Consider the following 56,057-nt stretch of genomic DNA (forward strand, 5'->3'; position numbering starts at 1 on the left):
CCGCGGGCGCAGCACGCGGTGCAGGCCGGCGGCCTCGCGCGCGGCGCGCTGCCCGGCGAACCACTCCGCCCAGCTCATGCGACCGCCGCCGCGGCCGCGATGCCGCGGCAGATCGCGGCGATGTCGTCGTCGGTGCACACGTAGGGCGGCATGGTGTAGATCAGGTCGCGGAACGGGCGCAGCCACACACCCTCGGCCAGCGCCGCCTCGGTCGCCTTGTCCACGTCGACCGGGTGATCGAGCTGGACCACGCCGACCGCGCCGAGCACGCGCACGTCGGCGGCCTCGATCCCGTGCAGCGCCTGCAAACCCGTGTTGATCCGGCGCACGTCGCCCCGCCAGTCCCCGGTGGACAGCAGGTCCAGGCCGGCCGACGCGATCGCGCAGGCCAGCGGGTTGCCCATGAAGGTGGGCCCGTGCATGAGCACACCCGACTCGCTGGCGGACAGTCCATCCGCGACCTCGCTGGTGCACAGGGTCGCGGCCAGGGACAGGTAGCCGCCGGTGAGGGCCTTGCCCACGCACATCACGTCCGGCGCCACCCCGGCGGCGTCGGCGGCGAAGAGGGTGCCGGTGCGGCCGAACCCGGTGGCGATCTCGTCGAAGATCAGCACCAGCCCGTGCTCGTCGGCCACCTCCCGGAAGACGGGCAGGCAGCTCGCCGGGTAGGGGTGCATGCCGCCGGCGCCCTGCAGCAGCGGTTCCACGATCAGCCCGGCCAGCCGCACCGCTTGCTCGGCGGCGAGCGCGCGGAAACCCGCGGCCCAGGCGGCGACGTCCGCCTCGCTCCGGGGTGGGCGGTCCCCGAACACCTGCTCCGGCAGGACACCCGACCACATCGCGTGCATCCCGCCGTCGGGGTCGCACACGCTCATGCAGTCGAAGGTGTCGCCGTGGTAGCCGCCGCGGACGGTGAGGAACCGGGTCCGCTCCGGGTGGCCGGTGCCGCGCTGGTACTGCAGCGCCATCTTCATCGCCACCTCGACGCTCACCGACCCGGAATCGGCGAGGAACACGTGCTCCAGCCCGGCGGGGGCCAGGCCGATCAGCCGCTCGGCCAGCTCGACGGCGGGCTCGTGGGTGAGGCCGCCGAACATCACGTGCGACATCGTCGCCAGCTGCCGGCGCGCCGCCTCGTCGAGCGCCGGGTGCCGGTAGCCGTGGATCGCCGACCACCACGACGCCATCCCGTCGACCACGTCCCCGGCGCCGTCGAGGGTGATCCGGCTGCCGGACGCGCCGGTGACCAGCCGCGCCGGAGCCGGGTCGGTCATCGAAGTGTACGGGTGCCACAGGTGCTCGCGGTCGAAGGCGAGCAGGTCCTCGGGTGACATCAGGCGTTGGGGACGAGGCCGGTGCCGGCGCCGCGGCGGCGGATCGGCGGGTCCACCGGTTCGGTCCGGGCCCGGTCCTCTTCTGAGCCCAGCACGACGAACCCGTTGTCCCGGATCATCTCCAAGTCGGCCTGAGCCGCCTGTCCCTCGGAGGTGAGGTAGTCGCCGAGGAAGAGCGAATTGGCGACGTGCAGCGCGAGCGGTTGCAGCGAACGCAGGTGCATCTCGCGGCCACCGGCGATGCGGATCTCCTTGTCCGGGCACACGAACCGGGCCATCGCCAGGATCTTCAGGCACCGCAGCGGGGACAGCTCCCAGGTGTCCGCCAGCGGGGTGCCGTCGAAGGGCATCAGGAAGTTGACCGGGATCGAGTCGGCGTTCAGCTCCCTGAGCGCGAACAGCGCCTCGACCAGCTGCTCGTCGGTCTCCCCCAGCCCGGCGATGAGGCCCGAACACGGGGACAGCCCGCCGTGCTTCGCCTTCGTCACGGTGTCCACCCGGTCGGCGTAGGTGTGGGTTTGGACGATGGTGTGGTGGTTGCTCTCGGCGGTGTTGATGTTGTGGTTGTAGGCGTCCACCCCGGCCTCGGCGAGACGCTCGGCCTGCCCGTCGGAGAGCAGGCCGAGACAGGCGCACACCTCGACGTCCGGGTGTTCCTCCTTGAGGGCGCCGACCATCTCGGTGACGCGGTCGATGTCCCGGTTGGACGGTCCGCGCCCGGAGGAGACCAGGCACACCCGGGCGGCGCCACCGGCGATCCCCGCGCCGGCCTGCTTGAGCGTCTCCTCTTTGGACAGCCAGGAGTACTTGAGGATGGGCGCGGCGGAGCCGAGCGCCTGGGAACAGTAGTTGCAGTTCTCCGGGCACAGGCCGGACTTCAGGTTCACCAGGTAGTTCACCTTGACGGTGTTGCCGAAATGCGCGCGGCGCAGCCTGCCCGCGGCGGCGACGACGGACATCACATCGGCGTCGTCGGCAGCCAGCACGGCGAGCGCGTCACCGGGCCCGGCGGGAACCCCGGCGAGGACCGCGTCGGCGAGCTGCTCGAACCTGGAGCCCATCACTTCTCCTGACTCTGCGTGACCGTTCTATTACAACCTGAACGGTGTTCGGTTGCGGCGCCGACGGTACACTGGGCGCCGCGAACGGGTCAACGGGAGGAGTCGGCGTGCGCTACCACCGGCGCGATGTCGTCGAGCGCGCGATCGAGGTCCTCGACGAGTACGGCTTGGAATCGCTCACCATGCGCCGGCTGGCCGCCGAACTCGGCCTGCAGCCGAGCGCGCTCTACCACCACGTGCCGAACAAGCAGACGCTGCTGGCCGCGATCGCCGACGAGATCCTCGACCGCGGCCGGCGCGAGCGCCGGGCGGCCGAGTGGGACCGGCGGGTGGTGGAGATCTGCGCCGAACTGCGCGACGCGATGCTGGCCTACCGGGACGGCGCCGAAGTGGTCGCCACGGCGCACACCTTCGGCCTGGGCGCCAGCGAACCGGCGACGCAGCTGCGGGAGGCGCTGCGGGACGGCGGCCTGGACGGCGACCTCGTCGAGGTGGGCACCCGCGCGTTGCTGCACCTCGTCTTCGGGCACACGGCGGAGGAACAGGCCGCGCTCCAGGCCGCCAGCGCCGGAGCGATCGACCGGGACCCCGGCGGCCCCGGCGACTTCGAGCAGGGTATCGAACTCCTGCTCGACGGCCTGCGCTCGCGGGTGCGCCGCTGACGACGGCCGCGGGCCGCCAGCGGACGGCCCGTGGTGGACGGGCGCCATGCGATCACGCCGCGCGAACCCGGCGAGCGCGGCGGGCGGCAATCCCCGAACCCGCCGCCCCGGCCGGCCACCGCACCACGTCGCGGCGGCCGGCCGGGCCGGCCGCCGCGGCCGCTACTCCGGCCGGCTCGTCCTGCGCCGGGACCGGCCCGGGGTCACCAGTCGTGCACGGTGCCGTCGCCGAGACGGTTCGTGGGCAGGTACGCCGGCTCGTAGGGGTACTTCGCCGCCAGGTCCTCGTCGAAGTGGATGCCGAGCCCGGGCTCCTCGCCCGGGCGCAGCCCGCCGTCGGCGAAGGTGAACGTCGGGCCGAACACCGCCATCGTCTCCGGGCTGTGCAGCATGTACTCCTGGATCCCGAAGTTGTGCACCGCCAGTCCCAGGTGGACACCCGCCGCGAGGCCCACCGGTGACACGTCGGTCGGGCCGTGCATCCCGGACTTCACCTGGTACATCGCGGCGTAGTCGATGATCCGGCGCACCCCCGTGACGCCTCCGGCGTGCGTGACGGGCGAGCGGACGTAGTCGATGAGCTGCTCCCGGATCAGCGTCTGGTAGTCCCACACGGTGTTGAACACCTCGCCGATCGCCAGCGGGGTCGTGGTGTGCTCGCGGACCAGGCGCAGCGCCTCGGGGTTCTCGGCCGGCGTCACGTCCTCCAGCCAGAACAGGTCGTAGGGCTCCAGCGACTTGCCGAGCCGCGCCGCCTGGACGGGCGTGAGCCGGTGGTGCGCGTCGTGCAGCAGGATCAGCTCGGGGCCGAACTCGTTGCGGACCGCCTCGAACACCGAAGGCACGTGCCGCAGGTACGCGCGCGTGTCCCAGGACTCCTCCGCGGGCAGGGCGGCACGGCGCGCCGGTTCGTAGTCGTACCGGCCGGAGCCGCCCACCGACGCGGCCGAACTGCTCGCCACGCCGTACACCGAGTCGAGGCCGGGCACGCCGGTCTGGATCCGGATCGCGCGGAACCCGAGTTCGAGGTGCTCCCGGATCGAGTCGTGCAGCTCGGGGATCCCGCGCCCGCTGGCGTGCCCGTAGACCAGGCAGCGGTCCCGGCTGGCGCCGCCGAGCAGCTGGTACAGCGGCATCCCCGCGACCTTGGCCTTGATGTCCCACAACGCGGTGTCGACCGCGGCGATCGCGGCCATGGTGACCGGGCCGCGCCGCCAGTAGCCGCCCCGGTAGAGGTACTGCCAGGTGTCCTCGATGCGGTGGGCGTCCCGGCCGATCAGCAAGGGTGCGACGTGGTCGCGCAGGTAGCTGGCGACCGACAGCTCCCGGCCGTTCAGCGTCGCGTCGCCCCAGCCGACCACCCCGTCCGCGGTCGTGATCTTCAGCGTGACGAAGTTCCGCCCCGGGCTGGTGACGATGACCTCGGCGCTCTCGATACGCACTGGTTCTCCGTTCATGACTCGACCAACTGGTTCCGGCGCCGCACGACCTCGGCGGTGATCTCGCGGAGCCGCTTCTCCGTCAGCGGGTAGCCGATCATGATCACGACCGCGATCACCGTGCAGGCGGCAGGCACCAGGCCCGCGGCCGCGCGGATGCCCCACAGCGCCCCGTCGCTCTGCACCCGCGCGCCGCCGGCATACCCGGCGAGGGCGATCGTGTACGCGGCCGCGGCGCCGCCGAGCGCCTGGCCGATCTTGCGGACGAACGAGAACACCGCGTACGTCGTGCCCTCCGTGCGGGCGCCGGTCTTCCACTCGCCGTAGTCCACGGTGTCCGCCTCCAGCGACCACATGAGCGTGTTGACCAGCCCGGTGCCCGCGCCGATCAGCACGAAGAACCCCAGCGACACGAACGGGACCGAGGCCGGCGCGAACAGCACACCGAGCGCGCCGACGACCATCACCACGCCACCGGCGACGTAACTGGGTACCTTGCCGAAGCGGCGCACCAGCTTCGGCACGAGCGGCGCCAGCACGAACATCAGGACCAGCTGCGGGGCGGAGATGGCGATGTAGAGACTCGGGTTGCCGAGCACGTCCCGGGCGTAGTACACGCCGATCGTCTGGATCGAGAACATGGCGGTCAGGAAGAACAACGAGCTGACGCACAGCATCATCAGCGGCTTGTTCCGCCGCAGCGTGCGCATGCTGTCCTTGAAGCCGACCTTGGCCACGGCCCGCGGCACCGTCTCCCTGGCCGTGACGAACGTGAACAGGTACAGGCCGGCACCGACGACCACGAAGGCGAGTGTGGTCAGCAGCAGCGACCGCTGCAGGTTCTGCGAGTCCTTGATCTGCGGCGAAACCACGAAGGTCAGCATCAGCATCGTCGCCGCCGCCCCCATCCCGCGGGCGCTGGCGAGCTTGGTGCGTTCGACCGGATCCTGCGTCATCGCGGCCGCGAGCGAACCGAAGGGGATGTTGACCAGGCTGTAGGCCGTGCCCATCGCCGCGTAGGTCAGGTACGCGTAGACGATCTTGGCCGTCATCGGCCAGTCCGGTACGGCGAAGGTGGCCACGCTCAGCAGGAGCAGTGGCACCGAGGCGTACAGCAGCCAGGGGCGGAACTTCCCGAAGCGGGAGCTGGTCCGGTCGACCAGCCTGCCCGCGGCGAGATCGGCGAAGCCGTCCCAGATCCGCACGACGAGGAAGATCGTGCCGGCCGCGGCGGCGGGGATCCCGGCGATGTCGGTGTAGTACAGCAGCAGGAACATCGACGACATCGAGAACGCCAGGTTGTTGCCCGCGTCGCCGGCGGCGTACCCGAAGAGCTGTCTCATGCGTAGTTTCACGGCCGCCTCCAGCGGCGCCGCAGGGTGAACGCGCCCGCCTTGGGTTTGCGGTCGCGCGTGAACACGCCCTTCTTGTTGCCCTCCACCCGGAAGACACCGGCGGAGGTCGCGAAGTCGGCGAAGTTCCACACGTGCTCGCCGGTGACGGCGTCCACGCGGTCGAACACCCGGTGGTACATGTCCAGCAGCTCGGCCTGGTACTCCTCGGTCCACGGCTGCGGGATGACCGAGTGCAGGCCCGCCACGGTGTCCGCGCCGTACTCGGTGACGAGGATCGGCTTGTGGTGCCGGGCCGCCCACGCGGTCAGGTCGGCTTCCAGTTCGCGCTCGGCCGCGGCCAGGTCGCCGGTCTGGGTGTACCAGCCGAAGTACCGGTTGATCATCACCACGTCGGCCAGGTCGGTGACCAGGCACTGGTCCGACGGCGACAGCATCATGTTCACGAAGCCGACCGGGCGGGTGGGATCGAGCCGCCGCGTCTCGGCGAACAGCGGCTCGAAGTACTTCCGGGACTCCTCGGTGTGCGATTCGGGTTCGTTGGCGATGCTCCACAGCACGACGCTGGGGTGGTTCTTGTCCCGGGCGACCAGCTCGCGGATCGCCTGCAGGTGCGTGCGCCGCGCGGCGTCGGAGACCGTCTCGGCGGAGAACGTCGGCTGCCGCGCACCCTGCAGGATGCCGCCGCCGATGCCGAGGTTGAGCCCCACCGCGGCGGTTTCGTCGATGACGACGATGCCCTTGCGGTCGGCGTAGTCGAGGATCTCCTCCGCGTAGGGGTAGTGCGAGGTCCGGAACGAGTTGGCGCCGATCCAGTCCAGCAGCGCGAAGTCGTGGACCATCGACACGTCGTCGTGACCCTTGCCGCGGACCGCGTGGTCCTCGTGCATGCCGAACCCGGTGAAGTAGAACGGTTCCCCGTTGATCAGGAACCGGGTGCCCTCGACCGCGACGGTGCGGATGCCGACGTCGAGCGAGTAGCGGTCGGCGGGCGAACCGTCCTGCCACAGTTCGACGTCCATTGTGTACAGATAGCCCTCGCCGGGACGCCAGGGGTGCGCGCCGGCCACGGTGAGCGTGCCGGACGTCCCGACGCCGCTCGCGACCTCGGTGCCCGACGCGTCACGCAGGACCACGCGCGTCTGCACCTCGCCGTCACCGGCGATCATCACGTCGTAGTCCACCGTGCCGGTGGTGCCCGACAGTCCGGTCCGGACGGTGACGCCGCGGACGTGCGTCACCGGCGTGGAGTACAGCCACACCGGCCGGTGCAGCCCGGCGTAGTTGAAGAAGTCGTGGTAGTACCGCTGCCGGGGCCCCTCCGCGGTCTGCTCGACGTACCCCGGCGGAATCGACTCCCAGCTGAGCCGGTTGTCCACGACCACGGTGACCCGGCTGGTCTCCCCCGGCCGCACGAGGGCGGTCACGTCGGCCTCGAACGGGGTGTACCCGCCTTCGTGCTCGGCGACCCGTTCGTCGTCCACCCACACGACCGCGCGGTGGGTCGCGGCGTCGAACCGCAGCACGACGCGCTCCCCCGCCCAGCCCGCGGGCACCGGCACGTCGGTCTGGTACCACACGTCGCCGACGTGCTCGCGGATCGCCGGGTCCGGGATCACGTCGTTGTAGCTGGCCGGAACCGGCATCTCGACGCTGCCGGGAAGCGGCTGCTGCCACCACTTCCGGTCCCGGCCCACTCCGCCGGGATCGACGGCGAAGCGCCAGAGCCCGGTGAGGGTGCGGCGATCTCGCCAGGTGTTGACGATCGGTCGAAGCATCGTTGCTTCCCTTCTGGGCAACAAGAGGTATCGCCCGAAGGTAGGAGGCCGCCGGTAGCATGACAATTTGTTGCCAGCTGTTGCCACGATCACCGGAGGGCAGGGCGTGGACGAGGGACGGGTCACCATCTACGACGTGGCGCGGCACTGCGGGGTCGCCGCGTCCACCGTCTCGCGGACGTTCAGCAATCCGTCGCGGGTCAACGCGGCCACCCGCGAGCGGGTCCGGGCCGCCGCGCGCGCGATCGGTTACCAGCCGCGGCCGCTGGCCCGGGCCGGATCGCCGGGCCGCGGCCGCACGCTGATGCTGGTGGTCACCGACATCGCCAACCCCTACTACGCGCCGCTGATCAAGGCGGCGCAGGCGCGGGCGATCGAACGGGACTTCACCCTCGCGCTGACCGACAGCGACGAATCGCCCGAGGTCGAGGCGCGCAACCTCCGGCAGCTGCTCGCCGCCACCAGCGGCGGGATCCTGGCGACCTCCCGCCTGTCCGACGACGTGGTGCGCCAGCTCGCCCAGCACCGGGCGCTGGTCGTGGTCAACCGGGAGATCGACGGCCTGCCGAGCCTGGTCGTGGACACCGCGGGCGGCATGCGCAAGGCGGTGCGCCACCTCGCCGCGCTCGGCCACCGCCGCATCGCCTACCTGTCCGGGCCGCGCAGCTCCTGGGTCAACGGGCAGCGGTGGCGCGCCGCCCGGGAAGAAGCCGGCGCGCTCGGCATCCGGGCCGGGTTCCTCGGCCCGTTCGCGCCCAACCAGCAGGGCGGCCACGAGGCGGCCGACGCGCTGATCCTCGACGGGGCGACGGCGGCGATCGCCTACAACGACCTGATCGCGCTCGGCACCCTGCAACGCCTGCAGCTGGCCGGGATCCGGCTGCCCGGGCAGATCAGCCTGATCGGCTGCGACGACATCTTCGGCGCCGGCCTCACGGTGCCCGCGCTGACCACGATCGCCGGCCCGGCCGCGAAGCTGGGCCGGTCCGCCGTGGACGCCCTGTGCGCCGAGCTCACCGGGCGCGGCGGCCACGAGGTGACGCAGCGCTTCGACGCCCACCTGGTCGTCCGCGGGTCGACCGGCCCCGCGCCCGTGGCAACTGGCGGCAACTAGTTGCACGGGGCGGGCGCCGGCGGCGAGCCTGCGGGAATGCACCGTGGCTCGACAGGGATCGCCCTCGCACCCCATCCGGACCGGCTCCTGCCCAGCGACCCCGCCGAGCGGTCGATAGCCCGCAGGCTCTACGAGAGCGTGCGCGACCTGCCGTTGATCAGCCCGCACGGGCACGTCGACCCCGCGCTGCTGGCGCAGGACACCCCGTTCGGCAACCCCGCCGAGCTGCTGGTCACCCCCGACCACTACGTGACCAGGCTGCTGCACGCACACGGCGTCCCGCTGCGCGACCTGGGCCTGCGCGACCCGGAAGGGCGTACCGCCCCGCCTCGTCAGGTGTGGCGCACCTTCTGCGCCCACTGGCGGTTCTTCCTGGGCACGGCGTCCCGGCAGTGGCTGGAGGCCGAGCTGCACGACGTCCTCGGCGTGACGGTGCACCCCTCCGAGGCGACCGCCGACGCGTTGTTCGACGAGCTGTCCGAGCGGCTCGCCAAACCCGGCTTCCGGCCCCGGGAGCTGTACGAGTCGTTCAACCTCGCCGTGCTCGCCACGACCGACGACCCCGCCGACGACCTGCGGCACCACCGCGCGCTCGCCGCCGACCCGGCGTGGCGGGGCCGGGTGGTGCCGACCTTCCGGCCCGACCGTTACCTCGACGCCACGAACCCCGGCTGGCCGGCGGCGCTGGACCGCCTCGCCGAGGCGAGCGGCATCGACACCGGCAGCTACCGCGGCACGATCGCCGCGCTGGAGCAGCGCCGGGAGTTCTTCCGCGCACACGGCGCCACCGCGACCGACCACAGCGCCCCGGACGCGAGCATGGAGTTCCTGCCCGAGGCGCAGGCGTCGCGGTTGTTCGACGCGGTGCGCGCCGGCACGGCCGGGCCCGGGGACGCCCGGACGTTGTCGCGGCACCTGCTCGGTGAGATGGCCCGGATGTCCAGTGAGGACGGGATGGTGCTCGCGCTGCACACGGGCGTCGACCGCAACCACCACGAGCCGACCTTCGCCCGGTACGGCGCCGACACCGGTCACGACATCCCGGTGCGCGCCGAGTTCACGCGAGCGCTCAAGCCCATGCTGGAGCGGTTCGGCACCCATCCGGTGTTCCAGACCGTGGTGTTCACGCTCGACGAGACGGTGTTCTCGCGGGAGCTCGCCCCGCTCGCCGGTTTCTACCCCACGGTCTACCTCGGCGCGCCCTGGTGGTTCCTCGACGCCCCGCGGGCCATGCGCCGCTTCCGGGACGCCGTCACCGAAACCGCCGGGTTCCACCGCAGCGCCGGGTTCATCGACGACACCCGCAGTTTCTGCTCGATCCCGGCCCGGCACGACACCGCGCGCCGGGTCGACGCCGCGCACCTGGCGAGCCTGGTCGCCGAGCACGTGCTCAGCGAGGACGACGCCCACGACGTGCTGCGCGACCTCAACGACCGCCAGCCCCGCAAGGCGTTCCGGCTGTGACGCTGACTCGCGCCGGGGAACCGGCGCCCGTCCGCGCTGTCCACTTGGGACTCGGGGCGTTCCACCGGGCGCATCAGGCCTGGTACACCGCCGCCGATCCCGCGTGGGGCATCGCCGCCTACACCTTCCGCAGCACCGAACTGCCGGAGCTGCTCACCCGGCAGGGCGGGCTGTTCTCCCTGCTCGTGCGCGAGGACTCCGGTGATCGGGTGGAACCGGTCGGCTCGATCACCCGCGCGCACCCCGGGGCGGACACCCGGCAGTGGCTGGCGGACGTGGCCTCCCCCGAGGTCGCGCTGATCACCCTCACGGTCACCGAGGCCGCCTACACCGTCCCCGAGCCGGGTGCCGACTCGGCGGTGTCCCGGCTGGTGGCTGGGCTGCGGGCGCGCTTCCACGCCAACGGGGCCCCGATCACGCTCGTGCCGTGCGACAACCTCGCCGGCAACGGGGACGTGCTGCGTTCGGTGCTGCGCAAGGTGTGCGCCGAGCCCGGGTTCGCCGCGTGGGTGGAAGACGAGGTCGCCATCGCCGGCACGGTCGTCGACCGCATCACCCCGGCGACCACGGCACGCGACGTGCGACGGGTCGCGGAGATCAGCGGGGTGCGGGACCTCGCGCCGGTGGTCACCGAACCGTTCACCGAGTGGCAGATCGCCGGCACCTTCCCCCGCGGTCGCCCGGCGTGGGAGCGGGCGGGGGCGCGGTTCGTCGACGACATCGAGGTGTACCAGCAACGCAAGCTGTGGTTGCTCAACGGCGCGCACTCGCTGCTGGCCTACACCGGGCTGGCCCGCGGGCACGCCACGGTCGCCGAGGCCGCGGGCGATCCGGTGCTCGGCGAGCTGGTCGAGTCGTGGTGGGACACCGCGGCCCCGTACCTGTCCCCCGCCGGGATCGCCGGCTACCGGCACCGGCTGCGGGAGCGGTTCGCCGCGCCCGGCATCCGGCACCTGCTGAGCCAGATCGCCGCGGACGGCTCGCAGAAGATCCCGGTCCGGATCCTCCCCGTGCTGCACCGCGAGCGGGCGCGGGGACGGCTGCCGCACAGCGCGGTCGCCGGCCTGGCCGCGTGGCTTGCGTACCTGCGCGGCCACGAGGTGCGGGACGCGCGTGCCGCGGAGCTGATCCCCTTGGCGCGCGCGGAAAAACCCGCGCACCGCGTCCTGCCCGCGATGGACCCCACCCTGGCCGACGACGGAGAACTACTCACCGCGATCAACACCGAACTACCACGACACCCGGCCCGCAGCACGTGACCCGTCCGACGCCCGGCCGGGGCCACCGGCTGATCCCTTCGGCGAGAGAGGTCGCCCGGGCGAGGCGGTGATCCGCGGCGAGAACCCGGGCGTGCAACCGCCCGGCGAGTTCGACGTAGAGCGCATCAGCGAGACGCAGATCCGCACGGCGCGCCCAGGCCCCGGCCGCGAGTTCGACGACGGGATGCCGCGTGAGGGAGATCGTCGCCAGCGCACCCAGCGCCGCGCCCACCTCGGACGCGGGCAGCTGCCCGACACGCTCCAGGCGGCTCAGCGAAGAGAGCACCTCGGCATCCAGGTGCGCCGGCGCGGGCAGAACGGTACCCGCGAGCCGCTTCTTCGCGGCGGGCGCGTAGCCGGTGCCGGCCAGCAGGTCCACGAGAACGGAAGCGTCCAGGACGGCGATCTCGGCGGGCGCGTCACTCATCCTCGGCACCGGCCAGTTCCGCCCGGGCGCCGTCCAAGGCCTCGACAGCCGCGTCGTGCGAAACCGTGCGCCGCGGCGACGGCAGCGCGTCCAGCCAGGCGGTGGTAGCCGGCGTTGCAGCTCGTCCGCGATCGCGGCCTGCACCAGAGCGGACACGTTCAGATCCGCGGCCTTGGCGCGTTGGGCCAGCTCATCGGGCACGTAGACGTCAGCCTCGCCATACACACCCTACACACACGTCCCGGTGTCGGTGACCGCCGCGGCGCGCCCTGCGGACGATGCCGAGCTCGCAAGGAAAGCCGACAGCGTCAGTCCCGATCGGCGCGGCGGGGCAGTCCCGCCGAGTTCGTGTCCCCCCGCTCACTCAATCAGTAACATTGAGTAGTCACGGAACGACTCATGGGTTGTCGGCTGGACCGACGTGCCCGTGGGCCGGCGCCCGAAAACTGTCGGTCATGGGGCCTATCGTTCGAGCCGTGGCCGGAGGGGGCGACTGGGAGGTTGCATGAGCAGGGTTCTCGGTGAGCTCACACGGGCACAGGACGCACTTGCCCGTCCCACACTGCGCCTCCTGGACGGCAAGTGGGCGGCATTCCGAGTCGCGGTGTTCCGTTGTTCGTTTTCCCGCGATCGCCGGTCGGTCCAGACGGACGTGCTCCACACCCAGATCGACACGTATCTGACCGAGCTGCAGCGCGACGGCATCGATGTTCCGCCGAGCATGAACGGACGGGCACTGTGCAACCTATGGGTCAACGACCAGTGGCTGTTCCGGGACAACGCTGCAGATGACAGTCTTGTCTATTCGCTGACCTCGTCGGCGTTGGAAGCGCTCGACCTGGTGCAGAACCTGTCTCGTGACCGCGTGCTCGTGTCGGAGTCGCGGCTGACGACGATTCTGGACACGGTCCGCCGGTGGGCACTGGAAGCATCGCCTGATGCTCAGGCCCGCATCGAGCGGCTGAACAGCCAGATTCGCGAGCTGGAAGCCGAACGTGATCGCCTCGAAACGGGCGGCGACGCGGCTACAGCGTCGGACGAGCGGATGCTCGACGGGTACACGAACCTCATCGATCTGATCGGCCAGCTGCCCTCGGACTTCAAACGGGTCGAGGAATCCGTGCTGGACATGCATCGCAAGATTCTTCGCGACTTCCGCGACGAGGACCGCCCTGTTATCGACGTCCTCGACGAGTATCTCGCGAGGCAGGACGAGCTGGTGAAGGAGACGCCGGAGGGACGAGCGTTCGATGGAGCGTTCGTTCTGCTTCGCGACGACGCGCTCCTGCTGGAGCTGCGGGAGAACGTTCAGGCACTCCTCGCGCACCCGGCGGCGGAAGTCCTCGACACGAGAGACGTCAGCGAGATCCGCGGGGCGGTGACGATCATTCGCCAGGGCATGAAGGACGTGCTCGCCCAGCGCCGGCGGCTCACCGCGACGTTGAAGGAGCACATCGTCAACCGCGACGTGCTCCAGGAGCGCGAGCTCGACCGGGTGTTGCGAGGGATCGAGCGTGAACTGGCGAAGTGGATGGAGACCGCGGGTCCGCGAGCCCCGGTTCCGGTCGAACTGCTGCCGCCCGTGGCGAAGGTGGGCCACCTGCGTACCCGGCTCTGGGATCCCGCCTCGGCCGAACCCCCGCCGCCACTGGAACGGGTCGACGACGACGGTCTGGAGCCACCCACGGTCGAGGAGCTGCGAATGCAGGGCGGGCCTTCGCTTGACGAGCTGCGGGCGGCGTTGATCGACGCCTTCACCACCGGCAACAGTGACACGGTGGGACATCTGTTCAATGAACTGCCGAAGCGACTGCGGCGCCCCGTCGAGGTTCTCGGGCTCCTCCACCTCGTGTCGCGTATCGACGCGATGAGTGACGACGACGAAACCGAGGTGTTCGAAGCGATCCGCCCGAACGGCGATCGACGTCACTTCCTGGTACCCAGGATGTCCCTCACCCCTACCGAAGCCGCAGCGCTCGCCGGTCTCACACTCAACGGATCCGCTGGTGAGTGACACCACGGACGAGTCGGCCGAGAACGCCGCTTCGCACTTCCTTCAGGCTGGCGCTGGCGAGGACTTCGACTCGCACTTCGACGACGACACCGAACTCCTCGACGACGACACCGAATTCCTCGGCGACGTCGACGAAGGCTTCGCCGGCGAGGAAAAGCAGGAAGGATCGTCGCTGGTACTGTTCGAAGGAGACGCGGGCGGTCTGTCGCTCGAACAACGCCGCGCCTTGGTCGCACTGCTGAAGCACCGGTTCATCTCGGCGGCACGGAATCCCGCGGAATGGCGCGTCATCCGAGAGGATCCGGTTCCGATCAAGTCCCGGTTGAACGACATGTTCCTCGATCTCCACGTGGATCCGAACCACGAGGTCGCGTTCAAACAGCAAGCGGCCTCCGAAGGTGGCGGGCGGGAGTTTCCGACGCTTCTCCACGACACGGTGTACACCCGTGAGGAGACGATTTCGCTGGTGTTCCTGCGGCACCGATTCCAGAGCGAACGAGCGTCCGGGCACGAAGACGTCACCGTCGAACGAGACGAACTCATCGCGCACATTGCCTCGTTCCGGCCGGCTCACGCAACCAACCGCGCGGGTGACGAGTCGAAAGCCAACAACGCCATCGACAGCCTGATCAGGGCGAAGGTCCTCACTCGCACCAATGACGCGTCCCGTTTACGGATCTCTCCGGTCATCGCGGTCCTGCTGCCGTTGCGAAAACTCCAGGAGCTGTGGGAGTGGCTCATGCAGCTCAACGGCACCGAACCCGGCACCGGGGCAGACGACGCGCTCGCTGTCGACCCTGCCCATGCGGCTCCCGCGAAAACCGAGGGAAAGGCATCCAGTTGACGACTAACCACTCCGAGCGGCAGCTGCTCCGCCTTCCCGGCACCACCGAGGGGGCCACGCAATGGAAGGTCGACACGCTCCAGCTGATCAACTGGGGCGGCTTCCACGGCCACAGCATCGTCAGCTTCGCGCCGACCACCACCCTGCTGTCCGGCGCATCCGGGACAGGTAAGTCGACCTTGCTCGACGCCTACATCGCGGTGATGATGGACTCCAACATCCCCTTCAACGGCGCGTCCAACGACGCGACCGTCGGACGTGCCCGAAGCGCCGACCAGCGTAGCCTCATCTCCTATCTACGCGGCAAGCTGGATACGAGCCGGATCACCGGTGGCGGGTTGGCCGACCAGGTCCTGCGGGGAGAAAGCTCCGCGACATGGGGGGCGCTGGCGGTCACGTTCGTCGACGACAACGAACATCGCTACACCGTCGCCCGCCTCTACCACGTTCCCCGCGCGGCTACCAAGGACAGCGATCTCACCCGGAAGATGTGCATCGTCGAAGGCACGATCGACCTGTCCGAGGTCGAGCCCTTCGCCAAGGACAAGTTCGACAAGCGGACGGTCGAGGGCAGATTTCCGAACCTGAAGATGCACGAGACCTACGGGTCGTTCTCCCAGGCGTTCTTCACGCGGCTGGGTATCGGCGCCCACGGCGACGGCGCCAAGGCACTCCGCCTGCTCGCGCGCATCCAGGCCGGATACCAGGTCCGCACGGTTGACGACCTGTACAAGTCCATGGTCATCGACCTACCGGGTACCTACGCCGCCGCGGACGACGCGGTCGAGCACTTCAAGAATCTCGAAGACGCCTACGACGCGATGGAGACCGAGGGACAGAAGTCCGAGGTTCTCGCCCGGATTCCCGAGCTGCACCGGGACCGGCAGGAAGCACTCGAGAAGGCTCGCCTGATCGACACGTTCGGTATTCATCGAAGCGGGGACACGCCGTTCACTGTGTGGATGCTCGGTACCGAAGACACCCTGCTCGAAACGGCCGAAACCGCCAGGCGCAGCCAGCGGGCCCAAGCCGTCAAGGACAAGGGTGAAGCCGAAAAGCGACATGCCGAGCTGACATCTCGTAAGATCGATGTCGAAGCCGACCTCCGCAAGAACGAGTCACATGCGACGCTCGCCCGTCTCGAAGCGGAGATCAACCGGCTCGGATCCGACTTGAACGCCGCGTCCGCCCAACGCGCCACCTTCGACGAGCTGACGGCCCGGCTCGGCCTCACCATCGACAACGAGGACGACTTCACCGCCACCCAGAAGCAGTCCCGCACGTTCGTCGACGGGTTCGAGGCCGCACTCGAGGTCGTCAATGCGCGACGGCACGCTCTTCAAATCGCCGTCTACGAGCCCAGCAAGGAGAAAGGCGAGCTCGTCGACGAACGCGACTCGCTGGCACACCGCGAAGGACGCATGGATCCGAAGCTGGACAAATCGCGGATGATGATCGCCCACGCGACGGGTATCCCGCCGGAGGACCTGCCGTTCGTCGGCGAGCTCCTCGACGTGCCGGCTGAGCAGAGGAAGTGGCGGAAGGCCATCGAAACCACTCTCTTCGGCCTCGCCCGCGTCCTCCTCATCGACGCAGACGAGCTCGATCGAGTCTCTCGTGTGATCGACCCACTCGACCTTCCGCACCGAGTCAACTACGAAGGAGTGCATCTCACTTCGTACGAACCCAGAGATTTCGACCCGGCCTACGTGTCGGGGAAACTGGACTACAAGCCCACGCGCTTCACCGCATGGGTCCAGGACCGCATCTCCGGCGCCGGCGTCGATGCGTTGTGCGTCGACAATGCCGGCGGGCTGGGTGGAGGGGGCCGCCGCGTCACAGTGAATGGCCAAACCCGCAGGGGAAGGTCCGGCGCTCACGGCTCGATCAACGCGCCGTACGTCATCGGGTTCTCGAAGGAGGAGCGCCTGGCAGAGATCGAGACCCGCCTCGACGAACTGGAGAAGGTCCTCGGCGATCTCGACAGACGGCGAGCCGACGTCGACCGCGAGTTCACAGCGCTCCTCGCGGACAAGAGCTCCCACGAACACATCCTCTCCACCAGGTGGCGCAGCATCGATCCCGACGGCGTCCAGCGTGAGATCGACAGCCGAGAACAGCAGAGGAAGCGCATCCTGGCCTCGGACGACGCCCTCCGCACGTTCCAGACCGAACTCGAAGCCCTCAACACCAGCTTGAAGGACGCCGGAGGCAAGATCTACGCGGCCGAGCAGACCATCGAAAGGCTCGATGCCGACCTTGGCGAGATCATCGACCGGAAGGACCACATCGTCGGGGAACTCCAGCGCATCAACCGTGAGCAGGCCGTCACGCTCACCGACGAGCAGTCAGCCTATCTCGACACCGAGTTCGCACAGGTCGCAACCGTAGGAGACCTCAGTGGGTTCCGAGCTGGGGCCGGCCGCCTCAAGGGGAGGCTCGTCGAACTCGAGCAGGGAGAACTGGGCAAGGCCGACAAGGCGACGCAAGCACTCGAAACCGCGTTTCAACGGTATCTGGACCGGTGGGACGACCCGAACCTGTCAGCCTCGATCGAGAACTACCCGTCATTCCGGCGCATACTGGACAGCATCGTCGCCACCGGCCTCCACGAGCGCCGACAGGAATGGGCGAAACGGCTCACGGACTGGTCCGGACAAGATCTCGTACCGCTCGCCGGCGCGTTCGGTCTCGCGATCGACGACATCCGCAACCGGCTCGAACCCGTCAACAAAATTCTCGCACAACTCCCGTTCGGCGCCCACCGTGACCGGCTCAAGATCGATCTGCGCGAGTTGAACCGCGACGACATCAAGAAGTTCAAGAGGGAACTGAACACTCTGTCCCGAGCCGACATCGACGCCTTCACCGACGACCAGGTCCAAAAGTGGTACAGGAAACTACGCCGGTTCATGGGCGCGATCCGGAAGGACACCGCCGGCAAGAACAACCGCGACTACTTCCTCGACGTGCGCAAGCACATCGAGATCACCGCCGTCTCCTACGACAGTCACGGTCGTGAGCGGTCAACCTACGCCGCGCTCGGCGGGAAATCAGGTGGTGAGTCCCAGGAGCTGGTCGCCTTCATCGTGGGCGCCGCACTGCGCTTTCAACTCGGCGACGAAACCGACGCACGCCCCGGATTCGCGCCCGTTTTCCTCGACGAAGGATTCGTGAAAGCCGACAGCGAGTTCGCGGGCCGTGCGGTAGACGCGTGGAAGGGCCTCGGTTTCCAGCTCATCATCGGCGCCCCGTACGGCCAGTTCACCGCGCTCGAGCCACACGCCAGCCACTTTCTGTACATGGCGAAGAACAGCCGCGGCTACTCGTCCGTGAAGACCCTTTCCCGAACGGAACGCCGAGCGGACGCACAGGCAGACGTCACCGAGATGCCCGCATGAAAACGCCCGCCGACGTCCTCGCCGACATCCGTCGACGACTCGACCGCACCTGGGCCGGTGACGTCGCCGGCGCCACGACATCGTGGCCACACCGGTTCGCCCTCGGCACGACCACGAAGACCCAGCTCGAAGCCGGCTGGCAAACCATCTACCAGCCGCGAATCCGGCAGTGGCGCGACTGGGCCCGAGGACGTCCGGTACGGCTGCACACCCAGCAGAAGCGGGTATACACCACGACCCAGGACATCCCCACGCACCTCGAAATCGTCGATGTCGGCAGCGCCGCCGCTGTCGTCGGCGATGGCTGGGAGAGACGACTCGCGAAAGCGCGGGCTCACCTGACTCGTGTCACCACCCACTTCCCCGCCGCCGCCGACCCCGCCCTCGTCATCCGCACAGCCAACCGCTACGAGGACACTGACTTCGAGCTCCTGCTCACCGTCGCCGCCTGGTTCCAGGCCCACGACGCCAGTGGCTACACACCACGTCAGGTCCCGATACCCGGTGTCCACTCCAAGTGGCTCAACACCCATCAGCCGCTGATCCTCGCACTCACCGGACGTGACAGCCTCGGCCTCCTGCCCAAACACCCCGCCCGCATCCACTTCAGCTACCTCGACCCCACCTACCAAGCCTCGGGCGCACGTCGCCACGACTCCGCGAGCGTCGGCGACAGCGTCACGCCCGCTTACGCCCCGACCGTGGTCATCATCTCCGAGAACAAAGACACCGCGATCCACTTCCCGCCCATCACCGGCGGTATCGCCGTCGAGGGTGGTGGATTCGGTGGCAAGACCGCGGCCGCCTTCCCCTGGCTCACCGCCGCGCCGCACCTCTACTACTGGGGTGACATCGACGCGCATGGCTACGAAATCCTCAACGGCTGGCGCGACGACGGCGTGCCTGTCGCCAGCATCCTCATGGACACCACAACATACGACACCTACGAGCCCTACGGCACCGATACAGACCAACGGGGCCAACGCCTCGAACCGGGAAGCCCCAAGTCCCTGCCACACCTCACGCCGGACGAGCGCGCCGTTTATGAACGCCTCACTGACCCGATGTTTCGCGGTTACCGGCGCATCGAACAGGAACGCATACCGCTGCACACCGCCGCTAGCGTCGTCACTGCTCGCACCGCGTCCTCGAACGGGCACTGATAGCGGCTCACCTTCGGGGCTCCGCGGTGCCTGGATGACCAGCGGGATCCGATGTTCTAGCGCAGGTGTGCCGTCGACGGGGTGCCAGGGATGAGCTGGATGTTCGGTGATCGCTGGAGAAGTCAGGTCGGTGCCACGGCCACCGGAGTCACCGCCAACCGGGCAGCGACCACCGAGGACTGGAGCGGGGTGATGCCCCCGAGAGGGAAGACGGGCACGTACGCGACGACGTCGGTGGCGAGCCGACTGCCGGCGGTGCCGCGGCCGCCTGTCGGCGGTCAGGTGCCGAAGCGGAAGCCGGCCGGGTCGCGTGGCGGCGTGAGGCCGGGACGCGTCCACCGGGCCAGATGCTCCGCGGCCTCCGGGTCGGCACCGTTGAGCCCGTGGAACACGAAGACGCCGTCCACCCCAGCCGCTTGTTGCCGTCGATCAGCGGAGGGTTGCGCACGATCGACTTGAGGAGGACGGCGGCCTTCTCGTGCAGGCCGGGATAGGCGTCCTGCCCCATTACCGACACCTGCGGGCGGTGCGCCGCGGAGTCCAGCAGCCCGACGTGCTCCTTAGGTCCTGGCCCGCGCGGAACGCCTTGCCCGCGCCGGTCAGCACCACCGCGCGCACCGCCGCCTCGTGCTTGCTGACACCCTGCGCCTCGGCGAGCATCGCGAGCGCGCTCCTGCTCCTCGGTCAAGCGCAAAGTCATGACCACGCACCCGACGCTACCAAGCTGGTATCAAGATCATCAGGCGCCGAAGTGGACGTGGGCCGCCCACACGGACGGGAGGTTCGGGTACTTCTCCCGCAGCGCGCGGGCCGTCCGGTGCACCGCCGTCGCCGCCGTCCCGGCTCCGGGTGTGAGCAGGTCCCGGTAGATCCACTGCGCCAGCACCGGCGCGACGGCGTCCTCCACCCGCCACAGCGTGCCGACGACCTGGGCGAACCCGGCGATCTGGAACGCGGCCGCCGGGTGGATCGCCTCGTCGGACAGGGTTTCGCTCGTGCGGGCGGTGTCGCAGGCGGACAGGTAGGCGAACCGCGCGTCCGGCAGGCGCAGCCGGGACACGTCGACCACGCGCAGCGGGGCGCGGGCGTGGTCGTGCAGCACCAGGTGGCTGTCCGACGGGTTGTCCGGATCGCTGTACCCGTGGCAGGCGAAGTGCACCCAGCCGGCGGACGGCAGCGCGTCGAGAACGGCGTCGCGGGTGGCGTCCGCGCCGGTCAGCACCGTGGCACCGGGGACGTGGGCGGCGAGGAACTCCGCTTCGGCCCGCGCGCCGGGCAGGTCGGAACCGTCCGGAGTGGACGGCATCGCGACGACGAGCAGCCGCGGCCGCTCGCCACTCCCCCGCCGCCGCGTCCGCGCGTGGGCCAGCGCCCGGACCGTCGGCGTGACCGACGAGATCACCCGGTCCATCACCGTCGGGCCGCCGCCGCGGTGGTGTCCGGCGGCGTGCAGCGGGAGCAGGCTGAGCACGCCGACCGGCGCCCACCAGATCCGCGATCCGGTCACCCCGATCGCGTCCAGCACCGGGCCGGTCACGGTGTCCCACAACCATTCCAGTGTGTCGTGGATCGTGCGCTCGGCGGCCTGCCGCTCACCGGGTTCCGCGGCCAGCGCGGCGCGGAAGGCACGCACCCGCTGCCGCAGCGCGTCTTCGGTCAGGTCCGGCAGCGGCCGGGCGCGGACGCCGTCCGGGGTGAGGATCACCGCGTCGCACCGGTAGCGGCTGACGTTGACGTAGACCACCGGGCCCTCGTGCGCCTGCGCCGTCAGATCGTCCAGCGACGGCGGCCGGAGGAACCGGTCCAGCCCCGGCAGTTCCCGGATGCGCGCGGCCAGCGCCTCCAGTTCCGCGGCGAGCGCGAGGCGGTCCCGCGTGGTGTCGGTTTCGAACTCCGCACCCAGCGCCTCGAACTCCGCCGCCAGCCCGGGCGCCCGCTCGCGCAGCTCGGACAGGTCGCCGCGGCTGTCGAGCGCCTGGGCCGCCAGCACGCAGCGGCCGGACTCCAGCACGGTCACCGCACTCTCGGGGTCGCCCGCGTTCAGCGCGCACGCGGCCGCGTCGGCGGCGAGCCCGGCGAAGCGGCCCAGCCAGTACTGGGCGTCGCCCCGGTCCAGACGGCGGCCGGCGAGCTGGGGCAGCAACCCGACCGCGACCGCGTAGCCCTCGGCCGCCGTCGCGGGCAACCCGCCCTCGGCGGCCAGCTCGCCCCACCGCTCGGCCGCCTCCACCCGCCGGACCGTCGGTGATCCGGCGAAGAGCGCGGCCTCGCGGTAGACGTCGAGCGCCTCGGTGAGCGCGTCGCGGTCGCCGGACCGGCGGAACCGCAGCCGCAGCGCGTCGGCGAGCGTGCTCAGCGTCGTGGTCCGCGAGAACGCCTCGCCCTCCCGGCCCCGGACCGCGTCACGCGCGAGCGCGACGGCCTCGTCGAGGATCGCCGGGTCCGTCTCCCCCGCACCGGGCCGCGCGGACCAGTCGCACAACGCCCCGGCCAGACCGGCCACGTAACCGGCTCGCTCCGGGCTGCCCTCGGCGGCCGCGGCCACCGACGCGCGCCGCGCGGCGATCGCCTCGCGCAGGGCGTTCTGGTCGCCGGACCGGGCGTAGGCGGTGCCCAGGGCGCCGCCCAGGTTCGCCAGGCGCAGCGCGCGGTCGGGGTGGCCGGCCGGGGTCGCGTCGGCGGCGGCGCGGTGCACGCGGATGGCCTCGTCGAGGGCTTCCGCCCGGCCCGTCCGCTCGAACCAGTCCGACAGCATGGTGGCGAGGTTGCCGAGATGGCGGGCGTGCCCGGCGACGCGGCCGGCGCCCAGGCGGACGGATTCCCGCGCGGCGTCGAGCGCGTCGGTCAGCATCCGCAGCTCGCCGGTGACGCGGAACCGGCGGTGCAGCGTCGCGGCGAGGTTGGCCAGCATCACCGGATGGTCCGGGTGCCCGGCGGTCGTGGCGGCGGCCGCGCGGGCCGCGTCGATCGCCTCGGTGAGCAGGGCGAGCTCGCCGGTGGCGAGGAACAGCGTGTTCAGCGTGACGGCGAGGTTGCCCAGGTACCGGGGCCGCCGCGGGTCCCCGGACGGCGCGCACCGGACCGCTTCCCGTTGCAGCTCCACCGATTCCGTGAGCGCGGCGCGGTCGCCGAACGCCTCGCCGCGCTGCGCCAGCGCCGCCGCGAGGTGGTCCAGCCGCTCGGCCCGGCGGGGTTGCCCGGCGGGCGTGGCGGCGATCGCCGCGCGGCCGTGCCGGACGGCCCGCTCCAGCAGTTCCGGGTTCCGGGTCCGGCCGAACTCGGCGGCGAGCAGGCCAGACATTTCGGCCTCCACCCCGGCGCGGTCGGCCAGGTGCCCGGCGCGCTCGGGGCGTTCGCCGGTGAGCGCGGTCCACTCGCGCTGGGTGAACAGCAGGTTCGTGGAGAACCGCGAATACCTCGGGTCGCCGGGCGGGGTGATCGCGACCAGGGTGGTGCGGGCTTCGAGCAGCTCGGCCAGGTCGTCGCGGGTGCCGGTGAGCCGGTGGCGGTCGTCGAGCAGGACACACAGGTGCGCCAGCCGGTCCAGGTGGTCGGCCGAGCCGGCCGGGGTGAGCTCGACGGCACGGCGCGCCGCGTCGACGGCCTCCGGCAGCACCGCGGGGTCACCGGTGTGGGAGAACCAGCGGCGGAGCAGAACCGCGAGGAAGTGCAGGCTGCGGCCGGTGATCTCGTCGTCCGGTGCGTGGCGCGCCGCGTCCCGCGCCTGCTCGATGCCTTCCCGCAACGCGTCCTCGTCGCCGGTCACGGTGAACACCGTCAGCAGCGCGACGACGAGGTTGTCCTGGTAGTCGGCCTTGTCCTCGGGCGCCGCGCCCTCGACGGCCTGCCGGCTCCACCACACCGCGTCGTCCAGGGTGGCCGGGTCGCGGTTGTGCTGGAACGCGGTGTGCAGCACCATGCCGAGGTTGTTGGCGTGGGCGGCTTCCTCGGCCGGGCGGTCCGCGGTGAGCAGGACCGCCTCCAGCAGGCCGTCGACGGCTTCCCGCAGGTAGCTCAGGTCGCCGGTCTGGTGGAACCGGGTCTGCAGCAGGCCGCCCAGGTTCCGCAGGTAGGTGGTGCGCTCGTCGCCGCCCGCGGCCGCGAGCGCCTGGCGTCCGTACTCGATGGCCGTCTGGACCGAGGCCGGGTCCGGGCTGTGCCGGGCCACCCGGTAGGCGTCCCAGAACCGCTCGCCCCAGTCGGTCACGGGTCAGTCCTCGGCCGCCTGGGAGGTGCCGGCGGACCCGGCAGGCGGGTCCTCGGGTTCGGTGACCTCGCGCTTGGGCGTGTAGCCGCGCGACACGCTCGTGCGCACGATCTCCTCCTCTTCGGGGGTGAGTTCGCGGTCCATCACTTCTCCTTCCCCTGGTCCGGTTCGACGAACTCCAGCACGTCGAAGTCCTCCGCCCGCAGCCGCAGGCCCGCCGTGCCGTGAACGCGCGCGCCGAAGCTGCCGTCCGGGCCCATCACGCGCGCCGATTCGAGGTACAGCTCGGGCGGGTGCGGGTAGGAGGAGGCGTAGGAGCGGTGGCCGTACCAGCCGCCCGCCCAGTTGCCGTCCTTGAGGCGGACGCGGATGAAGCACGGTTCGCGGTCGCGGAAGGCGTGGTCCCAGCCGGTGGGGGTGCGCAGGTACCGCGAGCCGCGGCGGCGGCGCTCCACCAGCGACACCGCGCCGGCCGCGAGCGCCGGGACGACGAGGAACAGCAGCACCGCCACCGCGCCGACCAGACGGGGCTGCTCGGTGAACCCGGTCCAGTCGCCGGGCCCGGTGCCCCGGGCGAGCCGGACGAGCGCGGGCCCGGCGACGATCGCGTAGGCGGCGTCGAGGGCGATGGAGGCGACGATCGCGCGCAGCACCCGCTCGCCGAGGTCGCGCTCCCCCGGCACCGGCCCGCGCCGCCGTTCGCGCACGAACTGGTAGGTGATGCCGGGCAGCACGAGGAGGACGAGCAGCGCGAGCTGCACGACCGTCGACGGTGCCTGCATCGCCTCATCCCCTCCCGGACGCCCTCGGCGTGATCACGCTAGCGCCAAGCCGCCCCGGGTTGTGCCGGACCGCCCGGTTTCGCCCGAACGTCGGTCGCGTACCCGGCTCGTTCACCGCCGGGATCTCGGCTACGTTCGGATGATGTTCGACTCGCCCGACTTCGATCTGGCGCCCTACGCGGGGTTCGGCACGTCGGCGCCGGTGCGGCGCACCTACTGCAGCTGGGCCGACGCGGGCTGGCGGTCGCTGCTCGTGCAGTGCTTCGACCACGCGCCGGCGGTCGAGCAGCTCCGGCTGCCCGGCGTGTCCGACGTCCACCTGATCCTCTACGTGGCCGGGGACGTGGACATGCGGACGCGCGCGGACGGGAAACCGGTCCGCCGCCGCCGGGCGCCCGGCGACCTCGAACTCGTCGTGCCCGGCCGCGCCAGCGTGCGCGACTACCGCGCGCACTCCGCGATGCGCACGATCCAGGTGCACATCCCGTCGGCGACCCTGGCCCGGACAGCGGCCCAGCTGGACGGCCCGGCGCCGGACTTCGCAGCGCTGTCCGCCGCGCTGGCCGCGGGCGATCCGCTCGTCGGGCAGCTCCTCCGCGCGCTGCCCGCCGCCCGCGACACGGACGATCTGTACGCCGAATCGGCTGCCGCGTTCCTCGCCACGCACCTGGTGACGCGCGGCCGGCACGCGCCGCCGCCGGGGCCGGAGCACGCCGCCGTCCGCGCGGCCATCGCCGTCATGCGGGACCGGCTGGCCGAGCCGCTGACGCTGGCCGACATCGCCGCCGAGGTGCACCTGAGCGTGTACCACCTGATCCGCGTCTTCCGGGCGGCGACCGGCGAGACACCCCACCGGTACCTCACCCGGCTGCGGATCGAGCAGGCCCAGCGGCTGCTGTCCGGAACCACCCTCACCCTCGCCGGCATCGCCGCGCGGTGCGGCTTCGCCAGTCCCGGCGCGCTGTCAGCGGCGTTCCTGAACCAGGTCGGCGTGCGGCCCTCGGCCTACCGCGAGAACTGATCGCAGCGCCTCGCGCAGGGCGGTGAGGGCGGTTGCGGGCTGGTCCCAGAACACCATGTGCCCGGCGTCCGGGATCGCCACCAGTTCGGCGGCCGGGTTGGCGCGGCCGGCTTCGGCCGCGCCGGCGGCGGTGACGACCGGGCTGTCCCCGCCGTACAGCAGAACGGCCGGGGCGGGCACGTGGGGCCAGTGGTCGAAGAAGTCCTCCGACTCGAAACCGGCGTGGGTGGCGGCGATCGCGGTGCGGGAGCACGACGACAGCCACCGGGCACGCAGCTCCTGTTCGCGGCGCGGCCACCGGGGCCAGGACCGCGCCACCTCGTCGGCGTCGGTGCCGCGGCGGGCCTGGTCGAGCTGGCCGAGGAACGCCTCCAGCGTGGTGGGATAGGGGCCGCGGCCGGGGCCGCTCATCGGTGGGTCGGCCAGGATCGTGCCGCGCACCTCGCAGCGGGCGGTGGCCGCGGCCGCGATGCGCGCTCCCATCGAATGTCCGAAGAGGACCGGCCGGTCCAGCCCCAACCCGGAGGCGACGGCAGCGACATCAGTGGCGTAGGTGGCCAGGTCGTAGCCCTGCGGCCGGGTATCGGCACTGTCGGACAGCCCGCGGCCGCGGACGTCGAGCACGATCGGGCGCACCAGGCCGGTGAGTTCGCGCGCCACGAAGTCCATCGTGATCGCGGGGCTGGTGATGCCGGGCAGCACGAGCAGCGGGATGCCGTCCGCCGGCCCGTAGTCGAGCAGGTGCAGCCGCACCGCCCCGGACCGGACCCAGCGGCTGGTCGCCGGGACCGCCGCGAGGTCGGCGAGCGCGGGCTGGCTCAGCGTGCGCGCGGACGGGGACTCGGGAACCATGTCAGGACACCTTCCTGCCGGCTCGGTCCGGCGCGTCGAGGTAGGCCACGGCGTCGGCGAGTGCGACCACGTCGGCGTACTTGGCCTGCAGGTCGAACAGCGCCGCGTCGTGCGGCCCGCGGGCCCGGTCGCCGCAGGCTTCGCGCACCACGAGGGTGTCGAAGCCGGACTGGACGGCGTCCACGGCGGTCGCCCGGACGCACCCGGAGGTGGTGGCTCCGCAGACGAGCGCGGTGTCCGCGCCCAGCCCGGTCAGCAGCGCCGCCAGCCCGGTTCCGTGGAACGCCGAAGCGCCCTTCTTCAGCACGAGGTGGTCGCTGTCGCGGCAGTCCAGCCGGGGGTCGAGCGCAACGGCGTCACTTCCTTCGCGCAGGCCGCGCATGCCGGGCGCCTTCCGGAGCCAGGCCACGGCGTCCCCCTCGGCCTCGGCCGGGGTGTAGCTGATCGCGGTGTAGATCACCGGGACGTCACCGCGTCGGGCCGCGCTCACGAGCGTGGCGGCCGCGGTCACTTCGGCGGTCAGGTCGGCTCCGGACGGGAAACCGGGTTCGGTGAAGCCGCGGGTCAGGTCGACCACGATCAGGGCCGGGCTCTGTCCACGCGGGACGGTGGCGCCGAACCCGGCCCGGTCGTAGACAGCGTCGGTCTCGGCGCCGTGCAGGCCGCGGTGGTCATCGACGGGCACGCTGCAGCTCCTTGATGAGTTTGTCCTGGGTGCGGATCCGGCCCAGCAGCCAGCCCTGGAACAGCCCGAGCGCGGCGGCGACCGCGACCGCGGCGTACCGCTTGGCGCCCGGGGGCAGCAGCATGGCCAGCCCGTCGAGGGACTCGCCGCCGTCCGCCGGGACCGGCGCCGCCGGAGCGGCGGCCCGGGGCTCCTCCCTCGCGCCCGGCTGGGCGCTGAGCTGGGCGGCGAGGTTGCGGGCGAACTGGTCGAGCAACCGGGCCGACACGGCACTGATGGCGCCCTTGCCGAACTGGGCGAGCTTGCCACGGAGGGACAGGTCGGTGCGCAGGTCGATGGTGGCGCCGCCGGGGGCCTCCCGGACGATCAGGGTGACGTCGGCTTCGGCGTCGCCGTTGCCGTGGGTGTCCGCTCCCCGCGCCGACAGCCGCAGCCGCCGCCCGGTGGTGTCGACCTCGGTGAAGCGCACCTTGCCGGAGTAGGCCGCGGTGATGGGGCCGACCTTGACCTTGACCCGGCCCAGGTACGCGTCGCCCTCCTGCCCGTCCAGGGTCGCGCCCGGCAGGCAGCCCGCGACCCGCTCGACGTCGTTGATCAACGCGAACACCGCGCCGGGATCGGCCGGGACGGACAGCTGGTTTTCCAGGATCACGAGGTCACTTCCTTCTCGGTGTCACGACGGCGGGCCGCGGTCGCCGCGACGGCGTCCACGATCGTCTGGTAACCGGTGCAGCGGCACAGGTTCGCCGAGACCGCTTCGCGGATCTCCGCGCGGTCCGCGTCCGGTTGCTGGGCCAGGAATCCCTCGGCGAGCATCAGGAATCCCGGCGTGCAGAAGCCGCACTGCAGCCCGTGGTGCTCGCGGAAGGCCTGTTGCAGGTCGGACAGCTCACCGTCCTGGCTCAGCGATTCGACGGTGCGGATGTCGGCGTCCTCGGCCTGCACGGCGAAGACGAGGCACGCGCGCACCGGTTCGCCGTCCACGAGGACGGTGCAGGCTCCGCACACGCCGTGCTCGCACCCCGCGTGCGCGCCGGTGAGGCCGAGGTCGTGGCGCAGGACGTCGAGCAGGGTCTTGCGGGGCTCGACGACGGCTTCGTGCTCGCTGCCGTTGACGGTCAGGACGATCAGGTGCCGGTCGGTCATGAGGCGGTACTCGTTTCTCGCTCCGGGGCCGCGTCGAGCGCGGCGAGCACGGTCTGCGGGTGCACCGGTGTCGTGTCGAGTTCGACACCGGTGTGGCGCAACGCGTCGTTGATCGCGTTCAGCACCGCGGCCGGCGCGCCGATGGTGCCGCCTTCGCCGGCGCCCTTCGCGCCGTTCTCGGTGAACGCGCAGGGCGTTTCCAGGTGGGACACGGTGATGTCGGGGATCTCGGTGGCGGTCGGCACGAGGTAGTCGATGAAGCTGGCGGCCGACGGTTCACCGTTGCCGGCGTAGGTGACCTCCTCGAACAACGCGCCGGCGATGCCCTGGGCGATCCCGCCGCGGCACTGCCCGTCGACGACCTGCGGGTGGATCACCACCCCGCAGTCCTCCACGCACACGTAGCGCAGGATCGTGACGGCGCCGGTGCCCGGGTCGGCCTCCACGACCACGGCGTGCGTGGCGTTGGAGAAGGTGCCGTCGCCGGGCACGTCGAAGCTCGCCGTGGCCGTCAGCGTCGGTTCGACGTCCTTGGGCAGCAGGTGGCTGCGCAGGTAGGCGACGTCGGCGATCTCCTCGAACGACGCGCGCCGGCCCGGGTCGTCGATCTGGACGACGCCGCCCGCACCGTCGAGGCGGACGTTGTCCGGACTGGTCTCCAGCAGGTGCGCCGCGATCCGGCACAGCAGCTCACCGAGCCGCGTGGCCGCCAGCGCCACGGCCGAGCCGCCGATGGTCACCGACCGCGAGGCGAAGGTTCCCCACCCGTAGGCGATGCGCTCGGTGTCGCCCTGGCGCAGCTTCACCTGGTCGAGGTGCACCCCCAGCCGGTCGGCGACGATCTGCGCGAGCGTCGTCTCGTGGGACTGGCCGTGGTTCATGGTGCCGCTGGTGACGACGACCGAGCCGGTGGTGTCCATCCGGATCTCGGAGATGTCGAACCCGGGCACCACGGTCATCTTCCGTTTGGCGAAGGCGCCCGACCCGTACCCGGTGCGCTCGGAGAAGCAGCAGAACCCGATGCCGATGTGCCTGCCCTCGGCGGTCGCGGTGTCCCGGAACTCGAACCACCCCTCGTCGCGCAGCGTGGCTTCGGCCAGGTCCAGCGATTCCCGGTAGGTGCCGGGGTCGTAGGTGACGGCGTTGACGCCGGTGTAGGGGAACTGGGTGATCAGGTTCCGCCGCCGGATCTCCAGCGGATCGAGGCCGAGTTCGCGCGCGGCGCGCTCCATCACCCGCTCGATCGCCATCACGTACTGGGGCCTGCTGACGCCGCGGTAGGGCGCGGTGGGCGCCTTGTTGCTGGTGATGGCGCGGGCCCGGACCCGGTAGGCGGGCACCCGGTACACGCTGGGCATCTCCGCCGAGGCCATCAGCGGCTCGATCCCGGCGGTGAACGGGTAGCAGGAGTAGGCGCCCATGTCGCACACGATGTCGGCGTCCAGGGCGGTGATCCGCCCGCCGGCGTCGAACGCCGCCCGGGTGCGGTAGCGCTGCTCCCGGGCCAGGAACCCGGCGGTCAGGGCCTCGCGCCGGTCCTCGATCCACTTCACCGGCCGGTTCAGGCGCCTCGCCGCGGCCGCCACCGCGATCTCCTCGCGCCCGACCACGCACTTCTGGCCGAACCCGCCGCCCATGTCCGGGACGGTGACCCGCACGGTCCGCTCGGGCACGCGCAACGAGCGGGCGAGCGCGGTGCGCACCTGGTGCGGGACCTGGGTGCACATCTGCACCAGCAGCTGGTCGTCGTGGTCGTCCCAGGACGCGATCACGCCGCGGGTTTCCAGCGGGAGCGCGTTCTGCCGTCCGCTGCGGGTGACGACCTCGACCACGCACGCGGCGGCCGCGAACGCCTCGTCCACCCCGGGGGTGTCGAACATGGACACGTCCAGCAGCACGTTGCCGGGTGCTTCCTCGTGCACCAGTGGCGCGCCCTCGGCGAGCGCGGTCTCCTCCGACACGATCGCCCCGAGGGGCTCGTAGTCCACGACGGCCAGTTCGGCGCCGTCCTCGGCGAGGTAGGGGTCCCGCGCGACGACCAGCGCGACCGGTTCGCCGGTGAACCGCACCTTGTCCCGGGCCAGGATCGGCATCGCGGTCGGCGCGAACTCCTCGGGCGGGCGGTCCAGCAACGCGACGATGTCGCCCAGATCGAGGTCGGCCGCCGTCCACGCGGCGACGACCCCGTCGACCGCCAGGGTGGCCGACAGGTCGATCCCGGTGATCCGGGCGTGCGCGACCGTGGCGCGGACGAAACACGCGTGCAGCGTGCCGGGCGGCTGGATGTCGTCGACGAAGCGTCCCCGGCCGGTGAGCAGCCGCGGGTCCTCCCGCCGGGGCACCGACGCGCCGACCCACCGGCCGCCTCGCCCGTCGAACCGCGGAGCACCGTCGCTCATCGCGTCACTCCTTTCTCCCACGCCTGGTGCAGGGCCTGGACGACGAGCGTCCGGGTGAGCCGGCGGCGGTAGGCGCTGCTGCCGGCGGCGTCGCCGGGCTGGTCGACCGCGGCGGCCGCGGCGTCGGCGCACGCGGCGAACAGGTCCCGCCCGGGGTCACCGGCGGCAAGGACGGCCTCGGCTTCCGGGACCCGGACGGGCGCCGGCGCGACGCCGCCGACCACCACCCGGCCCCCGTCCTCGTGGAGGCTGACCGCGACGTCGACGATCGCGAAGTCGCCGTGGCGGCGGGCGAACTCGGTCAGCGCCGGCCTCGGCGACGGCCGGGTGAACCGCACCGCCGTCACCACCTCGTCCGGTTCCACGGCGGTGGTGTAGAACCCGTGGAACATCTCCGCGGCCGGGATCTCCCGCCGCCCGCCGGAGCCGTCGGCGACGATCACGGCGTCGAGCAGGAGCGCGAGCAGGCACCACTCGGCGGTGGCGTCGCCGTGCACGATGCTGCCGGCCACCGTGCCGCGGGAGCGGATCGGCAGGTGCCCCACCCACCGCATGGCACGCGAGAGTACGTCGAAGTCCGGCCCCAGCTTCGCCACCTCGACCGCCCGGTGGGTGACCAGCGCCCCGATCTCCAGCCCCGCGCCCGCGCGCCGCAGGCCGGTCAGGGCCGGATCCCGGCGCAGCGGCCCCAGGTCGACCAGGGCCGTCGGCCGGGCGAGCCGGAAGTTCATCATCGGGACCAGGCTCTGCCCGCCGGCGATCAGCTTCGGCTCCTCGCCCGCCGCGGCGAGCTCGCCGAGCAGGCCGATGGCGTCGGGCACGTCGTGGGCCCGGTGGTAGGCGAACGCGGCGGGCTTCACGGTGTCGACCTCCTGTCGTTCACGGCACCTGCGTGGTTTTCGCGGGCGCCTCGGGCTTGGCCGGGACGGCGATCCGGTCGAGCTCGCGGCCGCGGGTCTCCGGCGCCCCCAGCATCATGAACACCACCGCGGCCACCACGAGACCGCCCAGCACGGTGAACGTCAGCGGCAGTCCGAGCACCGGCCACAGGAGACTGCCGAACACCAGCGGCGCGAAGCCGGTCACGGCCCGGCTCGACGACGACGCCCAGCCGAAACCGGACGCCCGCAGCTCCGTCGGGTACAGCTCGGACACGTAGGCGTACATCACCGGGATGACCACCAGCGCCAGCATGCCGAACGCGCCGATCGCGATCACGGCGCCGGTGGGTGAGCCCAGCAGCAGCGAGAACACCACGAGCGAAAGCGCCGCGAGCGGCCCGGCGACCGCGACGATCCGCTTGCGGCCGACCTTCTCCACGAGCAGCACCGCCACCGCGACGCCCACGATGCCCAGCGCGTTCATCAGCGCGGTCGAGGCGAAGGCCGCGATCTCCCCGAACCCCTGGGCGCGCAGGATCGACGGCATCCAGCTCAGGGCGGCGTAGTACACCAGCATGACGCTGATGAACAGCGACCACGCGACGGCCGTGATCCGCGGGCTGAACGCCCACACCCGGCGCAGCTGGTCGAACGCGGCCGTGAGCGCGCCGCCGCGAGTGTCCTCCACGACCGCCGGCGGGATCGTGTACGGCTCGGCGGGCGCGCCCGTGCGGCGGACGAGGTCGTCGATGACCGCGCGGGCCTCCGCTTCCCGGCCCTTGCGCACCAGGTACAGCGGGGATTCCGGAACCCCGCGCCGGACCCAGAACAGCAGCAGCGCGGGCAGGATCATCAGCACCAGCATCCAGCGCCAGTTCCCGGACACCGGGACCAGCAGGGTCGCCGTGACGGCGGCCAGGGTGGTGCCCACCGGCCACCAGCCGTCCATCGCCGAGAGCACCCGGCCGCGGTGGCGCCGCGGGGAGAACTCGCTGACGATCGCGTAGTCCACCGGGATGCACCCGCCGAGCCCCACCCCGGCCAGGAACCGCAGAGCCAGGAAGACCTCCACGTTCGGCGAGAGCGCCCCGAGCACGGAGAACAGGGCGAACACCAGCAGCGTGATGCTGAACGCCCGTTTCCGGCCGATGCGGTCGGCCACGGTGCCCCACACGACGGCCCCCACCGCCATGCCGATCAGGTTGGCGGTCGCCACCAGGCCCTTCTGGCCCGGTGACAACCCGAACTCGGTCCCGACCAGCGGCGTGAGGAACCCGTTCAGGGCGACGTCCCACGCGTCGAACATGTAGCCCAGACCACCGATGAGGAAGATCTTCCCCTGCACGCTCCAGCGCCAGGGCAGGTCCTGGACGATCTGATCTCCGGTACGCATGAATCGCTCCGTTGCGATTGTCGGCCAGTTCCGCGCCTCAGCGGGCGAACTGGTAGTTGATGGACTCGGTGTCCGGATCGGTGAGCGGGCTGCCGTTCCACAGCCAGTCGTAGGACACGTCGGACTCGCCGTCGAACCGGCGCAGCTTCTCGTCGCGCTCGCGCTGCTCGGGACCGTCGGGCAGGTGGTAGAAGCTCATGTTCTGCAGGGACGCGTCCTGGACCATGCCGGCGTGCTTGGCGCGCCGGTCGACGTAGCGGATCAGGGCGCCGTCGATCCCGTCGCGGGTGACGCGTCCCAGCTCCTCGGCGAGCACCGCCGCGTCCTCCATCGCCTGGGACGCGCCCTGGGCCTGGTAGGGCAGCATGGCGTGGCAGGCGTCGCCGAGCAGGGCGACCCGCCCGTCCACCCACACCGGATCGCGCCGGCGCCGATACATGGCCCACACCGACACATCCTCGTCCTTGGCCTTCGACAGCACGGCCGGGACCCGGTCGTCCCAGTCCCGGTACTCCGCCGCGAGCTGCTCGGCGGTCGCCGGGCCGCTCCACTCGCGGGCGATCGTGTCGGTGCACGGCACGATCGCGACCACGTTGAGGTACTGGCCGCCGCGGATCAGGTAGTGCACCAGGTGCTTGTCCGGGCCGTACCAGATCGTGGAGTGGTAGCGGTCGACGAGGAACCGGGTGGCCGGGTCCTGGGCGACCAGGTCCCCGGGGATCAGGGCGCGGTAGGCCATCTCGCCGGAGAACACCAGCGTGTCGTCGAACCCGGCGAGATCGCGGACCGCGGAGCGGATGCCGTCCGCGCCGATCACCACGTCCCCGGTGAACCGGCGGCCGTCGGCGGTGATCACCGCCGGGCGTTCCGGCTGGGCGCGGTCCAGCTCGACCACCCGCGCGCCGGTCGCCACCTGGACCACCGGCCCGTGGCCGTCCGGGTCCACGCACGCGTCCAGCAGCACCCCGTGCAGGTCGGCGCGGTGGTAGTGCCAGTACGGGGCGCCGTAGGTGTCGGTGACCCGCTGTCCCAGCGGCAGCTGGGCGATGATGCTGCCGTCGGCCCACCGGCGGCGGACCTGGTCCTGCGGCTCGGTGCGCACCCGCTCGAGCTGCGAGCGCAGGCCCAGTCCGATGAGGATCCGGCTGGCGTTGGGCGCGGTCTGGATGCCCGCGCCGATCTCGCCGAGCTGCGGCGCCGCCTCGACCACGGTGACCCGCAGGCCCCGCTGCCGCAGCGACAGTGCCGCGCACAGCCCGCCCAGGCCGCCCCCGACGACCACGACTTCGAACGACTGGCTCGCCGTCACGCCGGCCTCCTCGTCTCGCTGTCCGCCCCGGCGAGCAGCCGCCCGGCCCCCGGCACGCGCGGCGGGAGCCCGAGTTCGGTCAGGATCCGGAACGTGGTCGCGGTGGCCGCCGACAGGACCGGGATCCCGATCTCGTCCTCGACGGGCTGGATCGACGGCAGCGACGGCATCTGCACGCACGCGGACAGCACCAGGGCGTCCACTCCGGACAGATCGAGTTTGCGGTAGTGCTCGCGCAGGTCGTGCGGGTCCAGCCGGGCCACCGCGAGGTTGTCCGGCACCTCCAGCGACAGCGCGTCCACCACCTCGACCCCGGCGTCCTCGATGTAGTCCGCCACCGCCTTCGTCAGCGGCTTCAGGTACGGGGTGATGATCGCGATCTTCGCGGCGCCCAGCGCCGCGAGGCCGGACAGCAGCGCCCCCGCGCTGGACACGACCGGCGCGGCGCAGCCCTCGGCGCGCAGAACGCGGGTGATGTCGTCCTCGGCCGTGCAGTGGTAGCCGGGTCCCTGGGCCATGATCGCCACCAGGCAGGCGGTGGCGACCACGTCCGGGCGGGCGTCGGCGAGCTCGGCCGCCGCGCGTCCGGCCTGGGCGTTCATCGCGCGCAGCTGCTCCGGGTCGACGTGCTGCATGCGGGCCCGCGCGGAGTGGAAGACGAACGCCTCCCCCGGCTCGGCCTCTTCGCGGGCGCGCAGCATCCGGGGCAGCTCGGTCTCCATGGTGAGGTTCGAGCTGGGGACGATCATCCCGATGTGGTGGTCGGTCATCGCTTCGCCGCCGGGCGCATCTCCGGCACGGTCAGCTCGCCGGCGTCGACGATCAGCTCGTCGTCGAGGTAGAGCGAGTTGCCGCGCATCGGGATGTCGAAGTGGCAGGCGGTGTCGTTCGGGCCGCCCAGCTCGTTGTTCGGGCCGATGGAGAACATCACGTTGCCGTAGAAGCTGCGCAGCTCCATCCCCATCCCGCCGGGGAACTGGGTCAGGCCGTGCCAGTGCGCGCGCTCGTCCAGGCCCCAGCCCACGTGGCTCATCCCGTAGCCGCGGGGGTCGTGGAAGCTTTCGATGTAGGAGCGCAGCAGGTCGGCGTCCAAACCGGACGATCCGGCGCCGCCGCGGATGTCGCGGATGAAGCCCTCCTCGATGGTGATCTCCACCGGGGTCTGCACGTAGGTGTTGAACGGCAGCAGCACGTCCCCGGGCGACAGCACGATCTTGCCGTCCACGCCGTCGTCGGCGCCCCCGGTGAACACGAACGCCGCGGGCCAGTGGTCCCAGCGGCCCGGGGTGTCGGTGTAGCCGTACTCCGACAGCGTCGGGTACACGCCGAGCCGGTAGGTGACGTCGGTGCCGGCCGGGCTGGTGATCCGCATCGTGCTCGCCTTGGCCAGCAGCTCGGCGCCGATCTCCACCCGCTCGCGCAGCTCCTTGGTGGGCATCAGCCGGGCCAGCAGCTCGGGCGGCTCGACGGCGGTGAGGATGCGGGTGCCGGCTTCCTGGATGGCGAACTGCTCCTTGCTGAACAGCAGGAACGTGCAGTCGACGACCATGTCCACGCCCTTGAGCGCGTCCACCGCGCGGGGGATGTTCCCCAGCCCGGAGTCGCCCACCGCCCACGCGCCGGACGCGCTGGCCGGCGAGGGCAGGCGCATGTGGTAGGTCGCGGCGCCCAGCTGCTGGGCGGCCCACAGGAAGGCGTCGGCGTACTCCGCCCGCTCGCCGCCGCGGGTCAGCACCACCACGGTCTCGCCCTCGTGCACGCCCGAGAGCGTCAGCTGGCGCAGGCAGATGTCGTTGAACAGGTTCTGGTCCATCGTTGACCACCTCCGCTATTAATCCGAACACGTATTATCCGGATACGCAAGAGTTTGGGCCGGACTGTCACGGCGGCGCGATCGTCCGGACACGTAGGATCACGGGAAGCCGCGAGAGTGGGAGGGTTTGATGGGTGAGCCAGCGCGGGCAGGCCGGCGCGGCCGGGGGGCTCCGGCCGTCGCACCGGCGCCTCCTCCGGATCTGCTGGCCGCCCCCGGGTACGGCGCCCGCCGCATGTACCAGGCCTACCTCGCCGCGTGGAACCGCCACGTCGACCCGGTGCTGACCGGGCCCCAGTTCGCGGTCCTGTCCGCCGTGCGGGCCTACCCCGGCAGCGACCAGAGTTCCCTGGCCGGCGCGGTCGCCCTGGACACCTCCACGATGGCGGACCTGTGCCGCAGGCTCGAACAGCGCGGCCTCATCCAGCGCGTCGAGTCGCCCCGCGACGCGCGCCGCAAGCTGCTGTCGCTCACCGAGGAGGGCTCGGCGGTGCTGACGGAGGTCAACCGCCGGGCCCGCCGCCTGGACAAGGCGCTGCTCGGCTCGGATTCGAGCGATGTCGACGTCGCGGGGCTGCTGAACACCCTGGGCGCGCGCTGGGAGGCCGTCGCGGCGCTCGACGAACTGGACTGATTTCGTTTGAAACCGCGGTCGTACCGCGGGCAGGATGCCGGGCGTGGATCTGCTCGCGGTGCTGCCCGCCTTCGCCCTGGCCGTGGTCCTGATCTCGGCCTCGCCGGGGCCGGCGATGGCCTTGATCCTGCGCCGGGCGGCGGTGCGGGGGTTCCGCGGGGCGGTGCCGACCGTGCTCGGTCTCGAAGCCGGTCTGTACGTGTGGGCGTTGTCCGCCGCGGCGGGGCTGGCGGCACTGGTCGCCGCGTCGGAGGTCGCGTTCCTCGTGCTGCGGGTCGCCGGCGCGGCGTTCCTGATCCACCTGGGGATCAAGGCGTGGCGGTCGGCCTGGCGCCCGGCCGCGCCTGCCGACGAGCCGCCCACGGCGCCGGCCACGGGCTGGGCCGCCGCGTTCGGCGAAGGCCTGCTCGTCATGCTGGCGAACCCGAAGGCGGCCGCGTTCATGATCGCGTTCTACCCGCAGTTCGTGCCCGAGGGCCGGCCGTTGTTCGGCACGACGGCGCTGCTCGCCGCGTTCCAGGTGGCCCTGGAAACCGTCCTGTACCTGAGCCTGGCGGCGGCGGTCGGGCGGGCCGGCGGGTGGTTCCGCCAGTCCGCCGTCCGCCGCAGGCTCGACGCGATCAGCGGCACCGTGCTGGTCGCACTCGGCGTGCGGATGGCCGTGGACGGCCGGTGATGGCGCGGCCGGTCAGAGCGCCCGGCCGAGGGCTTCGGTCAGGGCGACCGGGGTGATCACGAGGTGGTCGAAGCGCCAGCCGTGCGCGGTGCGGCGCGCCCGGTAGTGGTGGACTCCGGCCGCGACGGCCTCGGTCTTGTCGTCGAGGACGAACACGGCGATGTCGTGGGCCCGCACCGTGGCGGTGTCGCCGTCGACGTCGATGACGAGGTTGGCCTTGCTGTGCAGGGTGCGGACGTAGGTGTCGTGCCCCGAGCGGGCGAGTTCGACGAGGGCTTCGATGCCGCGCGCCTCCCCGCGCAGGGAGGTGACGACGACGTCCTCGGTGAACAGCCGGCCGGTCTCGTCGTAGCGGCCTTCGTCGAGCCACACGCTGTGGCGGGCGACCAGCTCGGCGAGCTCGGCGCGGTCGGCCAGCGCGCGGATCGGCGTCTCTGTCATGGCGGTCTCCTCAGGACGTCAGGGCGGTCAGGAAGAAGGTCCGGACGTCCTCGGCGAAGAGGTCCGGCACCTCCATGGCGGCGAAGTGGCCACCGCGCTCGAACTCCGACCAGTGCCGGATGTCGTACAGCCGCTCGGCCAGCGGCCGCACCGACTGGGTGATGTCGTGCGGGAGCACGGCCACGCCGACCGGCACCCGGCACGGCAGGTACTGCCCCCGCGGGGCGTCGTGGTGCAGCCGCGCCGAGGAGGCCGCGGTCGCGGTCAGCCAGTACAGCGAGACGTTGGTGAGCAACCGGTCGTCGCTGATCCGCGAGTCCGGGTCGGTCCAGTGCGCGAACCGCTCGGCGATCCAGACCAGCTGCCCGACCGGCGAGTCGGTCAGCGCGTAGCCGATGGTCTGCGGGGTCGCGGCCTGCAGGGCCTGGTACGGCGGGCGGTTCGCCATCAGCTGCCTGACCTTGTCCAGCCGGGCCTCGTCCGTTTCGGACAGTTCGACGCCGGCATCGGGGTCCGGCCGGGTCGGCAGGTAGTTGATGTGCACGCCGACCACCTGTTCGGGCGCCACCGAGCCGAGCGCCAGGGAGATGCCGGCGCCGAAGTCGCCGCCTTGCGCGCCGTACCGCTCGTACCCGAGGCGGCGCATCAGCTCGGCCCACGCCCGCGCGATCCGCTCGGCGCTCCAGCCGCCCTCGTGGGTCGGCCCGGAGAAGCCGTAGCCCGGAATGGACGGGATCACCAGGTGGAAGTCGCGCGACAGCGGCTCGATCACGTCCAGGAACTCCAGGAACGAGCCGGGCCAGCCGTGGGTGAGGACCAGCGCGAGCGCGTCCGGTCTGGCCGACCGGACGTGCACGAAGTGGATGCTCTGGCCGTCGATCTCGGTGGTGAAGTGCGGCAGCTCGTTGAGCTCGGCTTCGTGCTTTCGCCAGTCGTAGCCGCTGCGCCAGTGGCCGGCCAGTGCCCGCAGGCGTGCCAGCGGGAAGCCGTAGTCCCAGCCGGCGCCGGCGACCTCGTTGGGCCAGCGGGTGCGGGCGAGCCGGTCGTTCAGGTCGTCGAGGTCGGCCTGGGGGATGTCGATGCGGAACGGTTCGATCATGGTGCCCAGCTCCCGGTTGTCCATTCGGCTACCTAACGTTAGCCACTCTATCGTTTGCTGGCCTAACGCTATCACACTCATTGGTGGGCCGAACGAATTTTTTCCCTGACCGGTGGTTGCGCCCCCACTCGGCGTGGTAGTCCTCCTCCCGAGGAGGGCGGACATGGTGGAGCGGGCCGAGGTGGTCGTGGCCGGCGCGGGTCCGGCCGGGCTCGCCGCGGCCCGGATCCTGCAGGGCGCCGGGCTGCACGTGCTGGTCTGCGAGGCCGGGGACGACATCGGCGGCCGGGTGCGCACCGACGTGATCGACGGGTTCCGCCTCGACCGCGGGTTCCAGGTGCTGCTGCCCGCCTACCCGGCCGTGCGGGAGCTGTCCGGCCTCGCCGACCTGCGGTTGCAGTACTTCACGCGAGGGGTGATCGCGGACGGGCAGGCGCTGGCCCCGCCGTGGCGGCACCGCCGCGCGGTGCGGGACCTGCTCGCCTGCACCGCCGGCCGGCCACGCGACGTGGCCGCGCTGCTGACGATGTCGGCACGGGACGTGCTCGCCCCCGCCCGCCGGCTCGAAGCCGGTGCCGATTCGAGCATCGCCGAGGACCTCGCCCGGCGCGGCGTCGGCGACCGGACGGTCGACGAGGTGCTGCGGCCGTTCCTCGCCGGGGTGTTCCTGGACCGTCCCTTGAGGACGTCCGCGCGGGCGTTCCACCTGGTGTGGCGGAGCTTCCTGCGCGGCGGCGCGGCGCTGCCCGCGTCCGGGATGGGCGCGCTGCCGCACCTGCTCGCCCGCGATCTCGTGCCCGGCACCGTCCGATGTGGAGTCCGCGTCACCGGGATCACCGGCGAAGGCGTCACGACCGACCGCGGCGAGGTGCTCGCGCGGGCGGTGGTGGTGGCCGCGGCGGACGGCCTGCTCGGCGTCCCGGCGCCGGAGTGGCACGCGGTGACCACCTACTACTACCGCACGAGCGGCCACCCGCCGTCCCGGCAGCCGACCCTGCGCACCGACAGCGGTGACCTGCTGGTCAACACCGCGGTGATCAGCGCCGTCGCGCCGGGGTACGCGCCGCCGGGCCAGACGCTGGTCGCCGCGTCGGTGCCGGAACGCTGCGACACCGGCAACGAGCTGGAGCCGCACGTGCGGACCACGCTCGCGCGGATGTACGACACCACGACCACGGACTGGGAGCGGGTCGAGACCTACGCGATCGCGCGGGCGCTGCCGGTCATGCCGGCCGGCCACCCGCTACGGCAGCCGGTCCGGCTCGCCCCGGGCCGCTACGTGTGCGGGGACCACCGCGACACCAGCTCCATCCAGGGCGCGCTGGTGTCCGGCCGCCGCGCGGCGACGGCCGTGCTGGCGGATCTGCGCTCCCGGCCGTGACCGCTGCCCGGCGACGATCGCGGCCAGGGCCAGGGCGAAGCCGGTCAGCTGAACCGGTCCGAGCGTCTGCCCGAGCACGACGACCCCGAGCAGCGCGGCGACCATCGGCGACAGCAGGCCGAGCACGGCGACCGAGGTGACCGGCAGCGTCGTGATCCCGCGGAACCACAGCACGTACGCCAGCAGCCCGCCGGCGAGCCCGAGCCACAGGTAACCGAGCACCGCGGGGACATCGACCGCGGGCGGGGCGCCCTCGACCAGGAACGTGACCGGCACCAGGAACAGCCCGCCCGCGGTCAGCTGCCACGCCGCGAACGCGGTCGGGCCGGCCTCGGCGGGACGGCCCCACTTCTTGGTGAGCGTGACGCCGAGCGCCATGGTCGCCGCGCCGCCCAGCCCGGCCAGCACGCCGGCCACGCCGAATCCGGCCGCCGGGCCGAGCACGACCAGGCCCACCCCCACGACACCGGTCACGCCCCAGGCGAATCGCCACGCCGACGGGCTTTCCTTCAGGACCGCGACCGCGAGCACGGCCACGATCAGCGGCTGGGTGGCGCCCAGGGTCGCCGCGACGCCGCCGGGCAGCCGTTCGGCGGCGACGAACAGCAGCGGGAAGAACAGGCCGATGTTGAGCACGCCGAGCACGGCGGCCTTCCACCACCAGGCCCCGCGCGGCAGGGTCCGCGTGGCGGCGAGGGCGATCAGGCCCGCAGGCAGGGCCCGGAGCAGGCCCGCGAACAACGGGTGGGCGGGCGGCAGGAGTTCGGTGGTGACCACGGAGGTCGATCCCCAGACCACGGGCGCGAAGGCGGCCAGTGCGGTGTCGCGAAGTCTCACCCGGCCAGTCTCGGTCGCCTTGATCCATGAGTCCAACACATGTTCGTCACCTGACCGATCGTGCGGCACGATAGATCGGTGGAACTCCAGCAAATGCGCTACGTCGTCGCGGTGGCCGAGACCGGCAGCTTCACCCGGGCGGCGCAGCGATGTCTCGTCGTGCAGTCGGCGCTCAGCCACCAGGTCGCCCGCCTGGAGCGGGAGCTGGGGGCGCGGTTGTTCGACCGCACCAGCCGGCGGGTGCGGCTGACCGCGGCGGGCGCGGCGTTCCTGCCCGCGGCGCGGCAGTGCCTGGACTTCGCCGAGCGGGCGGCGGCGGAGGTGGCGGCCGCGGTCGGCGAGGTGCGGGGCCGGCTGAGCGTCGGGGTGATCCCCACGGTCGCGGCGGTCGACCTGCCGGACGCGCTGCGAGTGTTCCGGCAGCGCTACCCGCAGGTGCGGGTCCGGCTGCGGATGGCGGCGAGCCACGAGCTGGTCGAGCAGGTCCGGGAAGGGGCGCTGGACCTGGCCTTCCTCGGGTTGCCGGTCACCACGCGGCCCGAGGGCGTGCGGGGACACGAACTGGCGCGCGACCGGCTCGTCGCGGTGGTCGCGCCCGGGCACGCCCTGGCGGGGCGGGCGGAGGTCGACCTGCGGACGCTCGCGGCGGAGCAGTTCGTGGACTTCACGGCGGGCACGCCGGGCCGCGCCCAGTCCGACCAGGCCTTCGCGGCGGCGGGGGTGCAGCGCGAGGTGGCGTTCGAGGTCACCACGGCCGAGCTGATGGCCGGGCTGATCCGGGCGGGCCTCGGGGTGGCGATGCTGCCGTCGACGTACGCGCCGCACCTGTCCGGCGTGGCGACGGTCCCGGTCACCGACGCGCCCGGGCGGATCGAGCACCTGGTCTGGAGCACGGCGGGCCTCACCCCGGCGGCCGCGGCGTTCCTGGAGGTGCTCGGCGTGCCGGCCGGGTAGGGCGGTCCGCGGGCGGACATCCCGCCGCCGCAGGGTGGGGAGCCTGCCACACCGTGGCCGGGGATCGGCGTTCGGTGTGGTTTCCGTTGGCGCTGCTGCGTTTCCCGCCGATCCGCTGGTGCAGACCCGGTACGGCTACGCCCCTACCAGCCGGAGCGACAGGCGGGGTTCCGCACCACGACGCTGGCGGTGCTCGGCGTCGTCGCAGGGGTGCGCCCTCGGCGTGCTCCTCTCCCGCCCGGCTTAACCACGCCACCTCCGGGGTACACCCGATCGAGTGACGAGGAGGTGCCCGGATGACGAGCAACGCGACAGGCGCCGGTTGGGCGGCACGGGTCAGGGGCCGCTCCGCGGCGCAGGCCGCCGGGCGCGCGGGCATGGTCTGCTGGGGGCTGGTGCACCTGGTCGTCGCCTACCTGGCGGTCCGCGTCGCGACCGGGGACGGCGGCAAGGAGGCCGACCAGAAGGGCGCGCTGCAGGAGGTCGGATCCACGCCGGCCGGCCAGGCGATGCTGTGGGTGCTCGCCATCGGACTGGTCGCGTTCGGGGGGTGGCAGTTCCTGATGGCCGCCCGCGGCTACACCTGGGTGCCCCGGCGCGGCAAGCGGGTGCGCAAGCGCATCGGCTCCGGGGCACGGGGCGTGGTGGTGCTCGCCCTGGCCTACACCGCGATCCGGCTCGCCACCGGCAGCGGCTCCGCGCACGGCAACCAGCCGCAGCAGGAGTTCACCGCCCGCCTGCTCCGGCTGCCCGCCGGGCAGGCGCTGGTGGCGGTCGCCGGGGCGGCGGTGATCGCGGTCGGCGTCGCGGCGGCGGTGAAGGGGATCAAACGCAGCTTCCTCGACGACCTGAACACCCCGAAACTGCCCGCGGGCAGCACGAAGTGGGTCGAGTGGCTCGGCTCCGCGGGGTACGTCGCCAAGGGCGTGGTGTACGCGATCATCGGCGGGCTGCTCGGCTACGCCGCGCTGCGGTCGGACGCCGGCCAGGCGGGCGGGGTCGACAAGGCGCTGCGCACGCTCGCCGCCCAGCCCTACGGCGTCGTGCTGCTGGTGGTCGTCGCGGCCGGGCTGGCGGCGTTCGGCATCTACTGCTTCGCCGCGGCGCGCGCGCACAAGAGCTGACGCTTCTGGCTAAGCTGACGCCCGTGACCATCTGGACGGACGTCATCAACTACGTACGCATCCGGTACGAGGTGCTGGAGGAGAGCGAGCACTGGCTGCGCTTCCGGCTGGACACCGACGGCGGCCGCAGCCAGCAGGTCACCGTGCACCACCTGCCCGACCTCGACGGCGCCGAATGGGCCGAGATCTCCTCGGCCGTGGGCTGGGCCGACAAGATCGACCTGCGCCGCCTGCTCGAGCTGGCCGGCGTCTCGTCGATCGGGGGCGCCGCGGTCGTGGACGGGGTCGCGCTGATCAAGCACACCGTGCCGCTGACGTCACTGCACCTGCGGGAGGAGTTCGAGCGGCCGCTGCTGTCGGTCGTCGCGCAGGCGGACGCGTTCGAACACGAACTCTCCACCGGCGACGAGTTCTGACCCGCCGCGCTAGCCCGCGGTGATCTCGGCGGCCGTGCGGCAGCCCGCGGTCGCCAGGTCCAGGTTCGCCAGCGAGGCCCGGTGCACCGCCTCGTCGGCGGCGGCCACGCAGTCGCTCACCGGGTGAACGGTGAACCCGAGGTCGGTGGCGTGCCGCGCGGTCTGCTCGACGGTCAGGTTGGTGGCGACGCCGGTGACGTACAGCGTGGTGACGCCGGCGTCGCCGAGGCGGGCGGCGAGGTCGTTGCCGGCGAGCCCGGAGAGTTTCTGGTTGTCGGTCACGTGTTCGGCGAGGTGCGTCATCTCGGGGATGATCCGGGTGCCCGGGGCGCCGGGCCGGAACTGCTCCTGCGCGTCGCCGACGGCCCGCATGAACGCGGTGTTGCGCACGAGCCGGCCCTCGTCCTCGGGGATCGTGAAGCGGGTGAAGTAGACCGGGATCCCGGCGGCGGCGGCCCACTGGTGGAACCGGACCGCGCGGCCGACGACGCCGCTGCGCTCGACGGGCGCGGCGAGCATACCGCCGAAGAAGCCCTCCGGCTTGATGACGTTGACCTGCCAGTGCAGGGCGAGCACGGCGGCGTGTTCCATGGTCATCCCCGCAGCCTAGCGGCGGCCTACAGTGGGGACACCAGGTTCGGCGAGGAAAGGAGCCGGCGATGGCCGTCCAGCTCAACCACACGATCGTCGAGGCGCGGGACCGGGCGGAAACCGCCGAGTTCCTGACCGGCGTCCTCGGCCTGCCCGGCCCGGTCCCCTACGGCCCGTTCCTCGTGGTGCAGGCCGACAACGGGGTCTCGCTCGACGTGCTCCAGGTCGACGGGCCCGTGCACCCGCAGCACTACGCCTTCCTGGTCAGCGACGCCGAGTTCGACGAGATCTTCGAGCGCATCACCAGTCGCGGCCTGCCGTACTGGGCGGACCCGTTCCAGAAGGAGCCGGGGCGGATCAACCACCACGACGGTGGCCGCGGCGTGTACTGGAACGACCCGAACGGGCACCGGCTGGAAATCATCACCAAGCCCTACGGGGGCTAGAGCGGCGGCGTTCGCCCTGGCTGGTCTGCGACGATGGCGCCATGGACGAGGAAGCCATTCCCATTCTGCGCGTGGCGGACGCCGCGGCGGCGGTCGCGTGGTACGAGCGACTGGGCTTCGCCAAGCAGTGGGAACACCGCTTCGAACCGGGACTGCCCGCGTTCGTCGAGGTCGCGCGGGGCGGCGTGCGGTTGTTCTTGTCCGAGCACACGGGAGACGCCCGCCCCGGCACGCTGGTCTACCTCCGCGTCCGTGACGTGGAGGCCGTCGCCACCGAGTTCGGCGTGCCGGTGACGGACGCTCCGTGGGCGCGTGAGGTCGAGCTGCGCGACCCCGACGGCAACCGGCTCCGGGTCGGCACGCCGACGGAATGACGCGCGCCGGCGGCGACGCGGTGCCGGTGGCCGAGAAGGACGGCCGGCGCCGGACGCGGTGTCCTAGAGCAGTTCGGTGCGGCAGCCGAGCCGCTCCCCCAGCTCGGCGAGCAGCGGACCCGGGCCCCGGTGCCCGCGCGCGACGGTGACGGGCACGAGCCGCCCGGCGAGCCCGGTCGCCACGTTGTAGATGCGGTAGACGACCCGGGCCCCGGCGGCGTGCTCGTGCACCTCGACGCGCCCGCACCACCACCACTGCCCGCGTGCCTCGATCCACCCCTGCGCCGCGTCCTTGCGCACCCGCAATGGCGTGGCGGAGGCCGAGAACGCGGTGCTCAGCACGAGGTCCCGCACCTGCGGCAGGGGCGCGTGCACCAGACCCTGGTGCACGCCGAGCAATCTCATGCGGCCCCCTGGTGAACGGCGGATCACGTGATCCGGCCCCGCGGGACGATCACGGACACCACGTCAGCGCTCACGACCCGGCTACGGAACGGGTGGCTCCGGCGGCCGGGCGGACGCGGCGTTCGGCGAACGGGCGAGGTGGGCACGCCGGCTCCACCGCGCGTACACAGTGGACGGACCGTTCCCGAGCCCGGCTGACCACACGGGCGTCCGTCCGAAGTGGACGGGCGCCCGTCGTCGTCAGTAGCCGCGGTAGCCGCTGCCCTTCCGGATGGACTTCAGCCCGGGGTGGCCGTCGAAACCGCCGTAGCGGCTGATCGTGTAGCGCACCCCGGCGATGATGTTGTCCACCGGGTTGAAGATGTCGTCGTGGCCGGGCAGCTTGTGCGCGTTGAAGGTCGAGTCGATGCACTGCATCAGCCCCTTGGAGGGGTGACCGGCGCGCCAGTTGCTGTCCCAGCGGTTGACGGCGTTCGGGTTGCCGCTCGACTCCTTGTCGATGATCGTGCGGATGGCCTGCACGTCACCGCCGCCGACCGGCACGCCCTGCGCCCGCATGACGCGGATGGCCTCGTTGATCCAGCCCGCGATCGGGTCGCCGGTGGTGTCGAACACCTCCGGCGCGGGCGGCGGGGCCGGAGCCGGTTCCGCGACCGGGGTTTCCACGGCGACCGGCTCGGGTGCCGCGACCTCGACGGCGGCGGGGATGTCCAGCACCGGCGCCGGGGTGGTGACCACCCACGTCGACGGCGGCCCGAGAACCGGGACGGCGGCCACGGTGCCGGCGACCGGGGTCGCACCGGCGGCGGGCGCCGGCGGGGCGGCCTCGCCGCTGCCGCTCGCCATCGCGAGCGGGCTGGCGGAGCCGGCCACGGACATCATGAGCAGGCTCGCCGAAACGGACGTGCGCGCGCCGATCCGGCCGAGGTTCTTCGGTTTGGCTGCGTGCCGCGGGCGGTACCTGTCCGGGGAAAACAGGGCCGCCTTCCGGGGAGCACGGTTGTTGGAATTATGGCTTCCCATGAACGGGAGGTCTCCTTGCTTGACGTTCAGCCACGCCGACCCTGTCGGGGGCCAGGCCGGCGGGAGCCACACGAGACGGAACGGGGGATTTCCGGTCTCCGCGAGGCCTCGGCCAGATTACGAACACGCAACGGAGATATCACCAAACGGTGACTGACCACACAGTTTGAGGGGGTGGCGTGCGATCTTGCGGACCGGCTGTTCCCGCAGCTCTAACAGCGTTTCTACCGCTGGGTAATAGCACTGCTACTGCCTCCCGCGCGGGCCGATTCGCGGGCCCCGCGAGGTTACGGGCGAAGCAAGGGATCTTCACCCCTCGCGCCCAGCCTCACACCGCCACGCTCCCCCCGGTGATCACCGATCAGCGCCGCAATCCATCACCCGCCCGCGTGTTCGAATAGCACCGATCACTTTCTTTCGTGACCCGTCCAGCCTTCCTCAACCAGTCGATTGACAACCTGGGGACGGGTGCTCTACCGTCGTCCGCAACCAAGTAGTTGAGGAAGCAGGGTGGACGAGACTACCGAGCGGCTCAACCGCGTGTTCGCGGCCCTGGCCGACCCGACCCGGCGCGACCTGGTCGCCCGGCTGGCCGCCGCGGACGCGACCGTCGGCGAGCTGGCCGAGCCGTACGACATGAGCCTCCAGGCGGTCTCCAAGCACGTGAAGGTGCTCGAGGAGGCCGGTCTGGTGACCCGCAGCCGGATCGCCCAGCGGCGGCCCGTCCACCTCGACGCGGAGGTGCTCGACCTGATGACGAAGTGGATCGAGCGCTACCGCCGCCAGGCCGAGGAGCGGTACCGGCGCCTGGACGCCGTGCTGTCCCGCCTGACCGGCGACACCGGCCAGACCCAGGAGGACGCATCATGACCACGCCCCAGCAGGAAACCCGGATCGTGGCGGCCGAGAAGGTGCCGACCATCGAGATCATCCGCGAGTTCGACGCACCACCCGAGCAGGTGTTCCGCGCCCACGTCGACCGCGACCTCTACGCGCGGTGGGTCGGGCCGCGCTCGCTGACCACGAGGATCACCAGGTGGGACGCCCGCACCGGCGGCGAATGGGCCTTCGCCAACGACCGGGACGGCACCGAGATCGCCTCGTTCTACGGCAGCTTCCACGAGGTGCGCCCGCACGAGCGGATCGTGTGGACCTTCACCTACGAAGGCGAACCCGACGGGGTCGCGCTGGAGACGCTCACCTTCGAGGCGCTCGGCGGCGGCCGGACCCGGCTGCGGGTGCTGAGCGTGGTCGAGGACTTCGAAACCCGCGACGGCATACTGTCCAGCGGCATGGACGTCGGCGTCCGCGAGGGCTACGAGAAGCTCGACGAGCTGCTGGCCGGGGGAGCCTGAGATGACCCCGGCCCAGCAGCACGCACACGACGCGGCCCGCTTCACCGAACTGGTCGAGTCCGCCTCCCCCGGTGACTGGGCCCGCCCCAGCCCGGTTCCGGAGTGGACGGCGCTGGACATCGTCAAACACCTCGTCGAGTGGTCCCGGGCGTTCCTGCGCGGCGCCGGGATCGACCTCCCGGCCCTGGACGTCGACGCCGGGCCGGCCGCCGCCTGGAAGCAGCACGTCACCGACATCCAGGCCATCCTCGACCACCCCGGCGGACGGGTGCACAGCAACCCGCACACCGGCGACAAGCCCGTCGACGAGGCGGTCGACCAGTTCTACACCGCCGACGTGTGGATGCACACCTGGGACCTGGCCAAGGCACTCGGCCGCGAACCCGACCTCGGCCAGGACCGCTGCGCCACCGTGCTCGCCGCGATGCGGCCGATCGAACACCTCCTGCGCGACAGCGGCCACTACGGCCCCGCGGTCCCCGTCCCCGCCGACGCGTCCCCGCAGGACCAGCTGATGGCCTTCATCGGCCGCGACCCGGCCTGGCGCCCCTGACCAGGTCCTTCTCGCTCCACACTCGCTCAGCCATGAGCTCCCTTCCTAGATCGAGAGCCCAGACTGTCAACAACCTCCGTCAGTTTCAGACCTAGCGGCGGCCGCGGAAGGTGCGCCTCAGGTCCGCCACCCAGGCGTCCGGCACCTCCCAGGGGATGAAGTGCCCGCCTGCGTCGTGGGCGGTCAGGTTGACGTGGTTGTACCAGGCGGCGTGGTCGCTGTCCAAGAAGTGCCGGACCCGGTCCCCGGTGCTGACGCCGGGCGGGTTCTCGTAGCCGACGAAGGTGATGCCCGTGGGCGCCTCGACCACCGGCCGGCGGTCGTGCGAGGGGGTCCACGGGTAGCGGTTGTTGTTGGCGTAGGTGCGGATCGACGTGCCGATCGAGTTCGTCACCCAGAAGATCATCGCGTGGGTGAGCAGATCGTCCTTGCTGAACACCGACTCGATGTCGCCGCCGTTGTCGCTCCAGTTCACCCACCGTTCGAGGATCCAGGCGAGCATCCCGGCCGGCGAGTCGGTCAGCCCGTAGGCCAGCGTGCTCGGGTGCAGCATGTGCGCGGCGAGGTGCACGGCGAACCGCCGGTCCAGCGCGATCAGTCCGGAGTGGACATCGGCGGGCAGCCCGGCGGGAAAGGGCTTTCCGCCGCCGAAGGCCCACGCCCGGTCGCCGGTGAACAGGTCGAGCCGCAAGCCGGATCCGATGTGGATGGCGTACAGCTCGCCGGCGTACTTGTGGCCGAGCTGTCCGGTGACCAGCGCCCCGACGTCACAACCCGCGGCGGCGTACCTGTCGTAGCCGAGGACGCCGGTCATCAGCGTGTGCCACAGGTCGGCGACCTTCCAGAAGTTCATGTCCGGGTGGCGCGGCAGCGGCGAGGAGAACCCGAAACCGGGGAACGACGGGACGATCACGTCGAACGCCTCGGCCGGGTCGCCGCCGTGCGCGCCGGGATCGGCCAGCGGGCCGACGACCTTGGACCAGTGCCAGAACGTCCACGGCCAGCCGTGGGTGAGGATCAGCGGCACCGGATCGGGCCCCACCCCGGGTTTGCGCATGAAGTGCACCGGCACGCCGTCGACGTCGACCCGGTAGTGCTCGTAGGCGTTGATCGCGGCTTCGGCGCGGCGCCAGTCGTATCCGGTGCGCCAGTAGCCGACGAGCTCGCGCAGGTAGTCGCGGTTCACGCCGTAGAACCAGTCCTCGTTGCCGACGTCGTCGGGCCAGCGGGTCAGCTCCAGGCGCCGATGGAGGTCGTCGAGCACCTCCTCGGGCACGTGGATCGGCTCCGGCACCAGCGGGAAGTCAGTCATCGTCCACTCCTGCGGTCACTGCACCGTTCGTCCCTGATCGAGTTCGACCAGGCGGGCCAGGGCGGGCAGCGCCGCCGCGATGGCCGTGCGCTCCGCCGGGGTGAGCCGGCCGGCGAGTTCGGCGAGCCGCGCCTGGCGCTCGGCCCGTCGTCCGTCCACGACCGCCGCCCCCGCCTCGGTGATCCGCACCAGGACCCCGCGGCCGTCCGACGGGTCCGGCTCGCGCCGCAGCAGCCCGTCGCGCTCCAGCTTGGTCACGATCTGGGTGATCGCCGACTGCGTGACCTGTTCGCTGGCCGTCAGCTCGGTGAGTCGCCGCGGGCCGCGGCGGGCCAGCGTGTGGAGCACGGACAGCGTCGTGAAGCTCCGCCGCTGCCCGGCCGGGAGCCGGATGGCCATCCGGGTGAAGTCCTCGAACACGGCGGTCAGCTCGGCGACGCTCAGTTCGGCAGGCACCGGCGAAGTGTATCAGTAACTCAATTAGTTTCTGATGTTCTTTACGGCCGCCAGCGGCGGTGCGCGGTCCCCGGCTCCCCGCGGCGGATCAGCTCCAGCCTGGGCTTGGGGCCTTCGGTGCGGCCGGTCTGCGGGCGCCGGGACCCCGCCCGCCACGGCAGCGGCCACTCCGCCCCGGGGCCGGAGTACCCCTGCTCCGCGGCGGCGTGCAGCGTCCAGTTCGGGTCGTACAGGTGCGCGCGGCCCAGCAGGCACAGGTCCGCGCGGCCGGCGAGCAGGATCGAGTTGACGTCGTCGTAGGAGGAGATGACGCCGACCGCCATGGTCGCGATGCCGGTTTCGTTGCGGATGCGGTCGGCGAAGGGCGTCTGGTAGGACCGGCCGAACGCGGGCTTCTCGGCGGGATCCACCTGGCCGGTGGACACGTCGATGACGTCCGCCCCGGCCGTGGCGAACGCGCGGGCGATCTCCACCGAATCCTCGGCGGTGATGCCGTCGTCGCACCAGTCCGTGGCCGAGATCCGGACACTCATCGGCCGGTCCGCCGGCCACACCCGCCGCATCGCCCGGAACACCTCGAGCGGGAACCGCAGCCGCGCCTCCAGCGACCCGCCGTAGCCGTCGGTGCGGTGGTTGGTCAGCGGTGAGATGAACGACGACAACAGGTAGCCGTGCGCGCAGTGCAGTTCGAGCAGGTCGAACCCGGCGTCGGCGGCCCGCGCCGCGGCGTCGGTGAACTGGCGCCGGATCACGCCGAGATCGTCCGGATCGAGTTCGCGCGGCACCTGGTTCACGCCCTCCCGGTAGGGCATGGGCGACGGGGCGACGACCGGCCAGTTGCCCTCCGGCAGCGGCTGGTCGATGCCCTCCCACATCAGCCGGGTGGAGCCCTTGCGCCCCGAGTGCCCGATCTGGATGCCGATCTTCGCGGTGCTCTCGGCGTGCACGAACTCGGTGATCCGCCGCCACGCCCGCGCCTGCTCGTCGGTGTAGATCCCGGTGCAGCCCGGGGTGATCCGGCCGATGTCGGACACACACACCATCTCGGTCATCACCAGGCCCGCGCCGCCGAGCGCCTTGCCGCCCAGGTGCACCAGGTGGAAGTCGCCGGGCATCCCGTCGCAGGCCCGGTACATGTCCATCGGGGACACCACCACGCGGTTGCGCAGCTCCAGCCCGCGCAGCCGGAACGGCTGGAACATCGGCGGCCGCACGCTGCCGTCGCCGTGGCCGCGCCGCTGCTCGTGCCCGGCGAACCAGCGGTCGGCGCGGTCGACGAACCCGGGGTCGCGGACGCGGAGGTTGTCGTAGGTGACGCGACGGCTGCGGGTCATGATGTTGAACGCGAACTGCACCGGCTCCTGGTGCACGTACTGGCCCAGGTTCTCGAACCACTCCAGGCTGGCCTGCGCCGCGCGCTGGGTCGACTCGACCACCGGCTTGCGCTCCGCCTCGTAGGCGATCAGCGCCCGCTCCACGTCCGGCTGCTCGTGCAGGGACGCGGCGAGCGCGAGCGCGTCCTCCATCGCGAGCTTGGTGCCCGAGCCGATCGAGAAGTGCGCGGTGTGCGCGGCGTCCCCGAGCAGGATGACGTTGCCGTGGCGCCACCGCTGGTTGCGCACCGTGGTGAAGGTGATCCACCGGGAGTTGTTCGCCAGCAGCCGGGCGCCGCCCAGCACGCCGGCGAACAGCTCCCGCACCAGCTCGATCGACTTCTCGTCGGACTCCCCCGGCGCGAACTCGCGGTCGGCGAAGGCGGCGAACCCGGCCCGCTGCCACACCTGTTCGGCCATCTCCACGATGAAGGTGCTGCCGTGCGCGTCGAACGGGTAGCCGTGGATCTGCATGACCCCGTACGGCGTCTGTTCGATGTAGAACTTGAACGCGTCGAACACCTTGTCCGTGCCCAGCCACATGTAGCGGCACGAGCGGTCGTCCAGGGACGGGCCGAACACGCCCGCGTGGCGGGCGCGCACCGCCGAGTTCACCCCGTCCGCGGCGACGACGAGGTCGTACTCGGCCGCGAGCCGGTCGGCGTCCGGGGCGGGCGTGGCGAAGTGCAGCCGCACGCCCAGCCCGGCGCACCGCTGCTGCAGGATCTGCAGCAGCCGTTTGCGGCTCATCGCGGCGAACCCGTGGCCGCCGCTGGTGAGCACCTGGCCGCGGAAGTGCACGTCGATGTCGTCCCAGCGGGCGAATTCCCGCGCCATCTCCCGGTAGACCTGCTCGTCGGCGTGCTCGATGCCCCCGAGTGTCTCGTCCGAGAACACCACGCCGAACCCGAACGTGTCGTCGGCGGCGTTGCGTTCCCACACGTCGATCTCGTCGCCCGGGCCCAGGTGCTTGGCCAGCGCCGCGAAGTACAGCCCGCCCGGCCCGCCGCCGATCACCGCGATCCGCATCACCGCTCCCCCGCGTGATCGCGCTCGCGAAGCTTGTAGCGCTGCAGCTTTCCGGTGTTGCTGCGCGGAAGATCGGAGACGAACTCGACCGCGCGCGGGTACTTGTACGGCGCGATCCGCGCCTTCACGAAGTTCTGCAACTCGGACACCAGGGCCTGGTCCGCCTCGACGCCGGGTGACGGGACGACGAAGGCCTTGACGAGCTGGCCGCGTTCGGGGTCGGGCACGCCGACCACACCGCACTCGAGGACGGCCTCGTGCGCGAGCAGGGCCTCCTCGACCTCCGGCCCGGCGATGTTGTAGCCGGAGGAGACGATCATGTCGTCGTTGCGGGCCACGAAGTAGAGGTAGCCGTCCTCGTCGGCGACGAAGGTGTCGCCGGTGATGTTCCAGCCGTCCTGGACGTAGGCGGCCTGGCGGTCGTCGGCCAGGTACCGGCAGCCGGTCGGCCCCTTCACCGCCAGCCGCCCCGGCGTCCCCGGCGGCAGCGGCTTGCCGTCTTCGCCGAGCACGGCCGCCCGGTATCCGGGCACGGCGCGGCCGGTGGCGCCGGGCCGGATGTCGTCGTCGGCGGCGGAGACGAAGATGTGCAGCATCTCGGTCGCGCCGATGCCGTCGATCAGGCGCAGGCCGGTCGCCTTGTGCACCGCGTGCCACGTCGCCTCCGGCAGGTGCTCCCCCGCCGACACCGCCCGCCGCAGCTTGCCCAGCGCGCGGACCCGGTTCGAGCGGAGCATGGCGCGGTAGGCGGTGGGGGCGGTGAAGCACACGGAGACGTCGTGGGCCTCGATGGCGTCGGCGAGTTCGTCGGGGGTCGCCTTTTCTATCAGGAGCGTGGCCGCGCCGGCGCGCAGCGGGAACACCAGCAGGCCGCCGAGACCGAAGGTGAACGCCAGCGGCGGGGTGCCGGTGAAGACGTCGTCCGGGCGCGGCCGCAGGACGTGCCGGGAGAAGGTGTCGGTGATCGCCAGGACGTCCCGGTGGAAGTGCATGGTCGCCTTCGGCCGCCCCGTGGTGCCCGACGTGAACGCCAGCAGCGCGACGTCGTCGGCCGCGGTGTCGACCGCGGTGAACCCGCCCGGCGCCGCCCGCGCGCGGGCCATCAGGTCGTCCGGATCGCCTCCGCCGTACCGGACCACCGGCGCGCCGGCCAGGTCGGCCGCCACGAGTTCGCCGTCGAACCGCGCGTCGCACAGCGCGAGGTTGACCGCGGCGATCCGCGCGATCGCGGTCAGCTCACCGGCCCGCAGCAGGGGCATCGTCGCCACCGCGACGGCGCCGGCCTTCATCACCGCGAGCCAGCAGGCCGCCAGCGCCGGGGTGTTCGGGCCGCGCAGCAGGACCCGCTGCCCGGGAACCACGCCGAGCTGTTCGGTGAGCACCCAGGCGAGGCGATCGACCCGGTCCCGCAACTGGCCGTAGGTCCAGGTTTCGCCGTCCGGGGTGAGCAGGCACGGGCGGTCCGGCCCGAGCCGCTCGACGACCGCGTCGAGGAGTTCGACGCCGCAGTTGAGCCGCGGCGGATACCGCAGCTCGGGCAGTTCCTCCAGGAACTCCGGCCAGGAGTGCCGGGGCGGCAGGTTGTCCCGGCAGAACGTGTCGGCGTGCGCGGAACCCGGGAAGGTCATGCCCCAATCATTCTCTTTTCGTGACGGTAGTCAAGACAGCGATAGAAATGATGGAGCCGGGGACGCCACCGCGCGGCGGGTTAGAGTGACTGCCGTGGCCACCGGTGCGGACGAGAACAACGGGCGTGGGCAGCAGCCGCGGGCGCTGATCGTCACCGTCTACGGTCTCTACGCCCGGGAGGCGGGCGGCTGGATGAGCGTCGCCGCGCTGATCCAGCTGCTGGCGCACTGCGGGGTGGACGAGCCGGCCGTGCGGTCCGCGGTCTTCCGGCTCAAGCGGCGCGGGCTGCTGACGGCGGCGAAGGTCGGCGGGGCCGCCGGGTACGAACTGTCCGCCACCGCCCGCGAGATCCTCGACGAGGGCGACCGCCGCATCTTCGAGCGCCGCCGGGCCGATGCCGGCGAGGGCTGGCTGATGGCGGTGTTCAGCGTGCCGGAGTCCGAACGCGACAAACGGCACCAGCTGCGCTCCCGGCTGTCCTGGCTCGGGTTCGGCACGGTGTCGTCGGGGGTGTGGATCGCCCCGGCGCACCTGCTCGGCGAGACGCGGGAGGCGCTCCTGCGCCAGGGCCTGGATCCCTACGTCGAGCTGTTCCACGCCGACCACCTGGGTTTCGCCGCGACCGCGGAGCGGGTGCGGGACTGGTGGGACCTCCAGCGCCTGCACGAGCTGTACGACACGTTCCTGGGCCGCCACGAGCCGGTGCTCGCGCGCTACCGGCGACGGCGCCGCATCGACGGCGCGGAAGCGTTCGCCGACTACGTCCACGCGCTCACCGACTGGCGGCGGCTGCCCTACCTCGAACCCGGGCTCCCCCTGGAGGTGCTCCCGGCCGGCTGGATCGGCCTCCGCGCGGCGGAGGTGTTCTTCGAGCTACGGCGCCGGCTCGCCGGGCCCGCGCACGGGCACGTCGAACCCCTGCTCGCGCGGTAGTCAAGCCACGCCGGGACCAGGCGCTGCCGTCCCGCGGTCCCAGCGGGCGCGGGACTCGATCACGGTGTGGCGGTGCTCCGCCGCCCAGTCGGCGACGGCTTTCAGCACGAACGTGAGGCTGTGGCCGGTGGGAGTCAGCGCGTACTCGACGCGGGCCGGCACCGTCCATGTGTCGCCGATGCGGTCCAGGACCTCCCGGACGTCGCAGGCCATCGGGATACGCCGGCCGTACGGACTGGACGATCCTGCGCAACGGCATCCACGGCTGCCACGCCGCTGCCGGGCGGCGATGCAGGCCAGGTGCAGTCCGGTCGACAGGCCACCCCGGGAACGTCCCAGAGCGTGCTCAGCAGGCTCGGAGCCGAAGTCCTGGCTCGAAGCGGTGTTCCCGCTGCTTGGCGAAGCCCAGGTGGTCACACCACGGCGAACCCCTGCACCTCGACCAGCGCCTCGGCATCCCACAGCCGGGCCACGCCGATGCCCGCCATCGCCGGGTAGTCCCGGCCGGCCAGGCGTCGCCACACCCGGCCGATCTCCCCGGCGTGGGCCCGGTAGTCGTCCATGTCGGTGACGTACACGGTCAGGCTCGCCAGCTGCCCCGGCTCGCCGCCCGCCGCCCGCAGCGCGGTGAGCAGGTTGGACAGGGCCTGCTCGAACTGCGCCACGATGTCCCCGCCGACGATCCGTCCACTTCGGTCCAACGCGGTCTGCCCGGCCAGGAAGACCGTCGTCCCGGTGCCGACGACCGCGTGCGAGAAACCCCGTGGCGGCGCCAGTTCCGGCGGGTTGACGCGTTCGACGCTCACTGCACGGCACCTCCGTCCACATTGATCGCCTGCCCGGTCACCGCGCTGCTGGCGACGCAGAACCACACCGCGTCGGCCACCTCGGCGGGCGTGATCAGCCGGCCGATCGGCTGCTTGCGTTCCAGCGCCTCCCGGGCCTGTTCCGGGCTGCGCCCCGAGGACGCCACGATGTTCGCGATCGTCGCCTCCGTCATCGGGGTGTCCACGTAGCCGGGACACACCGCGTTGACGGTCACGCCGGTGCGCGCCAGCTCCGCGGCCGCGGACCGGACCAGGCCCAGCACCCCGTGCTTGCTCGCGGTGTAGGCCGCGATGTAGGGCTCGCCGATGTGCGCGGCGCTGGACGCCACCACCACGATCCGCCCCCAGCCGGCGTCCCGCATGGCCGGAACCGCGCGCCGCACGAAGCG

The 56,057-nt window shown here is 71.9% G+C and carries 53 protein-coding genes and 3 pseudogenes (2 of these 56 only partly in view); 21 read left to right on the top strand and 35 right to left on the bottom strand.

Annotation, left to right across the window (positions count from 1 at the left end):
* The 3 genes in view from D0D15_RS00535 to bioB are tightly spaced (each overlapping or abutting the next) and all read right to left on the bottom strand, a layout consistent with a single transcriptional unit that may run on beyond the window.
* On the bottom strand, nt 1-78 hold the 5' end (the start) of the coding sequence (locus D0D15_RS00535) for an 8-amino-7-oxononanoate synthase (protein ID WP_115944136.1). Its footprint begins 1,059 nt before the window's first position; only the first 78 of its 1,137 coding nucleotides appear in the window; its start codon is at nt 76-78; its stop codon lies off the left edge, out of view.
* On the bottom strand, nt 75-1,334 hold the full coding sequence (locus D0D15_RS00540) for an adenosylmethionine--8-amino-7-oxononanoate transaminase (RefSeq protein ID WP_115944137.1): 1,260 nt from the start codon (nt 1,332-1,334) through the stop codon (nt 75-77). The genes D0D15_RS00535 and D0D15_RS00540 overlap by 4 nt, the downstream gene beginning before the upstream one ends.
* Nucleotides 1,334-2,395 (bottom strand): biotin synthase BioB, encoded by a 1,062-nt coding sequence (gene bioB / locus D0D15_RS00545; protein WP_094002739.1) that lies wholly within the window; start codon nt 2,393-2,395, stop codon nt 1,334-1,336. The genes D0D15_RS00540 and bioB overlap by 1 nt, the downstream gene beginning before the upstream one ends.
* A gap of 107 nt (nt 2,396-2,502) precedes the next feature.
* On the opposite strand from bioB, the gene D0D15_RS00550 reads away from it, so the two are divergent.
* Nucleotides 2,503-3,057: a TetR family transcriptional regulator gene (locus D0D15_RS00550; protein ID WP_094002738.1), complete on the top strand. Its 555-nt coding sequence runs from the start codon at nt 2,503-2,505 to the stop codon at nt 3,055-3,057.
* A gap of 203 nt (nt 3,058-3,260) precedes the next feature.
* Here the strand turns inward: D0D15_RS00550 and manD are convergent, their stop codons facing one another.
* Genes manD through uidA form a run of 3 tightly spaced genes read right to left on the bottom strand, consistent with a single transcriptional unit; the run spans nt 3,261 to nt 7,626 of the window.
* The gene (gene manD / locus D0D15_RS00555) at nt 3,261-4,499 is read right to left on the bottom strand and encodes a D-mannonate dehydratase ManD (protein ID WP_094002737.1); all 1,239 of its coding nucleotides are present in this window, start codon (nt 4,497-4,499) and stop codon (nt 3,261-3,263) included.
* An 11-nt stretch (nt 4,500-4,510) separates the two neighbouring features.
* Nucleotides 4,511-5,839 (bottom strand): glucuronide transporter, encoded by a 1,329-nt coding sequence (gene uidB / locus D0D15_RS00560; protein WP_094002736.1) that lies wholly within the window; start codon nt 5,837-5,839, stop codon nt 4,511-4,513.
* Nucleotides 5,840-5,847: 8 nt separating this feature from the next.
* Complete coding sequence (gene uidA / locus D0D15_RS00565; protein ID WP_094002735.1) at nt 5,848-7,626, bottom strand: beta-glucuronidase; 1,779 nt, start codon at nt 7,624-7,626, stop codon at nt 5,848-5,850.
* 67 nt (nt 7,627-7,693) lie between these two features.
* Here uidA and D0D15_RS00570 point away from each other — a divergent pair, with 67 nt between their 5' ends.
* From D0D15_RS00570 to D0D15_RS00580, 3 genes are read left to right on the top strand one after another with little or no spacing between them, the layout of a single operon-like run.
* Nucleotides 7,694-8,740, top strand: a complete 1,047-nt coding sequence (locus D0D15_RS00570) for a LacI family DNA-binding transcriptional regulator (RefSeq protein WP_233156985.1) — start codon at nt 7,694-7,696, stop codon at nt 8,738-8,740.
* A gap of 36 nt (nt 8,741-8,776) precedes the next feature.
* Nucleotides 8,777-10,204: a glucuronate isomerase gene (uxaC, locus tag D0D15_RS00575; protein WP_094002733.1), complete on the top strand. Its 1,428-nt coding sequence runs from the start codon at nt 8,777-8,779 to the stop codon at nt 10,202-10,204.
* Between the two features lie 44 nt (nt 10,205-10,248).
* A complete protein-coding gene (locus tag D0D15_RS00580; RefSeq protein WP_198958081.1) occupies nt 10,249-11,463 on the top strand; it encodes a mannitol dehydrogenase family protein in 1,215 nt (404 codons plus the stop codon).
* On the opposite strand, the gene D0D15_RS00585 is transcribed toward D0D15_RS00580, so the two are convergent.
* A complete protein-coding gene (locus D0D15_RS00585) occupies nt 11,423-11,890 on the bottom strand; it encodes a type II toxin-antitoxin system VapC family toxin (RefSeq protein ID WP_094002854.1) in 468 nt (155 codons plus the stop codon). The two genes, D0D15_RS00580 and D0D15_RS00585, sit on opposite strands and share 41 nt — an antisense overlap.
* 505 nt (nt 11,891-12,395) lie before the next feature.
* Here D0D15_RS00585 and D0D15_RS00595 point away from each other — a divergent pair.
* Genes D0D15_RS00595 through D0D15_RS00610 form a run of 4 tightly spaced genes read left to right on the top strand, consistent with a single transcriptional unit; the run spans nt 12,396 to nt 19,312 of the window.
* Nucleotides 12,396-13,904 carry a DUF3375 domain-containing protein gene (locus D0D15_RS00595; RefSeq protein ID WP_094002732.1) on the top strand — a complete coding sequence of 503 codons (1,509 nt, stop codon included), beginning with the start codon at nt 12,396-12,398 and terminating at the stop codon, nt 13,902-13,904.
* Nucleotides 13,897-14,748, top strand: coding sequence for a DUF4194 domain-containing protein (locus tag D0D15_RS00600; protein WP_094002731.1), 852 nt, complete (start codon nt 13,897-13,899; stop codon nt 14,746-14,748). Before D0D15_RS00595 ends, D0D15_RS00600 begins: the two co-directional genes overlap by 8 nt.
* Complete coding sequence (locus tag D0D15_RS00605) at nt 14,745-18,149, top strand: ATP-binding protein (RefSeq protein WP_158224374.1); 3,405 nt, start codon at nt 14,745-14,747, stop codon at nt 18,147-18,149. Before D0D15_RS00600 ends, D0D15_RS00605 begins: the two co-directional genes overlap by 4 nt.
* A complete protein-coding gene (locus tag D0D15_RS00610) occupies nt 18,146-19,312 on the top strand; it encodes a Wadjet anti-phage system protein JetD domain-containing protein (protein WP_094002729.1) in 1,167 nt (388 codons plus the stop codon). Before D0D15_RS00605 ends, D0D15_RS00610 begins: the two co-directional genes overlap by 4 nt.
* Before the next feature lie 59 nt (nt 19,313-19,371).
* Here D0D15_RS00610 and D0D15_RS36505 read toward each other — a convergent pair.
* The 5 genes and pseudogenes from D0D15_RS36505 to D0D15_RS00625 all read right to left on the bottom strand — a co-directional run.
* Nucleotides 19,372-19,554, bottom strand: a pseudogene (locus D0D15_RS36505) (oxidoreductase); the annotation flags it as partial.
* 36 nt (nt 19,555-19,590) lie between these two features.
* Nucleotides 19,591-19,865, bottom strand: a pseudogene (locus D0D15_RS00615) (type II toxin-antitoxin system death-on-curing family toxin); the annotation flags it as partial.
* A 186-nt stretch (nt 19,866-20,051) separates the two neighbouring features.
* The gene (locus D0D15_RS00620; protein WP_115944138.1) at nt 20,052-23,519 is read right to left on the bottom strand and encodes a CHAT domain-containing protein; all 3,468 of its coding nucleotides are present in this window, start codon (nt 23,517-23,519) and stop codon (nt 20,052-20,054) included.
* Nucleotides 23,520-23,522: 3 nt separating this feature from the next.
* Complete coding sequence (locus D0D15_RS36190) at nt 23,523-23,663, bottom strand: hypothetical protein (RefSeq protein WP_167481433.1); 141 nt, start codon at nt 23,661-23,663, stop codon at nt 23,523-23,525.
* Nucleotides 23,663-24,301, bottom strand: coding sequence for a DUF6338 family protein (locus D0D15_RS00625; RefSeq protein WP_094002727.1), 639 nt, complete (start codon nt 24,299-24,301; stop codon nt 23,663-23,665). Before D0D15_RS00625 ends, D0D15_RS36190 begins: the two co-directional genes overlap by 1 nt.
* A 142-nt stretch (nt 24,302-24,443) precedes the next feature.
* Between D0D15_RS00625 and D0D15_RS00630 the strand changes: the two genes are divergently transcribed.
* Nucleotides 24,444-25,322 (top strand): helix-turn-helix domain-containing protein, encoded by an 879-nt coding sequence (locus tag D0D15_RS00630; RefSeq protein ID WP_115944155.1) that lies wholly within the window; start codon nt 24,444-24,446, stop codon nt 25,320-25,322.
* On the opposite strand, the gene D0D15_RS00635 is transcribed toward D0D15_RS00630, so the two are convergent.
* Genes D0D15_RS00635 through D0D15_RS00680 form a run of 10 tightly spaced genes read right to left on the bottom strand, consistent with a single transcriptional unit; the run spans nt 25,266 to nt 35,800 of the window.
* Nucleotides 25,266-26,174, bottom strand: coding sequence for an alpha/beta fold hydrolase (locus tag D0D15_RS00635; RefSeq protein WP_115944139.1), 909 nt, complete (start codon nt 26,172-26,174; stop codon nt 25,266-25,268). The genes D0D15_RS00630 and D0D15_RS00635 overlap by 57 nt on opposite strands.
* Nucleotide 26,175: 1 nt before the next feature.
* Nucleotides 26,176-26,859 carry an isochorismatase family protein gene (locus D0D15_RS00640; RefSeq protein ID WP_094002725.1) on the bottom strand — a complete coding sequence of 228 codons (684 nt, stop codon included), beginning with the start codon at nt 26,857-26,859 and terminating at the stop codon, nt 26,176-26,178.
* The gene (locus D0D15_RS00645; protein WP_115944140.1) at nt 26,846-27,511 is read right to left on the bottom strand and encodes an SRPBCC family protein; all 666 of its coding nucleotides are present in this window, start codon (nt 27,509-27,511) and stop codon (nt 26,846-26,848) included. The genes D0D15_RS00640 and D0D15_RS00645 overlap by 14 nt, the downstream gene beginning before the upstream one ends.
* Entirely contained in the window at nt 27,508-28,005 is a 498-nt protein-coding gene (locus tag D0D15_RS00650) for a (2Fe-2S)-binding protein (RefSeq protein ID WP_094002723.1), read from the bottom strand. The genes D0D15_RS00645 and D0D15_RS00650 overlap by 4 nt, the downstream gene beginning before the upstream one ends.
* A complete protein-coding gene (locus D0D15_RS00655) occupies nt 28,002-30,404 on the bottom strand; it encodes a xanthine dehydrogenase family protein molybdopterin-binding subunit (protein WP_094002722.1) in 2,403 nt (800 codons plus the stop codon). The genes D0D15_RS00650 and D0D15_RS00655 overlap by 4 nt, the downstream gene beginning before the upstream one ends.
* Nucleotides 30,401-31,264: an FAD binding domain-containing protein gene (locus D0D15_RS00660; protein ID WP_115944141.1), complete on the bottom strand. Its 864-nt coding sequence runs from the start codon at nt 31,262-31,264 to the stop codon at nt 30,401-30,403. Before D0D15_RS00660 ends, D0D15_RS00655 begins: the two co-directional genes overlap by 4 nt.
* A gap of 19 nt (nt 31,265-31,283) precedes the next feature.
* A complete protein-coding gene (locus D0D15_RS00665; RefSeq protein ID WP_094002720.1) occupies nt 31,284-32,678 on the bottom strand; it encodes an MFS transporter in 1,395 nt (464 codons plus the stop codon).
* A 37-nt stretch (nt 32,679-32,715) separates the two neighbouring features.
* On the bottom strand, nt 32,716-33,987 hold the full coding sequence (locus D0D15_RS00670; protein WP_094002719.1) for an FAD-dependent oxidoreductase: 1,272 nt from the start codon (nt 33,985-33,987) through the stop codon (nt 32,716-32,718).
* Nucleotides 33,984-34,757: a maleate cis-trans isomerase family protein gene (locus D0D15_RS00675; RefSeq protein ID WP_094002718.1), complete on the bottom strand. Its 774-nt coding sequence runs from the start codon at nt 34,755-34,757 to the stop codon at nt 33,984-33,986. The genes D0D15_RS00670 and D0D15_RS00675 overlap by 4 nt, the downstream gene beginning before the upstream one ends.
* Nucleotides 34,754-35,800, bottom strand: a complete 1,047-nt coding sequence (locus tag D0D15_RS00680; RefSeq protein ID WP_094002717.1) for a 2,5-dihydroxypyridine 5,6-dioxygenase NicX family protein — start codon at nt 35,798-35,800, stop codon at nt 34,754-34,756. Before D0D15_RS00680 ends, D0D15_RS00675 begins: the two co-directional genes overlap by 4 nt.
* 130 nt (nt 35,801-35,930) lie before the next feature.
* On the opposite strand from D0D15_RS00680, the gene D0D15_RS00685 reads away from it, so the two are divergent.
* Together D0D15_RS00685 and D0D15_RS00690 are read left to right on the top strand one after the other, a co-directional pair.
* The gene (locus tag D0D15_RS00685; protein WP_094002716.1) at nt 35,931-36,434 is read left to right on the top strand and encodes a MarR family winged helix-turn-helix transcriptional regulator; all 504 of its coding nucleotides are present in this window, start codon (nt 35,931-35,933) and stop codon (nt 36,432-36,434) included.
* 34 nt (nt 36,435-36,468) lie between these two features.
* Nucleotides 36,469-37,110 (top strand): LysE family translocator, encoded by a 642-nt coding sequence (locus D0D15_RS00690; RefSeq protein WP_244214918.1) that lies wholly within the window; start codon nt 36,469-36,471, stop codon nt 37,108-37,110.
* Nucleotides 37,111-37,122: 12 nt separating this feature from the next.
* Here the strand turns inward: D0D15_RS00690 and D0D15_RS00695 are convergent, their stop codons facing one another.
* Complete coding sequence (locus tag D0D15_RS00695; protein WP_094002714.1) at nt 37,123-37,551, bottom strand: nuclear transport factor 2 family protein; 429 nt, start codon at nt 37,549-37,551, stop codon at nt 37,123-37,125.
* A gap of 10 nt (nt 37,552-37,561) precedes the next feature.
* On the bottom strand, nt 37,562-38,650 hold the full coding sequence (locus D0D15_RS00700) for an epoxide hydrolase family protein (RefSeq protein WP_094002852.1): 1,089 nt from the start codon (nt 38,648-38,650) through the stop codon (nt 37,562-37,564).
* A 163-nt stretch (nt 38,651-38,813) separates the two neighbouring features.
* Here D0D15_RS00700 and D0D15_RS00705 point away from each other — a divergent pair.
* Nucleotides 38,814-39,947 (top strand): annotated as a pseudogene (locus D0D15_RS00705) (FAD-dependent oxidoreductase); the annotation flags it as partial.
* Here D0D15_RS00705 and D0D15_RS00710 read toward each other — a convergent pair.
* Nucleotides 39,894-40,868 carry an EamA family transporter gene (locus D0D15_RS00710; RefSeq protein WP_341867281.1) on the bottom strand — a complete coding sequence of 325 codons (975 nt, stop codon included), beginning with the start codon at nt 40,866-40,868 and terminating at the stop codon, nt 39,894-39,896. The pseudogene D0D15_RS00705 and the gene D0D15_RS00710 overlap by 54 nt on opposite strands.
* Nucleotides 40,869-40,946: 78 nt before the next feature.
* On the opposite strand from D0D15_RS00710, the gene D0D15_RS00715 reads away from it, so the two are divergent.
* From D0D15_RS00715 to D0D15_RS00725, 3 genes are all read left to right on the top strand, one after another.
* Nucleotides 40,947-41,822 (top strand): LysR family transcriptional regulator, encoded by an 876-nt coding sequence (locus D0D15_RS00715; protein WP_094002712.1) that lies wholly within the window; start codon nt 40,947-40,949, stop codon nt 41,820-41,822.
* A gap of 296 nt (nt 41,823-42,118) precedes the next feature.
* Nucleotides 42,119-42,946 (top strand): DUF1206 domain-containing protein, encoded by an 828-nt coding sequence (locus D0D15_RS00720; protein ID WP_167481434.1) that lies wholly within the window; start codon nt 42,119-42,121, stop codon nt 42,944-42,946.
* A 23-nt stretch (nt 42,947-42,969) separates the two neighbouring features.
* The gene (locus D0D15_RS00725) at nt 42,970-43,362 is read left to right on the top strand and encodes a hypothetical protein (protein WP_115944144.1); all 393 of its coding nucleotides are present in this window, start codon (nt 42,970-42,972) and stop codon (nt 43,360-43,362) included.
* Nucleotides 43,363-43,371: 9 nt separating this feature from the next.
* On the opposite strand, the gene D0D15_RS00730 is transcribed toward D0D15_RS00725, so the two are convergent.
* On the bottom strand, nt 43,372-43,959 hold the full coding sequence (locus D0D15_RS00730; protein ID WP_094002710.1) for a cysteine hydrolase family protein: 588 nt from the start codon (nt 43,957-43,959) through the stop codon (nt 43,372-43,374).
* A gap of 62 nt (nt 43,960-44,021) precedes the next feature.
* On the opposite strand from D0D15_RS00730, the gene D0D15_RS00735 reads away from it, so the two are divergent.
* On the top strand, nt 44,022-44,399 hold the full coding sequence (locus D0D15_RS00735; protein WP_094002709.1) for a VOC family protein: 378 nt from the start codon (nt 44,022-44,024) through the stop codon (nt 44,397-44,399).
* Between the two features lie 41 nt (nt 44,400-44,440).
* Complete coding sequence (locus tag D0D15_RS00740) at nt 44,441-44,773, top strand: glyoxalase superfamily protein (RefSeq protein WP_094002708.1); 333 nt, start codon at nt 44,441-44,443, stop codon at nt 44,771-44,773.
* A 63-nt stretch (nt 44,774-44,836) separates the two neighbouring features.
* Here the strand turns inward: D0D15_RS00740 and D0D15_RS00745 are convergent, their stop codons facing one another.
* A complete protein-coding gene (locus D0D15_RS00745) occupies nt 44,837-45,178 on the bottom strand; it encodes a hypothetical protein (RefSeq protein ID WP_143266123.1) in 342 nt (113 codons plus the stop codon).
* Nucleotides 45,179-45,418: 240 nt separating this feature from the next.
* Complete coding sequence (locus D0D15_RS00750; RefSeq protein WP_233156984.1) at nt 45,419-46,201, bottom strand: transglycosylase SLT domain-containing protein; 783 nt, start codon at nt 46,199-46,201, stop codon at nt 45,419-45,421.
* 510 nt (nt 46,202-46,711) lie between these two features.
* Here D0D15_RS00750 and D0D15_RS00755 point away from each other — a divergent pair.
* From D0D15_RS00755 to D0D15_RS00765, 3 genes are read left to right on the top strand one after another with little or no spacing between them, the layout of a single operon-like run.
* Nucleotides 46,712-47,071 (top strand): ArsR/SmtB family transcription factor, encoded by a 360-nt coding sequence (locus D0D15_RS00755; RefSeq protein ID WP_094002705.1) that lies wholly within the window; start codon nt 46,712-46,714, stop codon nt 47,069-47,071.
* A complete protein-coding gene (locus D0D15_RS00760) occupies nt 47,068-47,556 on the top strand; it encodes an SRPBCC family protein (protein ID WP_094002704.1) in 489 nt (162 codons plus the stop codon). Before D0D15_RS00755 ends, D0D15_RS00760 begins: the two co-directional genes overlap by 4 nt.
* Nucleotide 47,557: 1 nt before the next feature.
* A complete protein-coding gene (locus D0D15_RS00765) occupies nt 47,558-48,109 on the top strand; it encodes a maleylpyruvate isomerase family mycothiol-dependent enzyme (RefSeq protein ID WP_094002703.1) in 552 nt (183 codons plus the stop codon).
* 91 nt (nt 48,110-48,200) lie between these two features.
* Here D0D15_RS00765 and D0D15_RS00770 read toward each other — a convergent pair whose 3' ends face one another.
* The 4 genes from D0D15_RS00770 to D0D15_RS00785 are packed head-to-tail and all read right to left on the bottom strand — an operon-like array spanning nt 48,201 to nt 53,907.
* Nucleotides 48,201-49,421 (bottom strand): epoxide hydrolase family protein, encoded by a 1,221-nt coding sequence (locus tag D0D15_RS00770; protein ID WP_094002702.1) that lies wholly within the window; start codon nt 49,419-49,421, stop codon nt 48,201-48,203.
* A gap of 15 nt (nt 49,422-49,436) precedes the next feature.
* Nucleotides 49,437-49,877, bottom strand: a complete 441-nt coding sequence (locus D0D15_RS00775) for a MarR family transcriptional regulator (RefSeq protein WP_208646159.1) — start codon at nt 49,875-49,877, stop codon at nt 49,437-49,439.
* A 41-nt stretch (nt 49,878-49,918) separates the two neighbouring features.
* Nucleotides 49,919-52,279 (bottom strand): bifunctional salicylyl-CoA 5-hydroxylase/oxidoreductase, encoded by a 2,361-nt coding sequence (locus D0D15_RS00780; protein WP_094002701.1) that lies wholly within the window; start codon nt 52,277-52,279, stop codon nt 49,919-49,921.
* Complete coding sequence (locus D0D15_RS00785; RefSeq protein ID WP_094002700.1) at nt 52,279-53,907, bottom strand: AMP-binding protein; 1,629 nt, start codon at nt 53,905-53,907, stop codon at nt 52,279-52,281. Before D0D15_RS00785 ends, D0D15_RS00780 begins: the two co-directional genes overlap by 1 nt.
* Nucleotides 53,908-53,992: 85 nt before the next feature.
* Here D0D15_RS00785 and D0D15_RS00790 point away from each other — a divergent pair, with 85 nt between their 5' ends.
* Nucleotides 53,993-54,841: a PaaX family transcriptional regulator gene (locus D0D15_RS00790; protein WP_244214919.1), complete on the top strand. Its 849-nt coding sequence runs from the start codon at nt 53,993-53,995 to the stop codon at nt 54,839-54,841.
* Here D0D15_RS00790 and D0D15_RS00795 read toward each other — a convergent pair whose 3' ends face one another.
* The 3 genes from D0D15_RS00795 to D0D15_RS00805 all read right to left on the bottom strand — a co-directional run.
* The gene (locus D0D15_RS00795; RefSeq protein ID WP_115944147.1) at nt 54,842-55,054 is read right to left on the bottom strand and encodes a winged helix-turn-helix transcriptional regulator; all 213 of its coding nucleotides are present in this window, start codon (nt 55,052-55,054) and stop codon (nt 54,842-54,844) included.
* Nucleotides 55,055-55,254: 200 nt separating this feature from the next.
* The gene (locus D0D15_RS00800) at nt 55,255-55,647 is read right to left on the bottom strand and encodes a RidA family protein (protein WP_094002699.1); all 393 of its coding nucleotides are present in this window, start codon (nt 55,645-55,647) and stop codon (nt 55,255-55,257) included.
* Nucleotides 55,644-56,057 carry the 3' portion of an SDR family NAD(P)-dependent oxidoreductase gene (locus tag D0D15_RS00805; RefSeq protein WP_094002698.1) on the bottom strand. 339 nt of this gene lie beyond the right edge of the window, so the window shows 414 of its 753 coding nt (coding positions 340-753); its start codon lies beyond the right edge, outside the window; the stop codon is at nt 55,644-55,646. Before D0D15_RS00805 ends, D0D15_RS00800 begins: the two co-directional genes overlap by 4 nt.

This window comes from Amycolatopsis thermalba (assembly GCF_003385215.1).
Taxonomy (GTDB): Bacteria; Actinomycetota; Actinomycetes; order Mycobacteriales; family Pseudonocardiaceae; genus Amycolatopsis_E; species Amycolatopsis_E thermalba.

Excerpts from the sequence above, each read along its gene's own strand:
- D0D15_RS00540 (WP_115944137.1), bottom strand. The coding sequence starts at position 1,334 with ATGTCACCCGAGGACCTGCTCGCCTTCGACCGCGAGCACCTGTGGCAC.
- bioB (WP_094002739.1), bottom strand. The coding sequence starts at position 2,395 with ATGGGCTCCAGGTTCGAGCAGCTCGCCGACGCGGTCCTCGCCGGGGTT.
- uidB (WP_094002736.1), bottom strand. The coding sequence starts at position 5,839 with ATGAGACAGCTCTTCGGGTACGCCGCCGGCGACGCGGGCAACAACCTG.
- uidA (WP_094002735.1), bottom strand. The coding sequence starts at position 7,626 with ATGCTTCGACCGATCGTCAACACCTGGCGAGATCGCCGCACCCTCACC.
- uxaC (WP_094002733.1), top strand. The coding sequence starts at position 8,777 with ATGCACCGTGGCTCGACAGGGATCGCCCTCGCACCCCATCCGGACCGG.
- D0D15_RS00585 (WP_094002854.1), bottom strand. The coding sequence starts at position 11,890 with ATGAGTGACGCGCCCGCCGAGATCGCCGTCCTGGACGCTTCCGTTCTC.
- D0D15_RS00595 (WP_094002732.1), top strand. The coding sequence starts at position 12,396 with ATGAGCAGGGTTCTCGGTGAGCTCACACGGGCACAGGACGCACTTGCC.
- D0D15_RS00610 (WP_094002729.1), top strand. The coding sequence starts at position 18,146 with ATGAAAACGCCCGCCGACGTCCTCGCCGACATCCGTCGACGACTCGAC.
- D0D15_RS36190 (WP_167481433.1), bottom strand. The coding sequence starts at position 23,663 with ATGGACCGCGAACTCACCCCCGAAGAGGAGGAGATCGTGCGCACGAGC.
- D0D15_RS00625 (WP_094002727.1), bottom strand. The coding sequence starts at position 24,301 with ATGCAGGCACCGTCGACGGTCGTGCAGCTCGCGCTGCTCGTCCTCCTC.
- D0D15_RS00630 (WP_115944155.1), top strand. The coding sequence starts at position 24,444 with ATGTTCGACTCGCCCGACTTCGATCTGGCGCCCTACGCGGGGTTCGGC.
- D0D15_RS00635 (WP_115944139.1), bottom strand. The coding sequence starts at position 26,174 with ATGGTTCCCGAGTCCCCGTCCGCGCGCACGCTGAGCCAGCCCGCGCTC.
- D0D15_RS00650 (WP_094002723.1), bottom strand. The coding sequence starts at position 28,005 with ATGACCGACCGGCACCTGATCGTCCTGACCGTCAACGGCAGCGAGCAC.
- D0D15_RS00655 (WP_094002722.1), bottom strand. The coding sequence starts at position 30,404 with ATGAGCGACGGTGCTCCGCGGTTCGACGGGCGAGGCGGCCGGTGGGTC.
- D0D15_RS00665 (WP_094002720.1), bottom strand. The coding sequence starts at position 32,678 with ATGCGTACCGGAGATCAGATCGTCCAGGACCTGCCCTGGCGCTGGAGC.
- D0D15_RS00675 (WP_094002718.1), bottom strand. The coding sequence starts at position 34,757 with ATGACCGACCACCACATCGGGATGATCGTCCCCAGCTCGAACCTCACC.
- D0D15_RS00680 (WP_094002717.1), bottom strand. The coding sequence starts at position 35,800 with ATGGACCAGAACCTGTTCAACGACATCTGCCTGCGCCAGCTGACGCTC.
- D0D15_RS00685 (WP_094002716.1), top strand. The coding sequence starts at position 35,931 with ATGGGTGAGCCAGCGCGGGCAGGCCGGCGCGGCCGGGGGGCTCCGGCC.
- D0D15_RS00690 (WP_244214918.1), top strand. The coding sequence starts at position 36,469 with ATGCCGGGCGTGGATCTGCTCGCGGTGCTGCCCGCCTTCGCCCTGGCC.
- D0D15_RS00695 (WP_094002714.1), bottom strand. The coding sequence starts at position 37,551 with ATGACAGAGACGCCGATCCGCGCGCTGGCCGACCGCGCCGAGCTCGCC.
- D0D15_RS00700 (WP_094002852.1), bottom strand. The coding sequence starts at position 38,650 with ATGATCGAACCGTTCCGCATCGACATCCCCCAGGCCGACCTCGACGAC.
- D0D15_RS00720 (WP_167481434.1), top strand. The coding sequence starts at position 42,119 with ATGACGAGCAACGCGACAGGCGCCGGTTGGGCGGCACGGGTCAGGGGC.
- D0D15_RS00730 (WP_094002710.1), bottom strand. The coding sequence starts at position 43,959 with ATGACCATGGAACACGCCGCCGTGCTCGCCCTGCACTGGCAGGTCAAC.
- D0D15_RS00735 (WP_094002709.1), top strand. The coding sequence starts at position 44,022 with ATGGCCGTCCAGCTCAACCACACGATCGTCGAGGCGCGGGACCGGGCG.
- D0D15_RS00740 (WP_094002708.1), top strand. The coding sequence starts at position 44,441 with ATGGACGAGGAAGCCATTCCCATTCTGCGCGTGGCGGACGCCGCGGCG.
- D0D15_RS00745 (WP_143266123.1), bottom strand. The coding sequence starts at position 45,178 with ATGAGATTGCTCGGCGTGCACCAGGGTCTGGTGCACGCGCCCCTGCCG.
- D0D15_RS00750 (WP_233156984.1), bottom strand. The coding sequence starts at position 46,201 with ATGGGAAGCCATAATTCCAACAACCGTGCTCCCCGGAAGGCGGCCCTG.
- D0D15_RS00760 (WP_094002704.1), top strand. The coding sequence starts at position 47,068 with ATGACCACGCCCCAGCAGGAAACCCGGATCGTGGCGGCCGAGAAGGTG.
- D0D15_RS00765 (WP_094002703.1), top strand. The coding sequence starts at position 47,558 with ATGACCCCGGCCCAGCAGCACGCACACGACGCGGCCCGCTTCACCGAA.
- D0D15_RS00770 (WP_094002702.1), bottom strand. The coding sequence starts at position 49,421 with ATGACTGACTTCCCGCTGGTGCCGGAGCCGATCCACGTGCCCGAGGAG.
- D0D15_RS00780 (WP_094002701.1), bottom strand. The coding sequence starts at position 52,279 with ATGCGGATCGCGGTGATCGGCGGCGGGCCGGGCGGGCTGTACTTCGCG.
- D0D15_RS00785 (WP_094002700.1), bottom strand. The coding sequence starts at position 53,907 with ATGACCTTCCCGGGTTCCGCGCACGCCGACACGTTCTGCCGGGACAAC.
- D0D15_RS00795 (WP_115944147.1), bottom strand. The coding sequence starts at position 55,054 with ATGGCCTGCGACGTCCGGGAGGTCCTGGACCGCATCGGCGACACATGG.